General features: G+C 34.5%; 71 protein-coding genes and 1 tRNA gene. 46 read left to right on the top strand and 26 right to left on the bottom strand.

Annotation, left to right across the window (positions count from 1 at the left end; genetic code table 11):
* Nucleotides 1–12: 12 nt before the first annotated feature.
* Nucleotides 13–786 (top strand): KEOPS complex subunit Cgi121, encoded by a 774-nt coding sequence (gene cgi121 / locus NMAR_RS07640; RefSeq protein WP_012215812.1) that lies wholly within the window; start codon nt 13–15, stop codon nt 784–786.
* On the opposite strand, the gene NMAR_RS07635 is transcribed toward cgi121, so the two are convergent.
* The 5 genes from NMAR_RS07635 to NMAR_RS07615 all read right to left on the bottom strand — a co-directional run bounded on the left by NMAR_RS07635 (nt 778) and on the right by NMAR_RS07615 (nt 3,365).
* A complete protein-coding gene (locus tag NMAR_RS07635) occupies nt 778–1,299 on the bottom strand; it encodes a THUMP domain-containing protein (protein ID WP_012215811.1) in 522 nt (173 codons plus the stop codon). The genes cgi121 and NMAR_RS07635 overlap by 9 nt on opposite strands.
* A complete protein-coding gene (locus NMAR_RS07630; RefSeq protein WP_012215810.1) occupies nt 1,296–1,892 on the bottom strand; it encodes an L-threonylcarbamoyladenylate synthase in 597 nt (198 codons plus the stop codon). Before NMAR_RS07630 ends, NMAR_RS07635 begins: the two co-directional genes overlap by 4 nt.
* A gap of 153 nt (nt 1,893–2,045) precedes the next feature.
* On the bottom strand, nt 2,046–2,333 hold the full coding sequence (locus NMAR_RS07625; protein WP_012215809.1) for a winged helix-turn-helix domain-containing protein: 288 nt from the start codon (nt 2,331–2,333) through the stop codon (nt 2,046–2,048).
* 120 nt (nt 2,334–2,453) lie between these two features.
* Nucleotides 2,454–3,095, bottom strand: a complete 642-nt coding sequence (locus NMAR_RS07620; protein ID WP_012215808.1) for a hypothetical protein — start codon at nt 3,093–3,095, stop codon at nt 2,454–2,456.
* A gap of 60 nt (nt 3,096–3,155) precedes the next feature.
* Nucleotides 3,156–3,365, bottom strand: a complete 210-nt coding sequence (locus NMAR_RS07615; protein ID WP_012215807.1) for a hypothetical protein — start codon at nt 3,363–3,365, stop codon at nt 3,156–3,158.
* A gap of 153 nt (nt 3,366–3,518) precedes the next feature.
* Here NMAR_RS07615 and NMAR_RS07610 point away from each other — a divergent pair, with 153 nt between their 5' ends.
* Nucleotides 3,519–3,944, top strand: a complete 426-nt coding sequence (locus NMAR_RS07610; protein WP_012215806.1) for a hypothetical protein — start codon at nt 3,519–3,521, stop codon at nt 3,942–3,944.
* A 61-nt stretch (nt 3,945–4,005) separates the two neighbouring features.
* On the top strand, nt 4,006–4,290 hold the full coding sequence (locus NMAR_RS07605; protein ID WP_012215805.1) for a Fe(2+)-trafficking protein: 285 nt from the start codon (nt 4,006–4,008) through the stop codon (nt 4,288–4,290).
* On the opposite strand, the gene NMAR_RS07600 is transcribed toward NMAR_RS07605, so the two are convergent.
* Complete coding sequence (locus NMAR_RS07600; protein WP_012215804.1) at nt 4,287–4,748, bottom strand: hypothetical protein; 462 nt, start codon at nt 4,746–4,748, stop codon at nt 4,287–4,289. The genes NMAR_RS07605 and NMAR_RS07600 overlap by 4 nt on opposite strands.
* 80 nt (nt 4,749–4,828) lie before the next feature.
* On the opposite strand from NMAR_RS07600, the gene NMAR_RS07595 reads away from it, so the two are divergent.
* The 3 genes from NMAR_RS07595 to NMAR_RS07585 are packed head-to-tail and all read left to right on the top strand — an operon-like array spanning nt 4,829 to nt 7,284.
* Nucleotides 4,829–5,830, top strand: a complete 1,002-nt coding sequence (locus NMAR_RS07595) for an adenylosuccinate synthetase (RefSeq protein WP_012215803.1) — start codon at nt 4,829–4,831, stop codon at nt 5,828–5,830.
* Between the two features lie 49 nt (nt 5,831–5,879).
* Nucleotides 5,880–6,563 carry a hypothetical protein gene (locus NMAR_RS07590; protein WP_012215802.1) on the top strand — a complete coding sequence of 228 codons (684 nt, stop codon included), beginning with the start codon at nt 5,880–5,882 and terminating at the stop codon, nt 6,561–6,563.
* Nucleotides 6,544–7,284, top strand: coding sequence for an orotidine 5'-phosphate decarboxylase (locus NMAR_RS07585; protein ID WP_012215801.1), 741 nt, complete (start codon nt 6,544–6,546; stop codon nt 7,282–7,284). The genes NMAR_RS07590 and NMAR_RS07585 overlap by 20 nt, the downstream gene beginning before the upstream one ends.
* On the opposite strand, the gene NMAR_RS07580 is transcribed toward NMAR_RS07585, so the two are convergent.
* The 4 genes from NMAR_RS07580 to NMAR_RS07565 all read right to left on the bottom strand — a co-directional run bounded on the left by NMAR_RS07580 (nt 7,264) and on the right by NMAR_RS07565 (nt 10,264).
* Nucleotides 7,264–7,683 (bottom strand): bis(5'-nucleosyl)-tetraphosphatase, encoded by a 420-nt coding sequence (locus NMAR_RS07580; RefSeq protein WP_012215800.1) that lies wholly within the window; start codon nt 7,681–7,683, stop codon nt 7,264–7,266. The two genes, NMAR_RS07585 and NMAR_RS07580, sit on opposite strands and share 21 nt — an antisense overlap.
* Entirely contained in the window at nt 7,680–8,381 is a 702-nt protein-coding gene (gene uppS / locus NMAR_RS07575; protein WP_274377700.1) for a polyprenyl diphosphate synthase, read from the bottom strand. Before uppS ends, NMAR_RS07580 begins: the two co-directional genes overlap by 4 nt.
* A gap of 169 nt (nt 8,382–8,550) precedes the next feature.
* Nucleotides 8,551–9,696 (bottom strand): DUF373 family protein, encoded by a 1,146-nt coding sequence (locus NMAR_RS07570; RefSeq protein WP_012215798.1) that lies wholly within the window; start codon nt 9,694–9,696, stop codon nt 8,551–8,553.
* Nucleotides 9,697–9,766: 70 nt separating this feature from the next.
* The gene (locus NMAR_RS07565) at nt 9,767–10,264 is read right to left on the bottom strand and encodes a hypothetical protein (protein ID WP_012215797.1); all 498 of its coding nucleotides are present in this window, start codon (nt 10,262–10,264) and stop codon (nt 9,767–9,769) included.
* A gap of 250 nt (nt 10,265–10,514) precedes the next feature.
* Between NMAR_RS07565 and NMAR_RS09970 the strand changes: the two genes are divergently transcribed.
* The 7 genes from NMAR_RS09970 to NMAR_RS07535 all read left to right on the top strand — a co-directional run bounded on the left by NMAR_RS09970 (nt 10,515) and on the right by NMAR_RS07535 (nt 15,822).
* Complete coding sequence (locus tag NMAR_RS09970; RefSeq protein ID WP_238523217.1) at nt 10,515–10,661, top strand: DUF5679 domain-containing protein; 147 nt, start codon at nt 10,515–10,517, stop codon at nt 10,659–10,661.
* A gap of 71 nt (nt 10,662–10,732) precedes the next feature.
* A complete protein-coding gene (locus NMAR_RS07560; protein ID WP_012215795.1) occupies nt 10,733–11,155 on the top strand; it encodes a translation initiation factor IF-2 in 423 nt (140 codons plus the stop codon).
* Nucleotides 11,155–11,451: a DUF424 domain-containing protein gene (locus tag NMAR_RS07555; RefSeq protein ID WP_012215794.1), complete on the top strand. Its 297-nt coding sequence runs from the start codon at nt 11,155–11,157 to the stop codon at nt 11,449–11,451. The genes NMAR_RS07560 and NMAR_RS07555 overlap by 1 nt, the downstream gene beginning before the upstream one ends.
* A gap of 56 nt (nt 11,452–11,507) precedes the next feature.
* Nucleotides 11,508–12,287 carry a serine protein kinase RIO gene (locus NMAR_RS07550; protein ID WP_012215793.1) on the top strand — a complete coding sequence of 260 codons (780 nt, stop codon included), beginning with the start codon at nt 11,508–11,510 and terminating at the stop codon, nt 12,285–12,287.
* A complete protein-coding gene (locus NMAR_RS07545) occupies nt 12,284–12,856 on the top strand; it encodes a KH domain-containing protein (protein ID WP_012215792.1) in 573 nt (190 codons plus the stop codon). Before NMAR_RS07550 ends, NMAR_RS07545 begins: the two co-directional genes overlap by 4 nt.
* Nucleotides 12,843–14,723, top strand: a complete 1,881-nt coding sequence (locus NMAR_RS07540) for a DNA topoisomerase VI subunit B (RefSeq protein WP_012215791.1) — start codon at nt 12,843–12,845, stop codon at nt 14,721–14,723. The genes NMAR_RS07545 and NMAR_RS07540 overlap by 14 nt, the downstream gene beginning before the upstream one ends.
* Nucleotides 14,710–15,822 carry a DNA topoisomerase IV subunit A gene (locus tag NMAR_RS07535; RefSeq protein WP_012215790.1) on the top strand — a complete coding sequence of 371 codons (1,113 nt, stop codon included), beginning with the start codon at nt 14,710–14,712 and terminating at the stop codon, nt 15,820–15,822. Before NMAR_RS07540 ends, NMAR_RS07535 begins: the two co-directional genes overlap by 14 nt.
* On the opposite strand, the gene NMAR_RS07530 is transcribed toward NMAR_RS07535, so the two are convergent.
* Nucleotides 15,823–16,188 (bottom strand): Hsp20/alpha crystallin family protein, encoded by a 366-nt coding sequence (locus NMAR_RS07530; RefSeq protein ID WP_238523169.1) that lies wholly within the window; start codon nt 16,186–16,188, stop codon nt 15,823–15,825.
* Between the two features lie 165 nt (nt 16,189–16,353).
* On the opposite strand from NMAR_RS07530, the gene NMAR_RS07525 reads away from it, so the two are divergent.
* The 4 genes from NMAR_RS07525 to NMAR_RS07510 are packed head-to-tail and all read left to right on the top strand — an operon-like array spanning nt 16,354 to nt 17,680.
* Nucleotides 16,354–16,575, top strand: a complete 222-nt coding sequence (locus tag NMAR_RS07525; RefSeq protein ID WP_012215788.1) for a hypothetical protein — start codon at nt 16,354–16,356, stop codon at nt 16,573–16,575.
* Nucleotides 16,576–16,616: 41 nt separating this feature from the next.
* On the top strand, nt 16,617–16,967 hold the full coding sequence (locus tag NMAR_RS07520) for a hypothetical protein (RefSeq protein ID WP_012215787.1): 351 nt from the start codon (nt 16,617–16,619) through the stop codon (nt 16,965–16,967).
* A gap of 21 nt (nt 16,968–16,988) precedes the next feature.
* Nucleotides 16,989–17,387 (top strand): hypothetical protein, encoded by a 399-nt coding sequence (locus NMAR_RS07515; RefSeq protein ID WP_012215786.1) that lies wholly within the window; start codon nt 16,989–16,991, stop codon nt 17,385–17,387.
* Between the two features lie 8 nt (nt 17,388–17,395).
* Entirely contained in the window at nt 17,396–17,680 is a 285-nt protein-coding gene (locus tag NMAR_RS07510; protein ID WP_012215785.1) for a hypothetical protein, read from the top strand.
* Here the strand turns inward: NMAR_RS07510 and NMAR_RS07505 are convergent.
* The 4 genes from NMAR_RS07505 to NMAR_RS07490 form a co-directional block, all read right to left on the bottom strand.
* A complete protein-coding gene (locus tag NMAR_RS07505; RefSeq protein WP_012215784.1) occupies nt 17,677–18,468 on the bottom strand; it encodes an S-methyl-5'-thioadenosine phosphorylase in 792 nt (263 codons plus the stop codon). The genes NMAR_RS07510 and NMAR_RS07505 overlap by 4 nt on opposite strands.
* Entirely contained in the window at nt 18,468–18,980 is a 513-nt protein-coding gene (locus NMAR_RS07500; RefSeq protein ID WP_012215783.1) for an adenine phosphoribosyltransferase, read from the bottom strand. The genes NMAR_RS07505 and NMAR_RS07500 overlap by 1 nt, the downstream gene beginning before the upstream one ends.
* A gap of 39 nt (nt 18,981–19,019) precedes the next feature.
* Nucleotides 19,020–21,170, bottom strand: coding sequence for a biofilm-associated protein (locus NMAR_RS07495; RefSeq protein WP_238523168.1), 2,151 nt, complete (start codon nt 21,168–21,170; stop codon nt 19,020–19,022).
* A gap of 91 nt (nt 21,171–21,261) precedes the next feature.
* Complete coding sequence (locus tag NMAR_RS07490; protein WP_012215781.1) at nt 21,262–23,355, bottom strand: AAA family ATPase; 2,094 nt, start codon at nt 23,353–23,355, stop codon at nt 21,262–21,264.
* Nucleotides 23,356–23,458: 103 nt separating this feature from the next.
* Between NMAR_RS07490 and NMAR_RS07485 the strand changes: the two genes are divergently transcribed.
* The 3 genes from NMAR_RS07485 to NMAR_RS07475 are packed head-to-tail and all read left to right on the top strand — an operon-like array spanning nt 23,459 to nt 25,450.
* Nucleotides 23,459–23,935 (top strand): hypothetical protein, encoded by a 477-nt coding sequence (locus NMAR_RS07485; RefSeq protein WP_012215780.1) that lies wholly within the window; start codon nt 23,459–23,461, stop codon nt 23,933–23,935.
* A gap of 49 nt (nt 23,936–23,984) precedes the next feature.
* Complete coding sequence (locus NMAR_RS09965) at nt 23,985–24,860, top strand: RPC34 RNA polymerase subunit family protein (RefSeq protein ID WP_012215779.1); 876 nt, start codon at nt 23,985–23,987, stop codon at nt 24,858–24,860.
* Complete coding sequence (locus NMAR_RS07475; RefSeq protein ID WP_012215778.1) at nt 24,857–25,450, top strand: RlmE family RNA methyltransferase; 594 nt, start codon at nt 24,857–24,859, stop codon at nt 25,448–25,450. Before NMAR_RS09965 ends, NMAR_RS07475 begins: the two co-directional genes overlap by 4 nt.
* On the opposite strand, the gene NMAR_RS07470 is transcribed toward NMAR_RS07475, so the two are convergent.
* Complete coding sequence (locus NMAR_RS07470; protein ID WP_012215777.1) at nt 25,440–26,588, bottom strand: tRNA (guanine(10)-N(2))-dimethyltransferase; 1,149 nt, start codon at nt 26,586–26,588, stop codon at nt 25,440–25,442. The genes NMAR_RS07475 and NMAR_RS07470 overlap by 11 nt on opposite strands.
* 60 nt (nt 26,589–26,648) lie before the next feature.
* Between NMAR_RS07470 and rnhB the strand changes: the two genes are divergently transcribed.
* Nucleotides 26,649–27,266, top strand: coding sequence for a ribonuclease HII (rnhB, locus tag NMAR_RS07465; protein WP_012215776.1), 618 nt, complete (start codon nt 26,649–26,651; stop codon nt 27,264–27,266).
* Here rnhB and NMAR_RS07460 read toward each other — a convergent pair.
* Together NMAR_RS07460 and NMAR_RS07455 are read right to left on the bottom strand one after the other, a co-directional pair.
* Nucleotides 27,263–27,937, bottom strand: a complete 675-nt coding sequence (locus NMAR_RS07460) for a fibrillarin-like rRNA/tRNA 2'-O-methyltransferase (RefSeq protein ID WP_012215775.1) — start codon at nt 27,935–27,937, stop codon at nt 27,263–27,265. The genes rnhB and NMAR_RS07460 overlap by 4 nt on opposite strands.
* Entirely contained in the window at nt 27,924–29,336 is a 1,413-nt protein-coding gene (locus NMAR_RS07455) for an NOP5/NOP56 family protein (protein ID WP_012215774.1), read from the bottom strand. The genes NMAR_RS07460 and NMAR_RS07455 overlap by 14 nt, the downstream gene beginning before the upstream one ends.
* Before the next feature lie 85 nt (nt 29,337–29,421).
* Between NMAR_RS07455 and NMAR_RS07450 the strand changes: the two genes are divergently transcribed.
* The 11 genes from NMAR_RS07450 to NMAR_RS07400 all read left to right on the top strand — a co-directional run bounded on the left by NMAR_RS07450 (nt 29,422) and on the right by NMAR_RS07400 (nt 37,989).
* Nucleotides 29,422–30,333 (top strand): dihydroorotate dehydrogenase, encoded by a 912-nt coding sequence (locus NMAR_RS07450; protein ID WP_012215773.1) that lies wholly within the window; start codon nt 29,422–29,424, stop codon nt 30,331–30,333.
* Complete coding sequence (locus NMAR_RS07445) at nt 30,317–31,129, top strand: dihydroorotate dehydrogenase electron transfer subunit (RefSeq protein WP_012215772.1); 813 nt, start codon at nt 30,317–30,319, stop codon at nt 31,127–31,129. The genes NMAR_RS07450 and NMAR_RS07445 overlap by 17 nt, the downstream gene beginning before the upstream one ends.
* 51 nt (nt 31,130–31,180) lie before the next feature.
* Entirely contained in the window at nt 31,181–32,905 is a 1,725-nt protein-coding gene (locus NMAR_RS07440; RefSeq protein WP_012215771.1) for a B12-binding domain-containing radical SAM protein, read from the top strand.
* 40 nt (nt 32,906–32,945) lie between these two features.
* Nucleotides 32,946–33,128, top strand: coding sequence for a 30S ribosomal protein S30e (locus NMAR_RS07435; RefSeq protein ID WP_012215770.1), 183 nt, complete (start codon nt 32,946–32,948; stop codon nt 33,126–33,128).
* A gap of 81 nt (nt 33,129–33,209) precedes the next feature.
* Nucleotides 33,210–34,376: a DNA repair and recombination protein RadA gene (radA, locus tag NMAR_RS07430; protein ID WP_012215769.1), complete on the top strand. Its 1,167-nt coding sequence runs from the start codon at nt 33,210–33,212 to the stop codon at nt 34,374–34,376.
* Nucleotides 34,377–34,449: 73 nt separating this feature from the next.
* Nucleotides 34,450–35,505: a dual-specificity RNA methyltransferase RlmN gene (gene rlmN, locus NMAR_RS07425; RefSeq protein ID WP_012215768.1), complete on the top strand. Its 1,056-nt coding sequence runs from the start codon at nt 34,450–34,452 to the stop codon at nt 35,503–35,505.
* 56 nt (nt 35,506–35,561) lie between these two features.
* On the top strand, nt 35,562–35,861 hold the full coding sequence (locus NMAR_RS07420; protein ID WP_012215767.1) for a 50S ribosomal protein L21e: 300 nt from the start codon (nt 35,562–35,564) through the stop codon (nt 35,859–35,861).
* A 2-nt stretch (nt 35,862–35,863) separates the two neighbouring features.
* Nucleotides 35,864–36,190 (top strand): RNA polymerase Rpb4, encoded by a 327-nt coding sequence (locus NMAR_RS07415; protein ID WP_012215766.1) that lies wholly within the window; start codon nt 35,864–35,866, stop codon nt 36,188–36,190.
* Between the two features lie 20 nt (nt 36,191–36,210).
* A complete protein-coding gene (locus tag NMAR_RS07410) occupies nt 36,211–36,777 on the top strand; it encodes a DUF655 domain-containing protein (protein WP_012215765.1) in 567 nt (188 codons plus the stop codon).
* Nucleotides 36,774–37,478, top strand: a complete 705-nt coding sequence (locus NMAR_RS07405; RefSeq protein ID WP_012215764.1) for a ribosomal RNA small subunit methyltransferase A — start codon at nt 36,774–36,776, stop codon at nt 37,476–37,478. Before NMAR_RS07410 ends, NMAR_RS07405 begins: the two co-directional genes overlap by 4 nt.
* Nucleotides 37,453–37,989, top strand: coding sequence for a HemK2/MTQ2 family protein methyltransferase (locus tag NMAR_RS07400; protein WP_012215763.1), 537 nt, complete (start codon nt 37,453–37,455; stop codon nt 37,987–37,989). Before NMAR_RS07405 ends, NMAR_RS07400 begins: the two co-directional genes overlap by 26 nt.
* Here NMAR_RS07400 and NMAR_RS07395 read toward each other — a convergent pair whose 3' ends face one another.
* Nucleotides 37,990–39,021: an isocitrate/isopropylmalate dehydrogenase family protein gene (locus NMAR_RS07395; protein WP_012215762.1), complete on the bottom strand. Its 1,032-nt coding sequence runs from the start codon at nt 39,019–39,021 to the stop codon at nt 37,990–37,992. It lies immediately after the preceding gene.
* 109 nt (nt 39,022–39,130) lie between these two features.
* Between NMAR_RS07395 and NMAR_RS07390 the strand changes: the two genes are divergently transcribed.
* From NMAR_RS07390 to NMAR_RS07380, 4 genes are all read left to right on the top strand, one after another.
* Nucleotides 39,131–39,889, top strand: a complete 759-nt coding sequence (locus NMAR_RS07390; RefSeq protein WP_012215761.1) for a metallophosphoesterase family protein — start codon at nt 39,131–39,133, stop codon at nt 39,887–39,889.
* Nucleotides 39,890–39,945: 56 nt separating this feature from the next.
* A tRNA-Ser gene (locus tag NMAR_RS07385) sits at nt 39,946–40,032 on the top strand.
* Between the two features lie 35 nt (nt 40,033–40,067).
* Nucleotides 40,068–40,229 carry a hypothetical protein gene (locus tag NMAR_RS09825; protein ID WP_014963771.1) on the top strand — a complete coding sequence of 54 codons (162 nt, stop codon included), beginning with the start codon at nt 40,068–40,070 and terminating at the stop codon, nt 40,227–40,229.
* Between the two features lie 49 nt (nt 40,230–40,278).
* Complete coding sequence (locus tag NMAR_RS07380) at nt 40,279–41,796, top strand: tyrosine-type recombinase/integrase (protein WP_012215760.1); 1,518 nt, start codon at nt 40,279–40,281, stop codon at nt 41,794–41,796.
* A gap of 5 nt (nt 41,797–41,801) precedes the next feature.
* On the opposite strand, the gene NMAR_RS07375 is transcribed toward NMAR_RS07380, so the two are convergent.
* Nucleotides 41,802–43,061, bottom strand: a complete 1,260-nt coding sequence (locus tag NMAR_RS07375; protein ID WP_012215759.1) for a hypothetical protein — start codon at nt 43,059–43,061, stop codon at nt 41,802–41,804.
* 57 nt (nt 43,062–43,118) lie between these two features.
* Between NMAR_RS07375 and NMAR_RS09820 the strand changes: the two genes are divergently transcribed.
* The 3 genes from NMAR_RS09820 to NMAR_RS07365 are packed head-to-tail and all read left to right on the top strand — an operon-like array spanning nt 43,119 to nt 44,583.
* On the top strand, nt 43,119–43,292 hold the full coding sequence (locus NMAR_RS09820) for a hypothetical protein (protein WP_187146530.1): 174 nt from the start codon (nt 43,119–43,121) through the stop codon (nt 43,290–43,292).
* Nucleotides 43,289–44,266: a hypothetical protein gene (locus NMAR_RS07370; protein ID WP_012215758.1), complete on the top strand. Its 978-nt coding sequence runs from the start codon at nt 43,289–43,291 to the stop codon at nt 44,264–44,266. The genes NMAR_RS09820 and NMAR_RS07370 overlap by 4 nt, the downstream gene beginning before the upstream one ends.
* Nucleotides 44,267–44,274: 8 nt before the next feature.
* Nucleotides 44,275–44,583: a hypothetical protein gene (locus tag NMAR_RS07365; RefSeq protein WP_012215757.1), complete on the top strand. Its 309-nt coding sequence runs from the start codon at nt 44,275–44,277 to the stop codon at nt 44,581–44,583.
* A 292-nt stretch (nt 44,584–44,875) separates the two neighbouring features.
* Here the strand turns inward: NMAR_RS07365 and NMAR_RS07360 are convergent, their stop codons facing one another.
* Both NMAR_RS07360 and NMAR_RS07355 read right to left on the bottom strand, forming a co-directional pair.
* On the bottom strand, nt 44,876–45,169 hold the full coding sequence (locus tag NMAR_RS07360; RefSeq protein ID WP_012215756.1) for a hypothetical protein: 294 nt from the start codon (nt 45,167–45,169) through the stop codon (nt 44,876–44,878).
* 72 nt (nt 45,170–45,241) lie between these two features.
* Nucleotides 45,242–45,571: an ArsR/SmtB family transcription factor gene (locus NMAR_RS07355; protein WP_012215755.1), complete on the bottom strand. Its 330-nt coding sequence runs from the start codon at nt 45,569–45,571 to the stop codon at nt 45,242–45,244.
* Nucleotides 45,572–45,629: 58 nt separating this feature from the next.
* Here NMAR_RS07355 and NMAR_RS07350 point away from each other — a divergent pair, with 58 nt between their 5' ends.
* The 3 genes from NMAR_RS07350 (at nt 45,630) to NMAR_RS09815 (ending at nt 48,003) form a co-directional block, all read left to right on the top strand.
* A complete protein-coding gene (locus NMAR_RS07350; protein WP_012215754.1) occupies nt 45,630–46,250 on the top strand; it encodes a cation efflux transmembrane domain-containing protein in 621 nt (206 codons plus the stop codon).
* A gap of 78 nt (nt 46,251–46,328) precedes the next feature.
* Entirely contained in the window at nt 46,329–47,657 is a 1,329-nt protein-coding gene (locus tag NMAR_RS07345) for a hypothetical protein (protein ID WP_012215753.1), read from the top strand.
* Nucleotides 47,658–47,832: 175 nt separating this feature from the next.
* Nucleotides 47,833–48,003, top strand: coding sequence for a hypothetical protein (locus tag NMAR_RS09815; protein ID WP_012215752.1), 171 nt, complete (start codon nt 47,833–47,835; stop codon nt 48,001–48,003).
* On the opposite strand, the gene NMAR_RS07340 is transcribed toward NMAR_RS09815, so the two are convergent.
* Both NMAR_RS07340 and NMAR_RS07335 read right to left on the bottom strand, forming a co-directional pair.
* A complete protein-coding gene (locus tag NMAR_RS07340) occupies nt 48,000–48,818 on the bottom strand; it encodes a SirB1 family protein (protein ID WP_012215751.1) in 819 nt (272 codons plus the stop codon). The genes NMAR_RS09815 and NMAR_RS07340 overlap by 4 nt on opposite strands.
* A 3-nt stretch (nt 48,819–48,821) precedes the next feature.
* Nucleotides 48,822–50,018 (bottom strand): hypothetical protein, encoded by a 1,197-nt coding sequence (locus NMAR_RS07335; RefSeq protein WP_012215750.1) that lies wholly within the window; start codon nt 50,016–50,018, stop codon nt 48,822–48,824.
* Between the two features lie 83 nt (nt 50,019–50,101).
* Here NMAR_RS07335 and NMAR_RS07330 point away from each other — a divergent pair, with 83 nt between their 5' ends.
* Complete coding sequence (locus tag NMAR_RS07330) at nt 50,102–50,968, top strand: methyltransferase domain-containing protein (RefSeq protein ID WP_012215749.1); 867 nt, start codon at nt 50,102–50,104, stop codon at nt 50,966–50,968.
* Here the strand turns inward: NMAR_RS07330 and NMAR_RS07325 are convergent.
* The gene (locus NMAR_RS07325; protein ID WP_012215748.1) at nt 50,965–51,441 is read right to left on the bottom strand and encodes a cupredoxin domain-containing protein; all 477 of its coding nucleotides are present in this window, start codon (nt 51,439–51,441) and stop codon (nt 50,965–50,967) included. The genes NMAR_RS07330 and NMAR_RS07325 overlap by 4 nt on opposite strands.
* A gap of 351 nt (nt 51,442–51,792) precedes the next feature.
* Here NMAR_RS07325 and NMAR_RS07320 point away from each other — a divergent pair, with 351 nt between their 5' ends.
* Genes NMAR_RS07320 through NMAR_RS07310 form a run of 3 tightly spaced genes read left to right on the top strand, consistent with a single transcriptional unit; the run spans nt 51,793 to nt 53,826 of the window.
* Nucleotides 51,793–52,047: a hypothetical protein gene (locus NMAR_RS07320; protein WP_012215747.1), complete on the top strand. Its 255-nt coding sequence runs from the start codon at nt 51,793–51,795 to the stop codon at nt 52,045–52,047.
* A complete protein-coding gene (locus NMAR_RS07315) occupies nt 52,044–52,517 on the top strand; it encodes a hypothetical protein (protein WP_148680203.1) in 474 nt (157 codons plus the stop codon). The genes NMAR_RS07320 and NMAR_RS07315 overlap by 4 nt, the downstream gene beginning before the upstream one ends.
* Nucleotides 52,507–53,826 carry a hypothetical protein gene (locus tag NMAR_RS07310; RefSeq protein WP_238523167.1) on the top strand — a complete coding sequence of 440 codons (1,320 nt, stop codon included), beginning with the start codon at nt 52,507–52,509 and terminating at the stop codon, nt 53,824–53,826. Before NMAR_RS07315 ends, NMAR_RS07310 begins: the two co-directional genes overlap by 11 nt.
* Before the next feature lie 376 nt (nt 53,827–54,202).
* Here the strand turns inward: NMAR_RS07310 and NMAR_RS07305 are convergent, their stop codons facing one another.
* On the bottom strand, nt 54,203–54,544 hold the full coding sequence (locus NMAR_RS07305; RefSeq protein WP_012215745.1) for a helix-turn-helix domain-containing protein: 342 nt from the start codon (nt 54,542–54,544) through the stop codon (nt 54,203–54,205).
* Between the last annotated feature and the right edge of the window lie 275 nt (nt 54,545–54,819).

The following is a 54,819-nucleotide window of genomic DNA, read 5'->3' as shown; positions in this document are numbered from 1 at the left end:
CAACACATCATAATGATTACTGTAAAACTTGTTGGCGGTGCCAAAAAGTCTTTTTCAACTGAAAAGTTAGAATTTGAAAAATCAAACATTACTATTCAAGAACTAATTGACTTGTTATTGGAAACAAAACCAAACGATTCTCCAGAGTTGGATACTGAAAATATCTTGATTGCAGTAAATGGTGTTGATTCTTCTGCACTAGAAGGAAAATCAACTATGATAAAAAATGATGATGTAGTTAGTATCATTCCTGTAATTCATGGAGGTGCTTCAAAAAAACTGCTCTACAAGATACTCTCAAAACAGATTCAAGTTGTACAAATCAAAGGCCAAAAGAATATTGATGTAAAATTCCTCGATGACTTGAGAGAAAAATTCCCTAAAATCCAACTTCAGGCAATATCAAGCAAATTTGTACTAAATAGTTCTCATCTCAAAAAGATTCTATCTCTTTCACTAGAGTCTCAAAAAAATGATGTTTTACTCTCAAACAAACTTGAAACTGATATTCTGATGCGTTTTGCAATATCAAAACAAATCTCTGCTGCAATTGCATCTGCAGGAATAAAACCCAAGACTGATTTTCTCTTAATTGCAATTGGAAACAAAACTAGTCTTGATTCTCTGTACAAACAAGTGTCACCACAATCTATTCCACTATTTTCAAAAAATAACGAAGCATTCCTCAAAAAGTCATTTGACATCTCAAAAAAACAAATTGACTCTGTTTATTCCAAAAATCCCCTAGAAGATATTCTAGTAGAAACGGCAGCAGTCTTACTCTGACATACTGCGTTTAGTTTTCTCTGTACTCAAAATGTCTGATTTTTTTAGCACAGAAATTCCAGTCTTGTTGCCTAAAATCTCAATTAAAACAACCTTGTCTGGAAATTCCAGTGAGACCTGACTTTTTATCTTGCTTGCAATTTTTGTAATTATATCCTGACTGGACATGTCTGAGTTTCTTTTCTCAATAGATATTCTGTATTTTTCATCTTTTGATATTCCATCAGAAAACTCTTCGACAACTTTCTCAATCTCTTCTATCTTTGTCTCCACAACTCTCTGAATTGGAATGATTCTCAAACAGTATCTGACACTCCATGGCTCATCAAGGAGTGTCTCTTTTATCTTTCGTACCACCTCTACTGGATCTAGTTTCGTTTCAGCAGTAAGAATTCCTGACATGCTTGTGATTGTAACCTTGGGATCAGAATCTCCAAATTCATCTAAAAATCCCCTCAATTCCTCTTCTGTCTCTGGCTCTAGATGTCTGGCACATGTCACTATCAGATTCATACCTTCAAAATCTCCTCTTTGCTCAAAGAGCCTTCTCTAATAATTTTGATTTTGCCATCTTCTATTGCAATAATAGTTGATTCTCCTTTACTTGTAATTGTTCCACCATCAACAAACACGTCATAGTTTTCTACACTTTTGATGCATTCTTGTGGATCAAAAAATGATGGTTGTCCTGAAACATTTGCACTAGTTCCAATTAGATAATGACATTTTTCCAATAATGATAATGTGCATTTGTGGTTTGGAACTCGCAGTGCAATCTTGTCTGATAGATTCAATGACTCTTTTAATTTTTCATCCTTTAATTTCAAAAGAATTGTTAGTTGACCTGGCCAAAATTTCTCTACAAGTTTTTCTGAAATTTCATCAAATTCGGCAATCTGACTGGCTATCTCTTTAGAGTAAACTAGAACTGGAAATGGTTTTGAAAAATCCCTTGATTTTATCTCATAGACTTTTTTTGCAGACTCTTTGCTGTAAGGGTTGCATCCAATGCCGTATACAGTATCAGTTGGAAAAATAACTATTCCTCCATCCTCAATTACTTTGGATGCCTTTTCAATTCCTTCCTTGTCACAGTTTACCTTCAATGATTTTTCCTAGTTTTTTTGTTTAATTACCATTTTCTTTTGAAAAGTTTTTAACATCAAATTTTTTCTATGGTAACGTATGTCTAATCCAGATTATCAGGATACAGATTTTGAAGATGACTTTGATGATGAATTAGATGATTTGGATGAAGATTAGATGTTTAATCCAAAATTGTCTGCAAAGCTTGTAAACTTGTAATATGCTTGAAGAAACTCTCTTCCTGTTGGACTGATTTTGTATTTGTTAGAACCTTGACTGTCGACTTGCTCCAATAGACCTTGAGATACCAGTGTTTTTAGAATTCTTGAAATTCTAGAATGAGAAACGTTTGCTTTTCTAATCAGATAAGTTACTGTTGCCCCATCTTCGTCTTGAAGATCATCTCTGGTAGTAGATAGAATATCGCCAATAATTTTCATATGAGTTCTATACTCGGCCATTTCTTACTGATTCTTTTGAGAATTTCTATGATAGAACGATGATATTTTGCAATATACAAAAAAGATAAAAGAATTTGACAACTTTTGCATTTTGGAAAAATTCGAGCCTAGATTGAAAAATTACTCTAATCCTTCGTCAAATTTTATCTTGGTTAGAGGAACCTTGCTAACTGGGATGAATAATGCAATTAATCCTCCAATTTTGATTACCATTGATACTGAATAGAGGATGGATTCAGGGAAGACAAATGAGTACCATCCAAGAAATTCTCCTAATGCCAATAATGCCAATCCAATTGAAACTGAGATTGCTCCTTTGTTTCTATTATCAAGATATGATAACATTGTCTCAATTGCACCATATGCAAGCAAGATGAATGAAACTGATCTAAAGAGATGTTCTAACTGCACTGATGAAACTAGAAAGAATGGTAAGATTCCAACTGATCTAAAGTAACTTGATTTTGGAAAAAATGATTTGATACTGTGTGAGAATGCAATGAAAAAGTATCCAACTGTTTGAATTGCAATTCCCAAAGTTTGTATCCATCTTTCAATGTTGCCAGACTTTATGACAAAATCTTCTGCCATGTATCCTGCCCATATTACAAAGAATCCAATACTGATTGAGAAAAATGCAATTGTTAATCTAAATAATGTTGGACTGCCTGTGTTTCGGAATCCAATCAGTGACATTATTCCAATTCCAAGTCCAACCAAAAATCCTATGAGATTAAGTATATTTTCTAAGAGAAATTCCAATGATGTTTAGAAATCTACTAAACTAATTATTTTAATCTGATGAATGATTTTACCATCTTGTTAATCCCATTCATCTAGGGAACCTGCAGTCTGTCCTTCAGTACTTCCTGCATAGTCACCAAGTATGTCTGAATAAGTTGCTTGGTTATGTGCAACAAATTTGACGTATTCACCATAACTCATATCCAAATCACAAGATCCACATTTTACAAAAGAAAAGTCTGGTGACAAGTCTGCGTCCTCTTTACACTTGGGACACTTTATCTTCATGAAATGATTTGGCCTTTGTTAATTATTATTACTTTTCACAAAATCTCAAGAAAACTGCTTTTCTGAAAATTTTCTAGGCATAAAGTTTGATTGCTCTTCTCATTTGAACATATTTTTAAAAATTGACAAAAAATCAGACAAATTTTTCGATTCATGTCAATCATAGTTATCTTTTATGAAATCCACAAATCTCCAATGGCACAAGAACTAAACTATGATGGAGTAATGCATCGCCTCTTTGACCTTGATGAGAACATTCGATTTGCTGCAGTAGCTAACATGAATGGCGAAATCCTTGCAACACATTCAAGACCAAATACTAATCTGTATCTCTCACACGATGACACACTAGACACAATCCAACACGCAATTAGTGCATGGAAATCCCGAGAAAAACATTACAGCAAAGTTGGCGAGGGACTCTATACATTGGCTGTTTATGAGAAGCTAAGAAGGGCAACAATTCCTTTGCCAAGTGGAAACCTACTTCTTGTAACAATTGACAACTCTGGTGGTCAACAACAAATCATGGAAAAAATCCTCAATGAAGTAAAAGTGCATGATTACACTACGGGGTAACCTCTTTTCTTTTTTATTTGACTCAATAAAAGATAAAAGGAGTTTCAAATAGCAATCTTTCATGACTCGTACTTGTACAAAATGCAAGAATGAAATTCCTGATACTGAACAATTAGGTCCAGTCAATGAGAAATATCCCACATGTAACAAGTGTTGGGCTGAATGGAAAGAGTATCAGATAATGGTAATGAATGAATTGAAACTTGATATGTCAATGGCTGATCACAGAAAATTACTAAAAAAACACGAGAAAATCTTTGTAGGTGTATTGTCTCCTGAAGGAGAAGTTATTGATTATACCAATGAAGATAACAGAAAACCTGATGAGCCTCAACCTGGCGCTTAAAACTTCAAGTGTTTTTTCGCATTTTCAGGAATAACTAACATTATTCTTCTCTTTTTATCCTCATCAAGATTATTGATTATTCTTTTTACTGTACTTGCCAGTATTTCTTTTTCATTTTCTTCTAGTGTGAGATAAATTTCCAATATTCCATCTAGATTGAATGTGATTAGTTTTTGCGGATTTTGTGCAACTTCTGTAATGTATGCTGAAAACAGTCCCTCTCTTTGCTCTTCAGAAAGTGTAGTCAAAATTTTTAGCCATGTCTTGAAGAGTTTTGCAAAATTTGGGAATGGAATTGTTGGTCCTGCCTCTAGTGCATTGTTGATCACTTCATCCTGATCTGGTTTTGCCAATGAAAAAAATTCCATCATCCGTTTTTTTAGAATTGGATTTCTCAAAAAGTCTGGGAGATTTGCTAGATTGACAATGATGTTTCCTGCAAAATTCTCTCCAACCATCGATCTAGAAAATCCAATCTTGGTTATAAAATGATGTCACACCACTTTAGCTTAAATAAACCAAAGTCAAGCTCAACATCATGACATCTACTGTTGTAGTTGGTGGATTTTTTGGAGATGAAGGAAAAGGAAAGATCATCTCCTATTTGGCAATAAAAGATAATCCCAAAGTTATAGTTCGTGGCGGTGCAGGACCAAATGCCGGTCACACAATCAAAGATGGCGATAAAGTTTACAAAGTTCGTATGCTTCCAAGCGGTTTTCTAAACAAAGATGCCAAAGTCATGATTGGCCCAGGTGTTGTGATTAATCCTGAAGTACTGCAAAAAGAGATTGATGATTTTGGTGTCTCAGGACGTGCATTTATTGACAAACATTGTGGAGTTATTGAAGAGACTCATCTTGCTCGAGATTCCAAAGGTGAACTCAAAGAGAAGATTGGTAGTACCGGCTCAGGAACAGGACCTGCAAATGCTGATAGGGCAATGAGGGTTTTGAACTTGGCAAAAGACTTTGATTCACTATCCTCAATAATTACAGATGTTCCAGCCGAGATTAATTCTGCTATAGACAAAAACGAAAATGTCCTAATTGAAGGAACTCAAGGCACATTCCTATCTTTGTGGCATGGTACATATCCATTTGTAACCTCAAAGGATGTTACAGCTTCAGGAATTTGTGCTGATATTGGATTAGGTCCAACCAAAGTAGATGAAGTGATTGTTGTCTTCAAGTCTTATGTTACGCGTGTAGGCACGGGCCCACTTGACAAAGAACTCTCACTTGAAGAAGCAGAAAAGAAAGGCTGGTCTGAGTTTGGAACTGTTACAGGACGTCAACGTCGTGCAGCTGATTTTGATTTTGATTTAGCTAGGCGTGCAATCATGCTTAATGGTGCAACACAAATCTCAATTACAAAACTAGATGTGTTGTTTACAGACTGTGCGGGAAAAACTTCGTATGATGAATTGTTTGATGATGCAAAAGCATTCATAAAAAATATTGAAGATGAATTAAACACGCCTGTTACAATTATTGGAACAGGACCAACTGTCAATGATGTCATTGACAGAAGAAACTAGGCTCCAACTTTTTGGATAAGTTTAATTTGTTAATCGATCGTTAACTTTCGTGGAACAACCTTCTTCTCCTGTTGACAAACAACCTCGATACATACAAGTTAATTCCACTTTAGAATTCACTAGGCTCGTTTGTGCACTAGAGCGTGCACCACGTGTATCATTTTTGCATGATCATGACGGCAGAAAAATTCTTTCAGTCCAAATGGATGTTCTAAAAGAAAAACCAATCGTATACTTTACACCTCTGGATCATAACGGCCATTATCTTCGTTATGGATTAACAGGAGGCAAAGAAGAATCTGAAATTGTAGATTCTACTTCTGATTCTAGTAAATTATACTCTCCAATTGTTCGAATAAAATCACTTCCAAAAACACTGAAACCTGGAAATGGCACTCTAGACCGATATCAACCAATTGAACTAGAAGACATGTCTAGTCTTGCAAAACTTACATGGGGATTTGAAGAAATACCATTCCCGTTATTTCTGTTCCCTCATAATGATAAATGGCTTCTTGGGGTCTTCATGAATTTTAATGAAGAAGGAACATCATACTTTTGTCATGTATTACTAGACAAAGATCCCGAAAAACCATTCCTAAAGTTCTCAACTAGCAATGTAATTGAACCAGTCTTTGTTGATAATCCATCTGAACACGGTTATTCATACATCAAAATAATAAAATTAAAAGACACTCATCCATTAGTTGATTATGCTCACCTTCAAAACTAGACTTTCTCAGATCGCAAAAACAAATGGCAAAGTAATTCTTGCTAATGACTATGATCCATCTGTAAAAAATTTAGAAACAAAAACAATCTCTAATATCAAAAAATTACATCCGTATCTTTGTGCAGTAAAACTAAATTTTCATTTGTTACTTCCACTAAGTAGCAAACAAGTCCTCAACATAAACAAAACAGCTCATAGGTATGGTCTTCAAACAATTGCCGACATTAAACTAAATGATATTGGCAACACAAATCGTGTTACTACAGAAAATTTGTGGAAGATGGGTTTTGATGCAGTCATTGCAAATCCTATCATGGGACTAGATAGTCTGAAAAATCTGGTAAAATCTGCCCACAAAAATGGCAAAGGAGTCATCACCTTGTGTCATATGAGCGCCCCTGAGGCTAAATTATCATACGACATGGAAGTAAAGATGCGAAAAAAGCAGCAACTCTATCAACTATTCTTAGATTGGGCACTGGAAGCAAAAGTTGATGGAATTGTAGTTGGTGCAACTTTTCCAAAAATTATCCAGTACTGCTCAAAAAAGGCTGGACGAAAACTCAGTATCTTTTCTCCAGGTGTTGGAACACAAGGTGGTAATGCAAGTGAAGTTATCTCTGCTGGAACAAATTATCTAATTGTTGGAAGAACAATTCTAAATGCAAAAAAACCAACTGATATTGCAAAAGATTTGCAGCTAGACAGTCTTGGAAAGTAGCATCTGAGCTTTAGTTAGAACTGTCTTTGCATTATCAAACGTAGTCTTTTCCATTGCAGTATTGTAATCCATCCATGTGTAATCAAGATGCTCATGTGAAATGTTTACTTCTTTAGTTGTAGTTTCCGCCAAAAAGAAGACAACTTTTTTGTGAACAAGCTCCTTTTGATATTGAAAATTGTATTCTATCCACTCTTCAAACCCTTCTACAAAATTCACATCAGTTATCCCTGTCTCTTCTTTTGTTTCTCTTACTGCAGTTTCATGTGTTGATTCACCTTTTTCCATCTTACCTTTTACAAAATCCCAATGACCTGATGGATAATGTAAAAGTAAAAACAAATTCTTAGAGTCCTCTTTTCTAAACAATACTATTCCTGCTGATGTCTCTTCAATCATTTTCCTAATCTTCTTTTTCTTTCTTGAAATGTTCTAATGGCTCGCATCAAATCTATTTTCCTAAACTCTGGCCAAAAGATATCCATAAAAACTAATTCACTGTATGCGCTTTGCCACATCAAAAACCCACTGAGTCTTTTTTCACCTGATGTTCTCAAAATCATGTCTGGTGATGACTGTGGCAAGTGTGATGTATACAAGTTTGATTCAATCTCTTTTTTTGTAATCTTTTCAACATCTAACTGACCGTCTTTGATTTTTTCACCTATCTTTTTGACAGCATCAACTAGTTCATACTGTCCACCATATGCTAGTGCAATGTTTAGGAAATGATTGTCATAGTCTTTAGTAGCATCATCTAACTTTTGTAAAATCTCTTTGATGGAATCAGGCAGCAACTCTATTCTTCCAATACCCTTTACTCTCATCTTTGATCGATGAATTCGTGGATCGTTGTACAGCTTTTCTAACCTCATGCGAATTAACTCGTAGAGATGATCAAGTTCTTCATCATTTCTATCCAAGTTTTCAGCTGATAATGCATACAGCGTTACAATTTTGATGTTAAACTCTTCACACCAATCAAGAAGGTTCTCTACTGCATCAGCTCCCTTCCAGTGTCCTGCCTTTGGAAGTGACAGATGTCTTTTGGCCCATCTACGATTTCCATCTAAAATTAATGCAACATGATTTGGAATGTCTCCAGTTTGAATCTCACTTTCTAGTCTTTTTCCATAAATTTTGTAAAGACCCGATAATTGGAGGAGTACATCTTTGATTTTACTAATACTGATTCACCTTTTGATGGTTAGTCTGCAACTAAAGATATCAGTGTTTTTGCAAAATTCAGCCTAGAAATGGTCTGAATTAATCAGAAACCATCTCTTGGTCTTTGTGTTTTCTGTATTTTTTGAAGAGAATTGTGGCTGAAACCAAGGTTGCTGCCAGTCCCCCTAAAAGTGGAGGAATCAATGTAAATGAACTCACATCAGAAATCATGATGTTTGTAAACTGGTAGATTGTTGGATACAAAGCTATGAGCACAATTATTCTCAATATGTCGCTGATTTGTCTTGGTACTCCTCCAATCCAGTTACTAAGTAAAGTTCCTGCAAAGATTGCACCAAGTCCTGTCCACAATATTGGTAATACTCCTGCAACAAACTGACCGATAATTACTTGATCAGTTATCTTTGCAACAAATGTAGTATCTGCCTCAGCTAATTCTGGATCAATTGATGCAACACCAGCTGGTACTGATGAAAGTATCAACAATATTCCTGCAACCATTGTAAACATTCTGATAAAACCCATCGGCGTCGGTTTTGACCAGCTTGACCATACTCTGTCAATATCAAATGCTCTAATCAAAAATGCACCACCTAAAATACTAACAAGTACTGCAAAAATTTCAGTAGTAATTCCAAATACGGATGCAACACCACCAATTAACAAAAGGATTCCTGGAACTCCCAAGAAAAATTTTGAATATCTTGAATCATATGCAATCATTTTAAGATATTTTCCAAATACTGCATAGGAATACTCTACACTTCTGCTTACTTTCATTACAACACGTTGCACTGAAACTACTGGTAGAACATTTTGAATTACTGGAATAACACTTTCATCATCTTCACCATCTGAAACTATAACTGCGCCATTTGCAGAAAATTTATCTAAAACCTTTCTTGTTTCACTAAGAATTTTCTCATCAGCTTGAACGCCTCTATCTTTTACACCTGCAACTGTAACAACTTCAACCTGATATCCCTTACTTACCAAGTCTTCATACGTTTTGATTGCAGAAAATATTGAATTAGAATCTGCATCTTCAGGATCTTCTAATGCTAATCTCTGTGCTGCCTCAATGCATGCATCTCTCCCAATTACTGGCGTTACGATGCCTGCCTTTTCACCTACATCATTGTCTCTATCTACACAAATTACGAGTAATTTGTTGGCAGTAGATGCGTTGACATCTTTTTCAACCTTGTCTGAGCGTTGAGACATTCATCTTGTTTTGTGAAATTGCCTTTTAACGATTTCCAACCATTATGATTATTAAAATTCGGTTTTGAGGCTAAGGTCTGGAGTCATCAGAAATTTTGACTAACTCCATTGATTCTGCTTTTAGTGATTCAATTTTCTCCATTGCCTCTGTGAACTCTTCTTGTGAACTTTCATTTTGTATTAGATTTGCTAACACTTTGGTCTCTCCAATGTATGAATTGAATTTCTTCATTCCATCCATGAAACTAATGTAACTATTTTGCCATTCCTCAGGTGGTTTTGATGTTACAAACTCGCTGATTTGTGATGTTACTTGACTTGATGTAACATCAGCTGATGTGATGTATTGGTCTGGTGTTATCTCGCCATCCAATAGTTTTTGATATTCTATATCAGTCGATTTTTGTAAAACTTCATGGATACTTTTTGCACCATCTAGATAGTTTTCATAATCTGTAATGATGAATGTTGTTTCATTTTGTTGTGGTACTGTCCATACCAAAAAACTGGCTCCAGTTATTGCGCCCAAAATAATTATTGTAATTGCAATTCCTTTTTTTGATGCCATTTTTCTTCTATAATGTCTGCTGGTTTATAATTGATAATCTTTGAAGAAATTTTCCATTATTAAACAAATATTAGAAAAATTAGTTTTTTGCATAATCTTGACCATAATTTTCTAAAATTTGCTAACATTCGTTAAAATTTTTGAATTCAGGCTTTTTTTGAGGCACAAAAAAATTTACCTGCATCTAGCCTGTAGTTAAATAATTTTCACAGGCTCTTCCTAAATACCAGCGTGTTTGACAATTTTTAGAATGGTTACAGCATATTGCGTAAAATGCCGCGAAAAAAGGGACATTAAAGATCCCAAAGAAACTAAACTAAAGAACGGACGTCCTGCCGTAAAAGGTACATGTCCTGAATGTGGAACTAACGTTTTCCGTATCGGAAAAATGGAATAATTTAGAAACAAAATCCACACGACTTCTTCTTTTTCAAAACCCATATAGGGTCTAGTCTTGACTATTTTTTAGTGACCAAAGCAGAATATGAGAATCTACTCAAAAGGATACAGGATAAACTAGGTGATACTGAAAAGACCTCTACTGCTAGGTTTGAACTTCCTGTTGTTGATGTGATGTGGGAAGGACAGAAGACTTTCTTGCGTAATTTCTCTGAATTCCCAAAAGTGCTTAGAAGAGATCCTGATAAAGTATTACAGTACCTTTCAAAAGAATTTGCAGTTCCTGCTGAAAGAATTGGTGATAAGGCCATGTTTATTGGAAAGCGTGATCCTGATGATTTTACTAGATTATTTCAAATTTATGTTAAAGATTATCTTGAATGCCCTACTTGCAAAAGTCCTGATACCAAGATACTAAAAGAAAATCGCATATCATTTTTGATTTGTGAAGCATGTGGTGCAAAATCAACTCTAAAAGGTAAATATGCATAATGCCATTTGCAGTACGTCAAACTGATTATCAAAAAAACCCAATGTTGAACATATGTGATGCAGAACTATTGGGTAAAACAATTGTTGAAGGTGAACTAAACATGCACATAAGTGAAAGCTATTACGGAGAAAGATTTGTCGAAAAAGAAGAAGCTGAAACTCTACTAAAAAATTCTGCAATAATTAATCTTGTAGGTGATGAAACTATTTCTTTATCTCTTGGATTAGGTATTGGTTCTGAAAATGCTGTTAAAAAAATTTCTGGAGTTCCATTTCTCATAGTTTTTAAAATGTAAAATGATTTCCATACAAAAAAGAAATTCATTTTATCTAGTGGAGGTGTTATTGAGTAATGACTGATATTCTTAGCAAAAAACTTGAATCGAAGATAGATAAAAAATTAATTTCAAAAGCTAAACGAAAAACTTTGGATGATGGTTTTAAAAAAGGCAAAGTAGTAAACGAAGTCTTAGATAAGCCAACTGTCATGACGTTATACAAAATGATCACAGATCATATCATTGCATATGTCAATGGTGCAGTAAGTGCTGGAAAAGAATCAGTTTTGTTTTGGGGAGTTGATGAAAATGATTCAGATGTTGCATTGAAAATTTATCTTGTTAGTACTTCGAATTTTAAAAAACGTGAACCATACATACTTGGTGACCCTAGATTCTCAAACGTCAAAAAAGGAACCAAAAACCTTGTGTATCTCTGGGCAAAAAAGGAATATCGAAACTTAACTCAGTGTTTTGAGGCTGGAATCCCTGTTCCAAAACCCCTTCATGTGACAAATAATGTATTGGCAATGGAATTTGTGGGTGAAAATGGAGCTCCTGGAAAATCGTTACTTGATTCACAAGTAGATGAGGATGACTACAAACAGTCTATCCAAATTATTTTAGATATGTATCAAAAGGCAAAGTTAGTACATGGAGATTTTTCAGAATATAATATCTTCAAGACACAAAACGGATTGGTGGTTTTTGATTTGGGATCTGCAGTTGATTTGAGACACCCAAATACTCAAGAATTTCTTAAGAGAGACATTAATAACATTACAAGGTTCTTCAAAAAACGAGGAGTTTCTGTTGAGGACACAGATAAATTATTTGAGGATATTGTAAAATGAGTTTTGAGAAATTACTACGAATTCCAAATGACAGGATAGCAGTACTCATTGGGAAATCTGGAAACATTAAATCTAAAATTGAAAAATCATGTCATGTGTCTTTAGATATAGATGGTGAGACTGGAGAAGTTCTCATAAAGTCTGATGGTGATGTTGAAAAGATCCAACCATTCAAAGCGATGGAAATTGTTACAGCAATTGGTAGAGGTTTTTCTCCTGAAAACGCTATGACCTTGTTAAAGGGAGAGAACACATTGCATGTTATAGATCTTCGAGAGTTTGCTGGAAAATCTAATGCAAATGTTGAAAGGATAAAAGGGAGAATTATTGGAGAAGGTGGTAGAGCAAGAAGAAATATGGAAAATCTTAGCAGTACTCATATCTCAGTTTATGGAAAAACAGTTTCAATTATTGGTGATGCAAGTAAATTACGATTAGCAGTTGATGCAATCTCTTCTATTTCCAGTGGAAGTATGCATGGTGCAGTTTATGATAAATTAGAAGCTGCAAATAGAAAAGAAAAACAAGAAAAAATGAAGTTGTGGGAAGATCAAGATGTCTTCTATTAAAGAAAAATTTAATCAGATTTCTCCTAGTGAGTTTTTCTATAGTAATCGTGATTTGGCTGGGTTCAGTAATCCTACCCGTTCACTATACACTGCTGTCAGGGAATTTGTTGAAAATGCTCTTGATGCCTGTGATCAAAAAGGAATACTACCTGATGTACACTTAACAATTAAGGCTGTTGAGCCCGACAAACCAGACCCAAAACCCTACATCTTGACTGTAAAGGATAATGGACCTGGAGTTGACGCAAAACACATTCCACTAGCATTTGGAACTGTCCTTTATGGTTCCAAATTTGGATTAAAACAAGCAAGAGGTATGTTTGGACTTGGTGCAACAATGGCAATTTTGTATGGTCAGATTACAACAAACAAACCCGTAATTGTAAAAAGTTGTGCTGATGGACAAACTCAAAACCAGTTTGAAATATTATTGGACATTCAAAAAAACAAACCTGTAATTGTAAAACACAATACAAAAGAAGCTTCCAAGAAAGGACTTTCTGTTAGTATTTGTTTAGAAGGTGATTACTCTAAAGCAGGAAACAAAATTAGAGATTATGTCTATGAAACATCATTAATTACTCCTTATGCAACAATTACTTTTGATGATCCTAAAGGACAAAAATTCCAACACACTAGATTTGTAAAAGAGATTCCTCCTCCACCAACAATTATCAGACCACACCCACATGGAATTGATGTTGAAAGAATCAGAAGAATGATTGTTGAATCTCAATTTGAAATTCCGACAATTGATGATGTAATGATTGAAAAGGTAAGAAAAGATTTAGGATTGTCAAAACAAAATCTAAGCTTTACTGCAATTATGACCAAAGCAAAAAAGAAATGGAAAAATCTTTCACGTCAAGTTCGTGTAGTGATAGCCTTGTTGTCATTTCTGAAAATGGATTTTGAAAAATTAAGCAAGATTAGAATTGAAGATTTAGATGTTCCAAACAAAAAATTACATTATTGGGACTTTGGAGATTCTCAATCAAAAACAGTTGATATGGATCCTGAAAGTCAGTATTACAAACAACTTACTAACACTGTTCAAGGTGAACCCCTTACTACATTTCTTACCAAAAGATTCCAACGTGTAGGTCCTACTACTGCAGTAAAATTCGCCGAGTTTGCAAAATTCAAGCCTGAAAAACGCATGGGTACTCTGACCAATCAAGAACTAGTGAACCTTAGTGACGCTTTACAGAAATTCGATGATTTCATGGCTCCAGACTCTAGTTGCCTTGCACCATTAGGCGAATCACCACTAGAAAAAGGAATCAAGAAATTCTTTAATCCTGATTTTGTTGCTGTTGTTCAACGCCCAGCTTCGGCATATTCTGGATTCCCATTTATTGTTGAGATGGGTATTGCATATGGTGGTGACATCAAATCAGGTGGACCTCATGTATACCGATATGCAAACAGAATTCCACTACTTTATGATGAAGGCAGTGATGTAGTTCTAAAAGTTGTAAATGATACTGACTGGGGACGATACAAAGTAAAAGGTGATCCACCATTTATCATAGTCTCTCATATTTGCTCAACTAGAATCCCTTACAAGACTGCAGGAAAAGAAAATGTTGCAGACAGACAAGAGATCGAACGCGAACTCCGACTAGGATTACAATTCTTATCAAGAAAACTAGCTGCATTCATGTCAAAGAGAGGCCAAGCAGAAATGGCAAAAAAGAGAGCAAATCTTTATGCAAAATACATTCCAATGATCGCAGAATTTTGTACTGAACTTGCCGGAAAGAAAAAAGAACCTAATTACAAGAAAATTTTAGAGGAACTAGAACCTGTTGAAATTAAAACTGAAAAGACAATAGAGGAGGAAAAACCAATTGAAAGCAAGTGAGAAAAAAGCAAAAGAGATCAGCAAAAAAGCAAAAGAGAAACAAAAAACAATTCTTGAATCTCTAAAAAACCACGGTGCAAAAATCTATGAAGATTTAGAAAATGGACAATTCCCAAAATTCTCCATTCCAAGTAGATCTGTTAGTAATATCGTTTATGACAAAAAACTAAGACAGTATATTCTAGGAAATTCTACTGCTCTTAGAAGCGCAAAGAATTCTGCCCAACTTCGCTCATTTACTCAACTAATGTGGCTTGCATTTTTTGCAAATCGCCTCACTCAAGAGAAAAAATCCTCTACATTAAGAGATGTGTATTATTCATCCCAAGCATTTGCAATAGAGTTTGATGACCAATCTGAATCAGATAACATCATTGTGGATTTAGAGGCTGTAACCTCAAGACCAAGAGAAGATTTCCACATCTTCCCTGAAGAGCGAAGCTCTATCTTTGGTGATTTGAATATTGAATACACAATTCCTGGATATGAGGGTAAAAAGATGAATCTATCAAACCATCCTGATGGTTATTCTATTGGACCTAGTCTAACTACTGCTGAACTAGTTGATACTAGTGCAGAAATTGTAATTGCAATTGAGAAAGGTGGTCTCTTTACAAGATTTGTTGAAGAACAAGTTGATAAAAAATTCAAATCAATCATTATTAACACTGGAGGACAAGCACCACGTTCTACACGTACTTTACTAAAACGCCTTCATGATGAAATGGGACTGCCTGTCATCATCTTGACTGATGGGGATGTGTATGGAGAACATATTGCTATGGTAATCAAATCTGGTTCTGCAAATGCTGCACATCTTAGAGAATTGACAGTACCTGATGCAAAATGGGTTGGAGTTTGGGCAACTGATATTGAAAAATACAAACTACCAACTATTCCGATGACTGAATCTGATATTAAGAGATGTTATGATTTGCAAAAGGATCCGCGATATGAATCAGGAATTTGGAAAAAAGAACTTGAAGTATTCTTGAGATTAAAGAGAAAAGCAGAACTGGAGGCATTTGCAAAATATGGTCTTACCAACATTACTGACAAATACTTGCCTCAGAAATTAGAATTAGCAAAAAGTCTGTAATTATTTTATTCTAAGTGTTAATACGCCATTACGATATTTGAAATCAAATATTTGCATATCGTTTGCACCCTCAATTGGCACTTCTTTTGAAAATCCTCCAGTTCCTCTAATGTATAACATTCCATCTACTAATCTTACTGCGACTTTATCTTCAGGCCCTGGGACTTCTGCTACAAAAACAAACTCTCCATCCCCTTTGATCAAGTCATAAACCCAGTTCTTTTGTTCTTGTTCTCTTGATTGTGTGTAGAGTGGTTTCTGGTCTTTTGTCATCTTTTTCAAGACTCTCACCCAGTAAAACATTGTAAGTGCTGCAGCACCAATCAAGAAGAAACTAACAAAGCCTGAATCTGCCCTCTGAGTCATTATGTAAATTACCCCTAAAAATAATATCACAATAATAGGAATTACAAAATTCAGAGATTGTTCATTTGAATATGCTCCCTTGTAACTTGACAAACAGTAACAATTTAGGTTGACCAAATATAAAGTATCTTTGGTTTTTATTACCATTTTTTAAAATTTGAGCTATTGTCTGAAGATAAAAAACCTGCAAAATTAACAAAAAAAGAAATTTTTCTTAGAGGAAGTATAATTGCATTAATCACTACTGTTCCGTCTCTTATTGTATTTGTTCTGGTTTGGTTTTTCCTTGATGATGTTATGATTGGAGCAATTTCAGGTGCAATAGCTCATTTTGTTGCAATGGGATTTTCTTTGAAGATATCAAAAAGACTCCTAGTCAAAAAATGATATGGGATCATGTTTTATTGTAATGGAATAGTTGAAAAATTATGGATTCAAAGATTGAAAATGATCTGATCTCTGAAATTCATCTAAATCCCATTCAAACCAAAGTGTATTTGCTTGTTACCTGCTATGGAAAAATGACTCCTCAAACAATTTCTGAAAAACTAAAGATCTCTTTAGATGATGCACATACTGCAGCAAAGGATCTAATGAATTTAGGTGCATTCATTGATATCTCTGAAACCGAATTTGAGGCAATGCATCCTAGATTTACTGTTGTTAACATGTATAGACGAATGTGTGAGCGAGAAAATATTGAATTTAAACGAAACAAAATTGTTGACAGTATAGGTGTGATTCTTGAAAAACCATATGATGATGCAAGAACTAAATAATACTACGATTTTTGAAGACCATTGACTATTGATACTGAAACCTGTAAACACCAACCAGTTTACTTTGGTGTAGTAAACATCAACATTGATGAGAGAACAATTGGTTCAGTTGATGTATGGCGATGTGGTGTGTGTAAGAAGAGATTCTGTGAGGAAAAGCAACTTGGTATTGAAGAATTGGCTGATCTTGTAGGGATGCCAAAAATTGATCCTGACGCAAAATGGGCAGTAACAGTTTGTAAATTACAACAGGGAAAATACAAGTGGAAACTAGTAAAATTAAAAGAAAATGGTGAAATCAAGCACGAATGTCTTGATGAGAAGATTGTTCCTCTAACAGTAAAAGATTACCAAGTTGAAGATGACAAACACTGGAGCTTTTTGATTGATGATAATGTCAACAAAGCAGTAGAAATTTAATTTTTAAAATGGAAATCAAAGTTCACATTAATGATATTCATGGCAGTCAGATGGCTGCAAAAATTAATGGTAAATTTAATGTTGATGAACATGAATTTCATTTTACTGCAATAGCGTTTGGAAGGATTGGTGGACAAAATGTTGGAGCAAAACTTTCGAAAGTCACTGAAAAGGAATTAGAAAAACTAGGTTATGATGTTGATGAAGTAATAATGGAATTGCAAAGAAATCTGCTTCAAGGAGACATGTCTTTGCCTGAAGGACTCAAAAAAGAGTCATTTGTTGATGATTAGAATTCTGCTTCTTCTAATGCTTTAGCACAAGAACAACTTCTGTCTTTAGGAATTTTCTCAATTAATTCTGTTAAGATTTTCTTTGTTCCTTCAACGTTTTTTGAAAGTGTCTCTAACACTTCTTTTGCAGTTACTGGTTTTTCTGCCCATACATCATAATCAGTTACTGTGGATATTGATGCATAACAAATTTGTGCTTCTCTTGCTAGCTGACATTCTGGAACTAGAGTCATTCCAATAATGTCTGCACCAGTTGTTCTATAGAATTTAGATTCAGCTTTTGTAGAAAATCTGGGACCTTCAATGCAGACATATGTGCAATCTTTGTGAATGTTCATATCCAAACTATCTGTCACTTCAGTAATTGATGATTGTAATTCTGGACAGAATGGATCTGCTACTGAAATGTGAATTACTCTACCGTCTTCTGAAAATGAACCATCTCTTGACTTTGTAAAATCTAGAAACTGTGTTGGTAATACAAAATGTCCTGGTGCTAATTCTTCTTTCAGACTACCAACTGCTGATGGTGCAATTATTCGTGTAACTCCAAGTTCTTTGAATGCCCAAATATTTGCTTTAAAATTAATCATATGTGGTGGAATGGTGTGTTTTTTTCCATGTCTTGGAAGAAATGCAATTTTTCTTCCTTTGAAGGTTCCAACAGTTATTGTGTCTGATGGCTTTCCATAAGGTGTGTCAATATCTACTTCCTTTGCATCTTCAAGTAATCCTGAATCATAAATTCCAGTACCTCCAAAAATTCCAATCTCTACGTCTTTTTCCATTAATATTTCACCAGTGATTTACAATCGTATTTGCTAATACCTTTCATTCCATTGAGATCGGTTAGTTCTATGATGAATGCAAAACCTACAATTTTTCCTCCAACTTTTTCAATTAGTTTTGCAGCTGCCTTGGCAGTTCCACCGGTAGCTAACAAATCATCACAAATGAGCACTCTTTGCCCTTCTTCAATGATATCTTTTTGAATTTCTATTGTGTCTTTACCATATTCAATTGTGTATGAAATTTTTGTAGTCTTTCCAGGCAGTTTTCCTGCTTTTCTAATCATCATCATTCCCTTGTTGTATCTTGTGGCTAGAATACATGCTAAAATGAATCCTCTTGATTCTATTCCTGCAAATATGTCGATATTTTTTGGATGAAAATACTTTGAAAATTCATCTGCAATTGATTCCATTGCTGATGGATCTTTTAGGATTGGACTAAAGTCTCTAAATAAAATCCCTTTTTTTGGAAAATTTGGATATTCTGCAATTTTGTCTCTTAGATTCATACTGGCTGCTAAATTTAGGTGAAATAAAATTGTTTGAGATTAACTTATCTCAAAAGTATCTTCTGCCGAAGTAAATGCATCTTCCACTTTGATTGTATATGTTCCTGGTGCAGTGTCTTTAGGAATTATCCATGGTTGGTTTATTTCTCCTCCAGATGATGCAACAAATTCTAATGAATCTATGACTGTTCCATCTGCTGCAATTATTTCAATTTGTACAGTTTGACTAACGCCGACTATCTTGATTTGCATTGAATCACCAACACCCGGAACATTAATTCCTTCCTCGACACTTATCTGAACTCCTTCCGTAACTGTGGCGATAACATCGATCTCTATTGTGTGGAAGTTTGAACCACTTTTTGCATTAATTGACCACATACCACCTTTTCCATCTGATGGAATTCTAAATGTACTTTCAGAAATCTTTCCATTTTTATCTGAAAAAGTATCCTTTTCTTTTACTATGTTTCCATCAGGATCTGCCAAAGATATTGTTAACAAAACATTTTCTCCTGTATCTCCTAGAATTAGAATGGAATCACCTGGGGAATAATCTAATTTTGTAGTGTTGATTTTGATTTCTCCTGAACCTGTTTGTAATCCTACTGTGAAAATTTCTGTACTTTGTGCGGTTCCTTTACTAACTACTGCAGAATACACTCCTGATGCAAATCCTGTCAAGTCCAGTTCATATACTGCAGTACCATCTGGTGCTAATTGAATGGACACTGTATCTCCTTTTGGCTTATCCGATGGGTCTATGATTAACAGACTAGCAATTTCTGAAGATTTTCCTGTAATTGAAATTATTGCTGTATCTCCTGCATTGTAATTGAGTTCATCAAATTCTAAATTCACTGGAGTTGTAGGTAATTGACCGAGTCCTGCAAATATGAATTCTGTGTCTTTCTCTTGTGTTGCAATCAATGTGTATGTTCCTTTAGGTGATGATTGCACTGTAGCGTATTCGAATTCCACATGCCCTGATTCATCTATTTGAATAATGTCTGAAAATAATTCTTTACCTTGTGGATCTTCCAAAATAAATTCAATTGGTTTGTTAGGCAAAGCAGTTCCATTAAATATCATTACTTCTCCTGGTTCAAACTTCAATTTGTTTGGCGCCACGATTATTATTTTGTCAGACTCAACAGTCCATGATTTTAGTATACTTTCTCGTCCGTCAGTAATTGTTGCACTGTATTTGCCAAATGGTGTGTCTAATGCAACAACTATTGGTTCTGCTAATTCCCAATTTCCTTTGGCATCAATTTCCGCTGTTCTTGCATTAATAATCTCTCCATCTGGACTAGTTATTTCTGCAGTAACTGCACTATTAGGATCTCCTGTACCTGAAATCTCCAAAAAGTCTCCTCTATGAATTACATTTGGTATTCCTTTGATTGTGAGTTTAACATTTTCTTCTGCAATCCTGTTGTCTATCTCTTCTATTCTCACACTATACTTTTTCTCTCCTCCTTCACTATCTTTGACTTTAAAATCCACTCTGTCTGCATTTTGATTTTCTGGAATCTGCATTGTTGTCATAAAGTGACCATTCTCATCTGTTACAAAACTACCGATTTTTGAATTATCTATGTAAAAGTCAAATTCTTCTGAAGAACCAAAATTATCTCCAGTTACTCTGATTGATGACCCTATGTTGGGCTTTTCTGGAATTATTCTAAAAACTGAATCAGAAAGAATTCCTGTTTCTACTGGTTTATCCTCAATGTTTTCTACTGGTTTAATCTCAGTATTTTCTACAACTTTAGGTAATTCTTCTGGTAGCACTTTGCCCATACCTTGTTGTTCACTTTTTGTGTCAATTGCTTTCCAATTAATTCCTGGATTTTTGGTATCCGTTTTTATTCCGAACTTCACTGTTTCTCCTTTTTTGATAGGTTCAGAAGTTGTAAAAATTATAACCCCTTGTGGTGTTTTTTCACCTAACCATCCTTTTTCGGTTTTAAAAGATTCAAAATTAAAACCTGAACCAAGCCAAATTCTAAAAGTATTGATTTCTTTATCTAATTCATTTGTAAATTCTATAATCACGGTTTCTTCCAATCCTATACTGTTAGCATTAATCTCTTGACCATACACGTTATCTGGAATTGAAACTAATGTTATTGAAAATAATAGTACAATTGAAAGGAAAATTCCTCTCATCGAGGATTTATTCATTATATTCAAACTAGTCATCTCTCACTTAAACCTTAAAGATTTTTTCCTCTTTTTCTATTTCTAAATTCAGTATTTTTCATGAGCAAACTTCTTAAGCTTTGGCCTTTTGAAATTTATCTAAATCTGATTTTGCGTTAACATTTTGATATTGTCTGATTCGTTCTGCAATTAGTCTGTATAATGATCTGAATTGATCTTTAGTTTTATCTGACAGAAAGCTGGTTTCTTCTAATGATATTTTTTCACAAATGTATCTGGTAATCTCTTCATTGTTGAATTGACCCCAATCATCATCACTGTGTTCTTGCCAAATTTTCTTTAATTTTTCTAAATTACCTTTGCCCTCTTTTGATAACACATCTTCTGGTGCAAGATTTGAAAACCCTTCTCGCCTTAACTTGATTTCATAAGTCTGATTTACTGGGTGTAGATAATCTTCAAGAACAATATAATCTTCAATTGATTCAAGCTTTTTTCCTTCCAATTCAAAGAAAATTGTCTGAATTGGTGAAAACTCATTTGAAACTAGTTGTGCTGAAATTTGTTTGGATTCCTCAGTATTGTCTAATAGAATAAAGGTTCTGTATCCATGATTTCTATAAAATATTGCCAATGGCAAAACTGAATTTTTGTTATATGCTGCAACAACATTAAGTGGATTCATTGAAATGTTTGGATCTTGTAAGAATTTGTCAAATGCATTTAGATACATTGAATCTGACATTGTCTCTACAATTATTACTGGTCTAGAGTTTGTTCCTATCTCTCTGTCTACTATTGATTCTACTTGGCCTCTAGATAATCCATACAAAATTGGTGTAAGTGTTTTATCATCTGCATTCCAATAATCATAAAATATTCGACTTAGATGTTTTCGTTTGTCTAATTCTACAACAAGCAAATTTCCTGGAGTATAATCAAATATCATAAATGGTGAGTGTGTTGCATACAAAACTTGATTTGAACCTGCCAGATTTTTTAACAAATCCGATATTCCCATCTGTTGTGTTGGATGAAGATTCCTTGCCGGTTCATCTAAAAGTAAAATTGCTTCTTTTAATTCTGCTCTTTGTGTTTCAGCTGCAAAGTTTACAATAAAAGAGAACGTCCATTTGAAACCCTCTGCTCTTCTATTTAATAATCCTGTATTTGTTACAGTTCCATCTTTGTGTACATCTGAAATTACAACACTCATAATATTTCCTGGATTATATCTCAAGTCTACATGAATTGGATCTCCTTTCCATGCAGGATTTAGTTTACTAGTCAATCTGTTGCTTGCAGCATTTAGTAGTTTGATACATTTTGATGGGCTCTCTTTTACTTCTTCTAACTCATTCATGTCCAGCTCTGCTAGATAGAAGAGATTTCTCACCGTTTCTGCCTTGTCAAACTCTTCAACATATTCAATAGAATCTGCTCTTTCACCCTTTTCTTCTCTCATGTATTCATTGAGATTTATGTTTCCGTAGATTTTTTTATAATCTGAAAAATAAACAAATCTTGGATGTAACTCTGATTCTATGAAATTTTGTAGAGCTGTTTTTTCGCTTTTTCCACTGAGTAAATTTGAAAATTGACTTTCTGGACTTTCATAGATCTTTTCCCATTCTTCAATTACTTTTGGTTCTTGCATTGCAACAACATGAAATTGATTGCTAAATTCTGCCATTCCTCTATCAAATGATTCTTGGCTGTTTGGAACATCTCCTTCAAAGAATGATGTGTTTACTTGAATTCTAAGATGATTTGGAATTGTATCTAAAAACTCTATAATCTGTTTTGCAAAATTCTCCCATGAATTAAGTCCCTTATTCTCTTCTTCACCAAGCTCAATATCGTCAAACTCGTATTGCACTTTGGGATTTTGATTTGTCCTAAATAATCTAATTTTTTTCATTTCTGGAAGGCCTGGAAATTTCTCTTTTACCATTTCCATCTCATTTTGATTTAATTCAAATTCTCCTTCTGCAAGTCTAATCTCTTCTTTGAGTTCATCACTCATTTCATCACAAAGATCTAGCTCTGAAACTTGTTCGCCTCTATTTAGAAGGGTCAGTGCTTGAAGAATGGTAGTTTTACCACTTTCATTTCTTCCAATAAATGCTGCCAAGTCTCCAACTGTAATTTCTCCAGAATCATGAATGCAACGATATGCCCTAACTCTGAATTTTCTAAGTCGCATCTAGCGATATTTAGTCGGCTACGATTTAACTCATTCGTCAAATTGATCTGAAGTCAAAGGGTTTGCTAAATAGATATAGGGGAAACAGTAATTTGAAAACAAAATGGCATCAAAAAGAATTTTTGTTGTATTTGTCTTACCAGTAATTTTCTCAATTGCTTTTGGTTCTGCTGTTATGGGTGATATTTTGCAAGAGCCTGGACGAGAATTAAACATGATGCCTTCAGCACCTACTGTAGGAGGCTCACATGGTTCTGGAGTAAGTGCCCATAGTTCTGATATTGAAATAATTGGACTCTCAAAATCATACTCAACTTCTGAACCCGTAGCGATATTTGTCCAAGTTTCTGATTCTCATTTTGATTGTGGAGATCTATACATCACGATTTATTCTGGAGAAGATGTGATAACTCAAGGCGGATTTCTTGAACAATGTTTTGCTGAAAAAAATGCATTAATTCCAATTGGGGACAAATTCTCTGAGGTTATAGATACTGCTGGTTCCTACAAAATCGTAGCACAAATGATTTCAAAGGATCTAAAAAATATCTCTACTAGTGAAGAATTTACTGTTAAATAGGAATACTATATGGAAAATATGAAATTAAATTTAAAAAAAAGGTGATTTGATGGCAAAGAAAAAAGAAGAATTAGTTGATGAAGCAAAGAAAATCAAAGCAGAAATTGATGCATTAAAAAAGAAAACAGAGATTCTAGATTCAAAACCTAAAAAATCTACAAAGAAAGCAGAAGCAAAACCTACAAAGAAAACAACAAAGAAAGCAGAAGCAAAACCTACAAAGAAAACAACAAAGAAAGCAGAAGCAAAACCTACAAAGAAAACAACAAAGAAAGCAGAAGCAAAACCTACAAAGAAAACAACAAAGAAAGCAGAAGCAAAACCTACAAAGAAAACAACAAAGAAAGCAGAAGCAAAACCTACAAAGAAAACAACAAAGAAAGCAGAAGCAAAACCTACAAAGAAAACAACAAAGAAAGCAGAAGCAAAACCTGAAAAACCTAAAAAATTAACCAAAAAAGAATTAGAAGAGCAAAAAAGAATCGAAGAATTAACCCCTGAGGAAGAATTAGAAGAGCAATTATCTGATGAAGAAATTGAAAATTTCCAAATAGAAAAAGTAGACATGGAAAGACTCACAAACAAAGTCTGTGATATTTTGGCTGAACGTGAATCAGAAGGAATGTTTCAAAGTGAATTGTGGAAGAAACTCAAACTTACAAGTCGTGATGGTTCCCGTCTGTCATTAAAACTTGAAAGAATTGGTTTTATCACTAGAGAAAAAATGCTTGAAAAGAATCGTTGGACATACAAATTAATTTTAAAGAAAACTCCAATTAGTACACAGTCAATTGAAAATTCTCCCTGCTTGGTTTGTCCTGTTGAACAGAAATGCTCACTTGAAGGTGAAATCAGTCCTAGAAACTGCCAATTCATTGAAGATTGGGTAATTGCTGAGATGAAAAAACCTGCGAAGGCCAAATGAAACTATTAGATGCACGAAAAGATCACTATCGAAAATTAGCACATGAGCAAGGTTTTCGAAGCAGAGCTGCATACAAACTCAAAGAACTAAATCAGTCTTATCGAATTATCGGTCCTGGTTTTTACGTTCTTGACCTTGGCTGTGCTCCTGGTGGCTGGACCCAGATGGCAATCAAGCTAGCAGGAAACCAGGGCAAAGTTATGGGGATTGACTTGTCTTATGTTGAGGAAATTCCAGGAGCAGAAATTTTGAGAGGTGATATTGAAGATGAGAATGTGGTTGATGATGTAATGAACTATTTTGAGCGTAAAGTTAATGCTGTGATTTGTGATCTTTCCCCCAAAGTTAGTGGAAATTGGTCTGTTGATCATGCAAAACAAATTTCTCTAAATTATGATTGCACCAAAATCATGGATAAAGTACTAGCACACAAAGGTAATGCTGTATTCAAGGTCTTTGATGGTGAATATTCTATGGAGTTTAGAGATTATGTAAAGAAAAAATTTGCAAGAATAAACCTCACAAAACCTAAAGCTAGCAGAAAGCAAAGTAGTGAGTTATATTATGTCTGTTTAGGTTTTATTGGATAGTCTCAAAAATTTTTGTTATCTCGTTAATGTTTGCATTAGTTCTAAATCCTGTCGGACTAAATGATGTTATACTAGCTACGAACTTATTTTTTTTTAAGTTTTCAATAACATCTTCTAATTTTGGTGGAGATGATTTCATCTTTTTTGCAATTTCATCTAATGTGTAATACATTCCTGGCATCTCTGCCTCTAGCATACATTTGTTTAGTGTTTTTTCACAAACTTTATCCACTTCTAAATTTGGAATCTGGATTAACATATTTTCAATGAATTTTTTATCAAAAATTTTTCCAATCCATAATGGACCTGCAATGCTGATTTTTGATTTACATAATTTGCATTCTTGTTTTTGTTCTAACGCCATTTCTCGATGCCCACAATTTTTGCAATGTAAAATATATCCAATGTTTTCATCTTGATCAGGTCTGTTTCGAACTTTGACATATGTTCTATAGTAGTGCATGTCACTTTCAACAAACATGGGTTCCACTTCTACTCCTAATCTTGCTGCTACCATTCTCAGACATCCAAGCACCAATCTAATTGCAATCTCATTTCCGTATTCAGCTCTGACTGGAACCCCTCCGTATTTTCTCTTGCAGGCACTCTGGAAAAGTCCATTTAGCACCTGCAAATCTGTGGCTGCAACTGATAAAATCCCTCCATGCATGGTTGCCCTGATCCCACAGTCAAAAAATGCCGCAGGAGAGCCAAATGGGTCTATATCTACAATCGAACCTCTTTCACCTTTTTTTGAAAAATTACTAAAAAATCTACACACCTCTTTTTCCAAAAATTCTACATTTTTGATTTCATTGAGTTTTGCTGAATATTCAGCCATCTTCAATGCAGTTGGATTAAGATCGTTGATTACCAAATTATCAATTTTTAATTCATTTGCAACTCGTAATCCCCTAGCACCAATACCTGATAATCCTTCCAAGAAAATTTTTGGACCTTGAAAATTTTTTAAAAACGCTGCATATGCAATAATTGAAAAATCTCTATTCAACCTTGCTTTTGGATTAAAAAATGCTGGTTCTTTTGGTGGAACTTTTTCTGTAATTGATCCTTTTGGAACTAACAATTTTGTCTTTCCTTCAACAATTTCTTGAAGTGATTCATTTGGTATTTCCAACTGCCTTCTATTTTTTCAAAACCTATAACGGTTTAATACTTGTGTTTTAAGACAAAATTCGTGCAAATTTGTGGAGTTGATGATGCAGGACGTGGTTCTATGCTTGGTCCACTAGTAATTTCTGGAATTTCTATTAATAAAAAAAACTTGAGAAAACTTTCTTCATTAGGAGTAAAGGATTCAAAGAAACTTTCTCCAAAAAGCAGAGAGCTACTTTACAAACAAATTATTGAATTAGTTGATGATTATTACATTGCAAAAATTACCCCAAGATCTATTGATGCAAGTGTGAAAAAACACGGTTTGAATGAACTTGAAGCAAAATACATGGCAAAAGTTGTTTTAAAACTAGATCCTGATACATCCTATGTTGATTCTTGTGATGTAAATCCTAAAAGATTTGGAAAAGAAATATCAAAACTATCTGATAATCATAAAATCAAATCCTATCATCATGCAGATAGTCGATTTGTAGTAGTTTCTGCAGCCTCAATTATTGCTAAAGTTACGCGTGATAGGGCAATTGAAAAACTACGAAAAACCTATGATCTTGGAAGTGGGTATCCTTCTGACTCTAAAACGGTCAAATTTGTGACTAGATACTACAAAACCAGCAAATCTCTCCCTACATTTGTACGCAAGAGCTGGAAACCTGTTCAAAAAATTCTAAATGGCTAACCACTGAATTTTGCGATAACTATAGCATGATCTTTGTCATATGGATGCAAATCTATTGTCTGTAATATTTCAAATTTTGCTTTCAGTTTTTGTGTCTCTTCCTCTACAATCTTTTTTGGTGACTTTGTTACATCAATACTTCTTGTTTTAATTACTAGAAAGAAATATCCATCTTTTTTTAGAAACATTTCACAATTATCTATTGCAATTTCTGTCTGATCAGGTTGTGCAATATCTACGTAGACTACGTCTACTTTACCAAATACTGAAAAATACTCTTTTGGTTTTCGTGCATCTTGAAGAATTGGCATAATATTTTTTCTGTATGCTGCAACTCTGTCTAGAAAATCCCTTGCAACTCTACTTGCATGCTCTACTGCAAATACAATTCCGCTTGGTCCTACAATATCTGAAATGTGACTAACAGTTGTTCCAGTTGATGCCCCTAGATACAACACTTTAGTTTTATTTTCAAAAGGAAAATCTTCTAACTCATTCATTATCGCAGCTGCTAATTTACTTCTAAAAGGATCCCATAGTCTGTATTCTATTCCTTTTTTGATGATTAGTTTTTCTTTATACACCTGATTACCCGGAACTAAATTTTCAGTAGCTAATTTTTGCTGGCCTTCAGATTTTATCCAGAAAAATGATGGATTATCTTCTTCCAAACTGTTTTCTCTTTTTATTTTTATTTGAACTTGGTCTGTCATCTCTACGTCCGCCTCTGTCATCTCTACGTCCGCCTCTGTCATCTCTACGTCCGCCTCTGTCATCTCTACGTCCGCCTCTGTCATCTCTACGTCCGCCTCTGTCATCTCTACGTCCGCCTCTGTCATCTCTACGTCCGCCTCTGTCATCTCTACGTCCGCCTCTGTCATCTCTACGTCTGCGATTATCTCTGAAATTGCCTCCATCTCGTCTAAATGATTCTGGTCTTCTGGTATCTTTTTCAGTTGGGTTTTCGTATTTCTTTCCAATTTCATCAACCCTGACATTGAGTTTCTCAAGTAGTGTACTGTTTAGGCCCTCTCCGTAGACGTCAACTCTAGCAGCAATGACTGCTTTTGCAGCAATGGCACGTGCAATTTTTCCTCTTTGCCATCTAGGTGCAGCATGAACCATTGCATGTTGGAATAATAGTCCGTGTTTTGGTGGTTGAGAACCAGTTTTCAATGATCTAAACAATGCTTTTTCTGCTCCAAGAACTTGAATTGTGCTTGCTGGAAGTGAAGCTAATCTCTTAAGACTGCCAGCTCTTCCTAAAATTCTAGCACCTACTGTTGTACCAAGTATTGCAGAAAGATTTGGTGCAATAGTTTCCATTTCTGATTCAACATGTTCTTCAAGTTTTTTACGCAAATCATGAAAATCTAAAATTTGTTTTGCAATTGATTGAACAATTGCAAGATTTACATCAGAGATATCTCCCCCTCTGCTTTTTGTAGAAATTAAAGACAACATCTCTACTTTTGATTCTGGAAAACCTGCATCTTCAAAAACTTGTTTTGTTAGCGACTCTCGTTTTCCTGCCATAACAATTTGTGCATATCCATTAATACTATCAATGATGTTATCTAATTCTGGAAAATGTAATCCATACCATTCTCTTAATCTTGAACTAAGAGCATTTGCAATTTTGTCAATTTCATCTAGTGAATTGATTGCTTGAATGATATGAAGATCTGGACTTTCAGAAACTTCAGTAACCTTTGAAGATGATAATCCTAAAGCAAATTCTCTTAACTTTCCTAAAGCATCTTGAGGATTTGATGCAAAACCTGAATCAACAATGATTTGTGGTTTTGATGCTTGAATTCTCTCTAATTCTGAATCTTCCATAATTTGAGAATCTATATTATTTTTTTTCAAAATAGCAAGTAGTGAATCATCACTTACTGAGACTCCTCTTTGAATTGAAGCCAAATAATTGATAACCTCGTTTAATTTTGATTCTTTATTTTTTATTGAGAGATACTCTTTTACAGGATTTGAAAATGAAAATGATTTTTCTAGTTTTTCATCATCAAAAACTGAGATTCCCAATTCTGTTAAAATCACAGAATACATGTCTAGTTCAATCTAAACCACCTTTAAAAAAGGTACTAGAATCACAAATCAACTGTTATATTCGAAACTACCCTCATTAATCAAAGTGGAGCCCAATCTTGCAACTTCAATAGGTCCAATTCAATTAGACAGGCCTGTGATGCTTGCATCTGGAATTTTAGGAATTTCACTAGATGTTTTTAGTCGTCTATATCGCTCAGGAGCAGGAGCTGTTGTTACAAAATCCCTTAGTACCGAACCTTGGGAGGGATATCCAAACCCAACTATCTTTAGTGTCAAAGGAGGTGGATGGATTAATGCTGTAGGGTTATCAAATCCTGGAGCAGAAAATTTTGCAAAAATGATTGAACCAAATCAGGATGTTCCAATTATTGTGAGTCTTGTTGGTTCAATCCCTGAAGACTTTGAAAAAATGATAAAACAATTTGAAAACTGTAAAGTCACAGCATATGAGTTGAATCTATCTTGTCCCCATGTTGCCAAAGTCGGCTTAGAAGTAGGTGATGATCCTGAATTGGTAAAGAAAATTGTTACCACTGTTAAAAATTCAACTAATGTACCTGTAATTGCTAAAGTTGGTCTAGGAACTACTCATTATCTCAACACTGTAGGCACTGCTATTGAATCTGGAATTGATGCCATTACTGCCATTAACACAGTTAGGTCAATGGCAATAGATGTTGAAACACAACGTCCTATTTTGAGCAATAAATTTGGAGGATTATCTGGAACTCCAATCAAACCAATTGCATTGAGATGTGTTTATGAAATTTCATCAAAATATGACATCCCAATAATTGGATGCGGTGGTATATCTACTTGGGAAGATGCAGTAGAATTTTTCTTAGCAGGAGCTTCATCTGTACAACTTGGAAGTGCAATAGGTGACAATTGGATAGATGTGTTTAATGAAATCAATACCGGAATTTTACAATACATGGAAAAGAAAAATTATTCAAAAATTGAGGAGATGATAGGTCTTGCAAAGAAATCATAATCACACAACAATCGTTACAGTTGAAAAAGTAATTGATGAAACTCCTACTGTTAGAACTCTAGTCTTTTCTGATGAGGTAATGTCAAATGTTCTTCCAGGACAATTTGCAATGGTTTGGATTCCAGGAATAAATGAACTACCAATGAGTGTAATGATTTCAGATGAATCTGGAAAAGCAGCATTTACTGTTAGAAAACACGGTGCAGCTTCTACTGGTCTGTTTAATGTCAAAGTTGGAGAGCAAATTGGAATTCGTGGACCTTATGGAAATTCTTTTGATCTTAAAGAAGGAAAATTATTGCTAGTTGGTGGTGGAACTGGTCTTGTTCCTATGATGAGATTGCTCACACATGTAAAACCTACAGATGATATTACTGTCTTAATTGGTGCAAAGTCTAAAGACGAAGTATTCTTTGAAGATTTGGCAAATAGACTATTGGAAAATAATCCTCACAAGGTAATCGTGTCAACTGATGATGGCAGTTATGGTGAAAAAGGCTTTGTCACTGATTTGGTTGAAAAACATGTAGACCAAATAAAATTTGATGGAGTCTATGTCTGTGGGCCTGAAATAATGATGTACAAAACAGTCCAATCTGCCCATTCTAGAGGTATCTTTGTACAGGCCAGTCTTGAGAGAATGATGAAGTGCGGCGTTGGAATTTGTGGTAGCTGCTGTGTGGGTGAAGATCTAGTCTGTAAGGATGGAACCGTCTTTGATGGTCAGCATCTATCTCAAAACAAGGAATTTGGTAAATTTCACAGAAACAAGGCTGGAATATTAGAAAATTATTAGATTTGACCAGCAAGGTTTAAAATAAATCAGAAAATTAATTTCGTGAAGGGAATGGGAACTCCAAAGATCGTTTTAACTGCTGATCGTACATTAATGTCGCCTTATAGAGGATTGTCTCTTGCGACATTTTTTGGATGTGCTCCAGCTATTGATCCTAATAGAGACCCAAAGAGCTTTTGGTACAAGATTCTTGGAAAACAAGTAACTCCAAAGCTTTTGTTTGATTTTATCTGTAATTATATTCCACACACAAATGGTGTTGCAAATTATGCTCCATATGGTTTGAGAAAACTCGAAGCTGGTTTACTTCGAGATGGATTTAGCAGACAAGATGTTGTCGTTGCACACCCAGACCACATTGAAAAATTCATTGGACCTGAAACACTAGTTGTTGGAACATATGAGATGGACCCACTAGGAATGGGACCAGTAACTATGACATTTACTTATGGTAGAAAACAAACATCATACGATGAATACTACAATACTGAATTACACCATAGAATCAAAGCTGCAAAAGCTAAAACTGGCAGCAAAGCCAAAGTAATCTCTGGTGCATCTGGAACTTGGCAATACAACTATGACCCAGAGAAAATTGAAGAGTTTGGAATTTATGCAATCTTGGAAGGTGAGCTTGGTGGTATTGCACCAGAAATTGACGGACATGCAGGACGATTCTTCAACTATTTGATTAACGGCGACTTTGAGAATATGGATCCTTTCAGAAAGAGAAGTGATTTCAAAGTTAACATTAAAGAATTTGAGAGAAACGGCAAAAAACTTCATGGAAGATTTGTAAACTTTTGGGACAGACCTGACCTAGAAGAAATTCCAGATATTGTTGAACCAAGTATGCATGGAATGATTGAAGTAATGAGAGGTTGTGGAAGAGGCTGTAAATTCTGTGACGTTACATTAAGATCATTAAGATACTATTCTCCAGAAAAAGTCAAAAAAGAAATTGAAGTTAACATAAAGAAAGGTGGTTCAAAATCTGCATGGGTTCACAGTGATGATATTTTCGTTTACGGTATGGATCCTAGAACTGCAAAAGGAATGGAACCAAACAGAGAAGCACTAGAAGAACTATTCACTGCAATCATGTCTACTGGTGTAGAACACACAAACCCAACACATGGTACATTGGCAGGAGCAATTGCTGATGAGAAATTAATTCCAAATCTATCTAAAATCATGAAAGCAGGCCCTGACAACATGATTGGTGTTCAAGCCGGATTTGAGACTGGAAGTTTGAGACTAATTGGAAAATATGCTGATAGAAAACTTGCACCATACTCTCCTGATGAGTGGCATTGGGTTGTAAAAGAAGGTGTAAAGACCTTAAACCAAGATTATTGGATTCCAGCATTTACTTTGATTATGGGACTAGACAATGATGAACAACCAGAAGATTCTTGGGAGACAATTCGTTTGATTAGTGAATTAGAACGTGAACAACCTGAATCAATGTTTACTACAACTGCCTTGACATTTGTTCCAATTGGATTATTAGAAAAATCTGACTTCTTTAACATTGGAAATGAGATGACTCCTGCACAACTAGGTGTTTTGTACAAGACATGGCAGCACAATTTCAAATATGGTATTCAAAAATTCATGACTAGAACTGGTTCTAAGGGTCCTCAGAGATACTTTTTCAACGCAATTGCACGTTCTCTTGGCGGTGTTCCATTAGGTGCTATGGAGAGATATGCCCGCAAGAAGGGTCGTGAACACGAACATGTCATTGAGACTGTAAAGGCAAAGTACCGATAGAATTCCAAATACATAAATTCGTTAATTTGTGATGTAGATTATGGCAACTCACGGTTCGCTTACAAAAGCAGGTAAAGTAAGAGGGCAAACTCCAAAGGTGGAAGGACGTAAAATTGTCGGTACCAACTCTAGTCTTAGAAATAAGAGCAACTTCAAAAAGAGATTTGTTCTAGGTAGATTTCCTGGTCAAAACAAACCTGGACAAAGAAGAAAGAGACGATAGTCATTTTTCAAAAATTTTATCATTTTACGATCATTTTCTAAAACAATACTCTTATAAAGTACTGGTACCGTACCATACGGTATGGTAGAAGATTTAAGATTAGATAGTTTAGAGGGCGTAGGTCCTGTGACAACTAGAAAATTATCCGATGCAGGTGTCCACAACGTCATGGACCTCATCGTCAGAGGTCCTGTAGAAATTGCAGAAATAACTGGAATGGAAAAGGACACTGCTGAAAAAATTGTCAATAAAGCACGTCAACATCTAGTTGATGGTGGATTAATTGCCAAACACTTTACAAGTGCAAGTGAAATTTACAAGCACCGTCAAAGTATTGGTAAAATTACAACTGGTACAAACTGTCTTGACACACTATTTGATGGTGGTCTTGAGACACAAGCCTTGACAGAAGTTTATGGAGAATTTGGTTGTGGTAAAACACAATTTGCCCATACAATGTCTGTTATGGTTCAAAAGACCAAAGAGGAAGGTGGACTTGAAGGCAGTGTTTTGTACATTGATACTGAAAACACTTTCAGACCTGAAAGAATTGTATCTATCGCTCAAGCTCATGAGATGGATCCAGAAAAAGTTCTAGACAACATCATTGTTGCTCGTGCATACAATAGTGCACATCAAACATTGATTCTAGAAGAAGCTGGCCCAATCATTGAAGAAAACAATATCAAACTAATTGTTGCAGATTCTGCAGTTGGATTGTTCCGTTCTGAATATTTAGGACGAGGAACACTCTCAAACAGACAACAAAAACTAAATCACTTTGTTCATCTGTTATCCAGAATTGCAGAAACTTACAATTGTGCTGCAATTGCAACAAACCAAGTTATGGCATCTCCTGATGTCTTCTTTGGCGATCCAACTCGTCCAATTGGTGGAAATGTAGTTGCACATACTAGTACCTACAGAATCTACTTTAAGAAATCTGGCAAGAAACGAATTGCTAGAATGGTAGACAGTCCTCACCATCCTGAGGAAGAGGTAATCTTTGCTCTAGGTGAAGCAGGTGTCATTGACCCTGAAGAGGCTGAGAAAAAGACCAAAAAAACTACCAAAAAAGCAACTACCAAAAAGGCAAAAGAGCCTGAGGTAGAGACCAAAGTAGAAACTCCTGGAGAATCTACAGAAACTCCTGAAGTAGAGGTAACTGCCAAAACACCAGAAGTTGAAACTGTAGAAGCACCTCCAGTAGATGCTGAAGCAGATGATTCAGAACCTGTAGAAGAGTAATCTTACTCTTTTTACATTTTCATTTTTTCAATATTGATTAAATTATAATATCATTTGATTAACTACGTTAATCATGACAGATCTTTATCGATTACTTCCTGAGGAAATGGAAAAATTAGTAATTGATATGGGTTATGATAGATACAGAGCAGACCAAATCTTACTTCCACTCTATTACAAATTCCCAAAAGACATTAACGATATTCCTCAACTTCCAAAAAAATTACGAGAAGAATTTACAGAAGCAGGCTACACCATTGGTTCAGCAAAAGAAATTCATCGTGTCGTAAGTGATGATGGTGATACTACTAAATTATTGTTGGAACTATCTGATGGCTCTTCAGTTGAAACTGTTCTAATGCAATACGAGCCAACAAAAATTGGTGGTCATCCAAGATCAACTATCTGTGTTTCAACACAAATAGGGTGTGCAATGGGTTGTGTATTTTGTGCAACTGGACAAATGGGTTTTGAAACAAATCTAAAAGCTGAACACATTGTATCTCAAGTAATTCATTTTGCTGAACTTTTAGAACAACGTGGAGAACATGTTACAAACCTGGTCTTTATGGGAATGGGCGAACCAATGGCAAATTATGATGAAATGATTCGAGCTGTAAAAATTCTAACACATGACAGAGGTTTTGGATTAGGACAAAGACACATTACAATTTCTACTATTGGCATTACATCTGGAATTGAAAAACTAGCTGAAGAAAATCTTCAGATTGGTCTTGCCATTTCGCTTCATGCACCGAACAATGAATTACGAAAAAAACTTGTTCCAACTGCAGGACCTAACTCTGTTGAAGACATCATAAAATCTGGACGAGATTATTTTAAAAAAACTGGACGACGTGTCACATTTGAGTATGCTCTGATGGAAGGAGTCAACGACTCTCCGGAAATTGCTCATGAACTTGCAAGACTTTTGAGAGGAAACGGCTCACACGTCAACATTATTCCAATTAATCCTACTGCTGGTGACTTTAAGCGTCCATCTGAGAAAAATGTCTTAGAATTTGAGCAAATATTGCGAAAATCTGGCGTAAATTGTACTGTACGTGTGGAAAAAGGTACAGAGATCTCAGCTGCCTGTGGACAACTACGAACCGATATTGTAGGTTAATTCCAGTAGACTGTGTTCTAAGTCTTAAAATAGGGCTTTGGAAGGTTTCACACTACATGGCAACTAAGAAATCTTCTGGTCGTTCACATGGATTCAAACACAAATCCAGATCAGTTATGAAAAAAGATGCTCCTAGAGGAGTCTCATTCCTGTTACGTGAATACAAAGAAGGTCAACAAGCACTTGTCATTATAGATCCTAGACAGCACAAAGGATTACCTCACAGAAGATACCACGGCAAAGTCGGTATGATCACAAATGTGGGAAGACGTGCAGTCACTCTAGATGTAAAATTAGGAAACAAATCGAAAACCTTAATCACTAGATTGGACCACATAAAACCATTCGGTGTATAATTATGGAAGAAGTACAAAAGAAACAAGCTATTTCTCTTTCAGAAGTTAAAGAAATCTTAGGCAAAGTTGATCCTGAAGAAATGGACCAAATTCAACGTTGGACCTATGATTATGTTTCAAAATTTGTATCACTTGATCCTAAAGATGCTAAAGAGATGAAGAAAAAACTCATCAAGGAATGTGAATTGACAGAAGACGAAGCTGTTGAAATTGTTAACATTAGACCAACAAGTATGGCAGAATTACGTTCTTTCACCTTTGGTTGGAAAAAATTAATTCTTGCTGAAACTCTAGAAAAAATGCTCAAAATAATCAAGGAGCATTCTTAATTTCTCAGGAGTATTTTATTTTGTATAGGGCCCAATCCCCACCTAGAAAATATGAGGAATATGCATATGTTCTAGATTTTAATCCTAGAGGAAAATCGTCAACTGTAAGAGGAAGAGAAGGAATAATCATCACTGCAATTGGTGAAAACAGATTAACATTATTGGAGATTCTTGGAATAGCAAATTCTACATTTGAAGTTGGTGAGAAAATTTACATCGGAAAGGAAGGTAGAACTAAAGTTGAATCTGTATTGGGCAAGATGGAGTATGAGAAAATTTCTTCATCTGCTCAAACTGAATTACAAAATGTAGTTGAAACTATTGTAACTGAAAATGAATCAAAGTTTGTAGAATATCTAAACAAAGCACAACCACTAACTCCTAGAATACATGCATTGGAATTGATTCCAGGAATTGGTAAAACCTACATGAAGACGATGCTTGAAGAACGAGAAAAGAAACTATTTGAGAGCTATGAAGACTTGCAAGAAAGAGTTGGATTCAAAGAACCAATTAAACACATCACAGAACGAATCATGGATGAAATTACTGGCGAAAGTAGAATGAATCTCTTTGTAAAGAGATGATAAAGCGAAAACTGCTAGGACAACACTTTCTCAACTCACAATTAATTGCAGAATCTATTGTATCTGAGGCTAAAATTACAAAAAATGACATTGTTTATGAGATTGGAACTGGATTAGGCGTGTTAACTCCCCTATTGTGTAAAAAGGCAAAAAAGGTAATCTCAGTTGATGCAGATGAGAATCTAATCAAAAAGGCAAAAAACACATTCTCTGATATTGACAATCTTGTGTTAAAATCAGGTGACGGGTTTAAGAAAAAAGACACGTTTTCTGTGTTTGTATCTAATTTGCCCTATTCTAAAAGTAAAGACGCTATTGAATGGCTAGCTCAGCGCACATTCTCCCATGGAGTAATCATGGTGCAAAAAGAATTTGCACAAAAACTTGTTGCAAAATCAAAAGATCGAAAAGCAATCAGCATTATTGCCACACATGCATTTGATATTGAAAAAATCTCCAATGTTAATAAAAATAATTTTTCTCCTCCACCAAAAGTTGATTCTGTAGTTCTAAAAATAACAAAGAAAACTGATATGGATAAAACACTAATTTCTACAATCAATGAGATCTTTTCGTACAGGCGCAAAACTGTAAAGAACATTCTAAAACAATTCCATAAAGAATCTGATTTGGAGAAACGAGTTGATACCTTGACCGGAGATGAAATAGTAAATCTTGCAAAACAAATTCTCAAAAAATGATGAATATCCTCCATCTGAGGATACTTTTTTCATTGCAGAAAACATTGAAAATGAAAATGGAGAGTATGCACTAGATATTGGAAGTGGTTCTGGATATCTCACAAAATTACTCTCTGAAAATTTCTCTCTAGTTGTTGGAACTGATATTAATTGTGATGTGTTGCAACATCAAAGTTCTTACAAAACTCAGAATTTGATTTGTTGTAACGGTTCAGATGCATTAAAGGTAAAATTTGATTTCATTGTATGTAATTTACCTTATTTGGCTACTGATGAAATCTTGGATATTGCTACAGATGGAGGTGCAGAAGGATTTGAAATTCCAAAAAAAATATTTGATTCGGCAAAAAATAATCTAAAGAAAAATGGCAAGTTTGTTTTTGTAACCTCTTCTCTTTCAAACTATGAAAAACTCATAGATTACGCACAAAAACTAGGCTTGAAAACACGAATTATGGCAAAAAAGAAACTTTTCTTTGAAGAATTAATTCTTGTAGAAGCAATAAACTGATTATTTTCTTAACTTTTCTTTTGCATATGTGATTATTGCATCGGTCATCTGTGTTGTTGATGCATCACCACCAATATCCCATGTTACTGCTTTACCTTCATTGATTACTTGTTCTGTTGCCGCAAAAATTGCATCTCTGACATCTCTTTCACCAAGATAATCTGCCATCCAAGCTCCTGATAACACTGTTGCAGTTGGGTTTACTTTATTTTGTCCTGCAAATTGTGGTGCACTACCATGTGCTGCCTCAAACATTGCATAATTGTCTCCAATATTTGCAGAATAAATCAATCCAATTGAACCTACTAGTGCTGATGCAAGTTCAGAAATAATATCCATAAATAAATTGGTGCTAACCAACACTGCACCATTGAACTGTTCAGTTGCAATCACCATTTGTTGTGCCATGTTGTCAATGTAGATTTCAGATAACTCGATATCTGTTCCTTCAACTGCTTTTTGAGTCTCGTCCCAGAAAATTCCGTCAGTTTGTTTTAGAATATTTCTTTTTGTTACTGCAACCATTTTTTTCATATTGAATTTATTTGCCCAATCTACTGCTGAGTCAATTAATCGTCTGCTGCCTTGCCTTGTAATTTTTCTGATTGCAATTGCTGCATCATCTGTAATTTTTGCCTCTACACCAGTGTATAGTCCTTCAGTTGCCTCTCTAAAACAAACACAATCAAGCTTTCTATCTGGCGTTAGTCTATCATATGTTTTAGTTGGTCTGATATTTGCATAAAGATCAAATTTTTGTCTTAATGTTACTGCAACACTTCTAGGAGCTCCTGGAACTGGAATCGTGGTAGTTGGCCCCTTGAAACAACAGTCAGTTTCTTCTAGAATCTTCATGGTTACATCTGGGATGTATGATGCATCTTTTCTACCATTTTTGTCCCATTGCTCAGAGCCAGCCTCACACAGAATCAATTCTGACTGAAAATTACATTCTTTGAGAACTCTAAGCATTGAATCTACGACTTCAGGTCCAATACCGTCTCCTTTCATTACTGCAGCTTTTTTACTCAAAACTGCAAGTTTTTGAGGAGTTTATTATTTAATTCTACCTTGATTTGAAATGATTCTTACATGTTATCTATAGAGATGATTTAATAGCTATTTTTCAAAATACTCTTTAATGATTATAGTTCAAATATCTGATCTTCATATTGGCTCTCAATTTTTGGAAGAGAAATTTGATGTACTAGTTAGTGAAGTCAATGAGTTGAATCCTGATGTAATTGTAATTACTGGTGATTTGACAAATGAAGGATTAATGAAAGAATATGAAAAATGCAAATCTTTACTGGAAAAATTTAACACAAAAAAAATCATTGCAATTAGTGGGAATCATGATTACAGAAATACTGGTTATCTTTTATTCAAAAAATTCTTTCCATTTCAAACCGTAAATGAATTGGATAATGATGTTGTTTTAGTTACTGTTGGTACTGCGAGACCTGACAGAAATGAAGGTGAAGTTGGTTATAGACAAAATCTTTGGCTTGAAAGAACTATGAAAAAATACAAAGACAAGATAAAGATCGTTGCAATGCATCATCATCTTATTGCAATTCCTGATACGGGCTCTGATCAACTTACTGTAGTTGATGCTGGTGATGTTTTGAGAACTGTACTTGATTCAGAAGTTGATGTTGTTTTATGTGGTCATAAACACAGACCTTGGGCTTGGAATTTTGGAACCTTGACTGTTGTAAATGCAGGTACTGCAACATCTGAAAGAGTACGTGGACTATTTGAAAATACATACAATATTTTGACAATTAAAGACAAACAGGTCAATGTTGACCTGAAAATTGTAGGTGGAAAACGTGTCCCAATTGATGAAATTGTGAAAAATTACAGTCAATTTCATGATGAACTAGACAACGCTTAGAAGAAAATATTCTCCAAAGTTTGACTTATTTACAGATTAATTCTAGCCATCTTTGTGCGGGGATCGCCTAGCCTGGTAGGGCGTGGGATTGCTAATCCCATGTCCGCAAGGACACGGGGGTTCAAATCCCCCTCCCCGCGCCATTAAAACTTAATAGACCGATTCGGGAAGTTTTTTCATGGGACGAAGAAAAACTCAAAAAATTATACGCACAGGTCCTAAAAATGCAACAACTGGAATGTGTCCCGTTTGTAAAACGATTGGAAAAATTTTCATCTTAGGCTCTCCTGGTGAAGAACGTGCAAAGTGCGAAAAATGCCGTCAAGAGTTTGAATTATAGTTAAAGCTGTCAAATACACCTATTATCTTTAATTTTCTGACTATTTCTAATGTTGAAGGTTTACCAAGTTCTAAAGAAATTTGATTCAAAGAAAGATTATGGGTTTGATATTCGTCCACAATATGCTAGATGTTTAGCAGTAATGAAAAAGGGCGAGAGGATTGATTCTAAAGCATTTGCTAAAGAACACAAAAACGAATTTACTCAAAGAAGAAATACTGTGGAGGCAACTTTAGCAGTTGTTTACAAAGCAATTTCGATTGGCAAGAAGATTGGTGTTCTAAAAGAAATTCCAAATGACTCTGTTCCAATACTGTATGATGATTTTTGCAAATTAGAAACTGTATCTTATTTTAGAAGTCAACTGAGGGGTAGTAATCGTAAAAATATCAAATCTGTTACAGATGGAACAAAAGATACCTACACAAGACATCTACATTATTTCAATAATTGGATCTTTGGAAAAACTCTAGAGTATACAGCAGAAGTTCAAACTAGTAAAGACAGTTACAAGAAAGTAACAAAGAAAGTAACTCTAAAGGGAGTTGAACCTTTTCTAAAAATCTTTTCTGAAAGTCATTTTGATAAAAAACCATTTGTAAAATTGATAAAAAGATACTTTTTGGAATCTGATGTTAAATTAAAAAGCAAATCTATGAGAAACAACTCCTTTTTTGCAATAAATGAGTATTTCAAAAAGAATGATGAGCCTATAGGGTTAAGCTTTGATCCTAATGCAGGAATCCAACATGATGATAATGATTCTGAACAAATAATGACATTAGATGAATTTCTAACTATTCTAACAATAGGAAAGCCAAGTTTAACTGAACGAGCTGTATTCCTGTGTAAATTCCAAAGGGGTCTTGATTCCTCTACTCTGGTTGACCGCTTTAATTTTGAGGTTTGGTCAAAACTGGTTGAATCATTTGGAACAGAAGATTATAAAAAATGGGATTTGAAGAAATGCCCAATTCTAATAGAACTAACTAGAGTAAAGACTAATGTATCTCATTTTGGTTTCTTAGATAGAGACGCAGTTTCTGCAATAATTGATTATCTTCCTTACAGAAAAAAAATCACAGGGCAAGAAATGAGTAACAAGAGTGCACTTTTCTTAAATAATTTCCAAAAACCTATCAAAGAAACTTGGATAACCAAAAGTTTTGAGAGAATGCGAAAAAATTCAGGGTTAGATGAAATTTTAAACTCAAAATCAGTAGGAAATGGGTCAAGAAAGAAATACCGAATAACTCCTCATGAAACACGTGATCTTTTGAAATCTGTACTGATAGACTCTGATGTACGATATGATTTGGCTGAAGAGTTCATTGGACACAAGACAAAAGACTCGTATGAAAAACAAGCACATCTGTTTACTGCTACATTGCGAAAAGAGTACATCAAAGCCTCTGGAAGATTGAATATCTTTTCAAAGTTTAAGGAAATTTCCAAGGGTGCTAGTTCAAATGAAGATTTGGAGGCAAAAATTGAGGAAATGAGGTTAAAAATGCAGAAAATGGACAAGAAAATCTCTAGAACCAGTAAACTCAGACGTAAAAAATAACACTTCTATTCATATTTGGATACTTCGCTTGGAAACAACGCCTCTAACACTTCTCTTCCTTCTTTTGGGTCATCCCACTCTTTTGATTTGAAAACTTTCTCATCATGTTTCAAATCATATTCGATGATTTGCTGTTCTTTCTTAGTGAATATGCCTAATGACAAAAATAATTTTGTATAGTAAATTTTGATGTGTAATGAATCATCCGTATCTTCCTCGTCTTTTGAAAATGTTTTGACAAGTTTTATGGCTAGAGAATTTTCATCAAAACCGTATTCATTTTTAATTTCAGTTTCTTTGCCCCTATTTGTAACTAGATTGTTGTTTAATTGAAATATTCTTTTAATGTCTTGTGAATCTAATTTTTCATTTGAGTCTTCTTCTACACAATAAAAATCTCTTAACACTTGCGAAATTATTTTTTGTTCCTTACATGAATCCATCTTCATGTTTTTTGAAAACTGCTTGCTTATTGTATAGTAATATCTTCCAAGAATTTTCAAAAATTCAACTTCAACTTGTGGCATTATTGGTGCCCTCACCAACCCTATGAATACTGCTGAATCTTTTGGGGCTGTTGATTGAATTGTTTTTTTAAGATCTTTTGATACGTTAACTGTGTCTACATAATCATCACTTAGAATTTTTAATGCTTGTAAAAAAGTTGGTGTTAAAATTTTAACACACTCTTCTTTAATCTGTTTTGAGTACTTTCTTTTTGGAGAATTTAGATAGTGAGTCAAAAACACCGAGAGTTCTTTTAAAATGTCATGTCTAGCTCTATGAGACCTTAATGTGATATATGATCTAGATTCTCCAAATGATGTCTTTTCTGAATGAATTATTTCTGAATACAACGAAGTATTGTATGCAAATCCTGTGTCTGGTGGGATTTTTTTGCTATTGTAAACTCCCTTTAGTCTTGGAAGTGGAATAAAACAATCCCCTAACTCTGGGTACTTTTTGATCAAACCAAGTAAATTACAAATTGATTTGAATTTCTTCTTGAGTTTCACTATTGCCTGATTTTCTGGTGTTGGGAAGCAAACCGCGTTGATTTTACCTTTGGGGATCCTCATCTGAATGATGTTTGCTTTCTTTGGATCTGCCATTTCCTTGAAATACTCGTAAAATGTCATTCTGGAAGCAATTCCTTCCTGCTGAAGTATCCTAACAAGCTCATTTTTTGTAATTCCTGTTAACTCGTACTCTGATAGTACCTCGCTAATTTTTTCAAATACGACTTGTTTCTTTGACGCTGTCAATGTGTATAGGTGTATGTATACTTCGTCGAATATAAGGGATTTTTTTCAACTGCTTACATGAGCCAAAGTGCCTTGAAACCAATCGAATACGAATGTGAATGTCTGGAAAAGAAAAAATTCAGAATTGTATTTGATGGAGATTCTACTGGAAATTACATTATAGAATATTGTCAAAAATGTTATGATTCTGATGATAAACAATTTCTAATTTCAACGGAGGTATTACTTTGAATGTAACAGACGAAAGTAACAACCATAGTATTAACAGCCTTTCACCAACACTAAAAGAATTTGCAAAAAAGATACAAAGTAAGAATAGAATGGGTCAAGATGTTTGTGTTAGAGATTTTCCAGAACTAAAAGAAGGCGCATTTAGGCAGAGAATTAAGAGATTAAAAGACAAGGGACTCATCATAACGGTAATCAAAGGAACATTTTGTCATTACAAAATTAAAGGAGAAAATACAGGTAGAACAAAGAGAACTGTAACAAACGAGGGTATGGTGGTCGGCACTAACATGCAAGAGATTATCAATGAAGCAAGCAAACAAGTTCCTACAATACATGACATCAAAATGAATTTCCCTTCAGTACAAATTTACAAAAATGCAATTAAGAAAGGAATGGTTCCAAACAAACACAACAAAGGAATATTCCTTGATTCTTTAACTCTGTCAAAAGACATCTATGCTAAAATTGTAATATATCCAAAAACAATATCTATCGACATTGGTTGTACTTGGGAACCAATAATTTATGATATACGTGGAGCACAAGAATTTCTAGGTCATGTGGAATTTATTCGAGCATACTTGTATGTAGAATTTAAAACAAAAGACATGCCTCATAGTTTGGATTGGATAGTAAATCACTACCATCTAAATCAGGATGGACAAACAGAATTTACAGGTGAACCGTTTAAGAGAACAATTTCTGATATGGTGGGAGGGTTTATCCGAATTTATGCTAAAAAATTCCCAGACAAATCAACTCGGGTACGTTTAGAGCGTATAATCACGCCTAAAACAAGCGTAAAAAATCAAATTGAAGACATGCAAAATGTTGGAAAATATCTACACTCAGAAAAGAGAGACATTTCAAATATTATGCCTTCAGAAATACTCAGCCTAAACCAATTTGCAAAAACAGTTGAAAAAATATCTTCTATGCATAATCCATTACAAGGAGGATTCTTTTCTCTTTAGGTGATTTTATGGTTTACAGACAATATCATGAAGAATGTAACGAAGACTGTACTAGATTAGTTGCATATGTACGGATAGATGGTAAATGGACTCGAATTGGTCACTATGGTTCTGAATGCAAGCAGTTTGAACCACTTGATCTGCAAAAAGAAGAGCAAGAACAATTACAAAAAGAAAAACATAATTCAATAAAATCACAACTAAGAAAAATTAAAGCAGAGAGTAGAGATAGAAGAAAGACTATCGAGAATGAATTGAATATGACAAATTCTTTCTTTAAAGAACAAACTAAATCATATCAATCTGATTCAAAATGATACAGTTTGTAAAATCCAGTAATTTTTAATGGAACTGATTTTTATTTTAGTCACAGTTTTTATACATTTTGTGAGACTTTTGAAATTTCCATACAAGATGTTACAGTATACAATATAAAAAATGTCTAAATGTGATCATTGTTAATTTATTCTATGATATCTTTACACCAACTTTTTGGATGTACTTATTGTGGAAATATTTTTCATATTCATTTACGTAACATACAACGTTGTCCTCATTGTGGTCATGGTCTTAATTATGCACAAAAACTTGAATGGACAATATGATAACTTAACTAGTCATTACAAGATACCATACTCCAATAGCAATTACTGCATATACAATAATTCCAAGTATTCCAAATCTTTGAAAAATTTTGATTATTGCAATGATTGGAAGTATAGTTAACACCAATAAAACAACTGGAATTATCCATGCAGTTTGCTCTACTACTAATGGCTCTAATGCAGGCGAAATCATCTTCAAAATTCCAGCTGGAGTGATGTCGATATTGAATCGCATTAGTATTCCTAGAGAAAATCCTTGAATCACTGCTGTGGGGATTAATCCTGCTGATTTAGCCATAAAATTGATGTAATTTTATGCCTAATGAATACGATGTTGGAATTAATTTATTCTGCATAATACGATTTAAAATTATTTTTTGTAATTCACACAGGAATAGATTCCATCTGCAATATCAGACAATATGTCGTCTCCCTGCTTGAGAAGCTTGACAACTCGCTTATCTCCAATACTGTAAAACCTGTTTTTGCCATCTTTTCTAATCTTCACAAGCCCACATTCTAGTAAACATGATAGGTGATTAGACACATTTGATTGGCTTTGCTTTACTTTTTGAGAAATATCTGTGACCGTCTTTTCTTCATCTATGATGGATTCTAGTATGGATAGTCTTGTCATGTCTCCAAAACCTCGAAACAGTTTTGCTTTTAATTCAAGTTTGTCTGTCTCTTGTTTTAACATATCATTAATTAATGATATGTTATTATTTAACTCTAATTGAATTTGAGAGGTAAAGTTAATGCCAGACGATGATGATTTACCAAAAGATCTTGCTCATATCACACCTGCATACAAACGCGCATTATGGGTTGTCGTTTTAATCAATGTAGGTTACGGGGTTGCCGAAATGATTGGGGGATTCTTGGCAGATTCTCAAGCACTCAAAGCTGACGCACTTGATTTTCTAGGTGACGGGTCAATCACATTTTTAGGATTACTTGCAATAGGATGGGGTCTTAGATTACGTGCTCGCTCAGCTTTACTCCAAGGAATATTCCTTGGTGCAATGGGAATTGCAGTACTTGGATATACAATATATCGCACACAAGTTTTGCATGTTCCAGAAGCTGGAATGATGGGAGTCTTTGGCTTTGGTGCACTTTTGATAAATGTAATTGCAGTTATCATATTGCTTCCACATCGAAAAGGTGACGCAAATGTACGTGCAGTATGGCTCTTTAGTCGCAATGACGCACTTGGCAATATTTTGGTAATAGTTGGTGCAGGTTTTGTATTTTTGACAGGAACATCCTACCCTGATCTTATAGTAGCTGGAATAATTGCAAGTCTCTTTTTACAATCATCATTCTCAATCATTAAGGACGCTAGAAATGATCTAAAACAATCCGAGTCATCATAATTCTCATTACATCATCTGAGAATCATCTGTGAAATATGGTATATACTTTAAATTTAACAAAAACACTATCAATAAAGTATGAAAAGGGCATTATTTTCTGTAATCTTAATTTTCACTATTGCTACAATTTCACTATCGTTACTTTCTGAGCAAGTTATGGCACAAACCATGATGAGTCCAAAACAGCAGATGATGATGGGAACAAATCCAAACCAAATCGTATGTGCTGACGGTAAGGTTCTCATGATGAAAAACATGGGAATGCCTGCGTGTGTTAATCCTGACAGCTATCTGAGATTGGCAGATAGAGGATGGGGTAATTGGGATTTGAACATGATGACAAACGACCCACAACAAATGCAACGTGTAATGAATAGCATGTTAAGCAATCAGCAAACTGGAAAACTTTGGTATGATACTATGGCAAATGATCCTCAGCATTTGCAGACAATGACTGATCAAATGAAAGCAACAATGATGAAAAATCCTCAGATGATGAGTCCGATGATGAACACAATGATGGATAATCCAGAACTACGACAACAGATGATGGATATGATGGCACAACATCAACCAATGATGCAAGCAATGCGAGGAAATAGCACTATGATGGACATGATGATGGGAGGTACAATGAATCATGGAATGATGGGAATGATGAATGATCCTGAACTAAGACAACAGATGATGGATATGATGATGAATAATCAACAGATGATGCAAGACATGATGAACAATGGAATGATGATGAACATGATGAATGGTAAAATGATGATGGGCAACATGATGGGTAATATGATGATGAACAATAACATGATGGGAAACAACATGATGAATGGCAACATGATGGGTTCTGGAATGAACCAAGGCATGATGGGTAACAACATGATGGGTGGTTCTATGATGGGTAACAACATGATGGGCAAAGGAATGATGATGGGCAACATGATGGGAATGAATCACGGTATGATGTCAAATATGAATAACATGAGTGCTATGGGAACTGCAATGAGTGATCCTGAACTAAGACAACAAATGATGTATGACATGATGAATCATCCACAGATGATGTATGACATGATGAACAATAAACAAATGATGAACATGATGAATATGGGAACTATGATGAATAGTAATTGGACTATGAACAACCCCCAAATGATGAACAACATGATGGGTCAGATGATGAATGATCCTCAAGTAATGCAGAACATGCATGACATGATGTTAAACAATCCTTGGCATATGCAGGGAATGATGGGCAACATGATGAGTCCAATGATGAATACCATGATGGATGATCCAGAATTACGTCAACAAATGATGGACAACATGATGATGCACCCTCAGATGATGAACAACATGATGAATAATCAACAGTTTATGCAGACTTTGAATAGTCCGTGAAAAATCTAACTTTAATTCTAGATTTGGATTAGTGTCTATTTTAGTAGCCTTAAAAGTCAGTCATTTAAAGAAAAAGTCAATATTTCCTATGTTAAATTATAGTCTAAAAAGCTAACCTTCGCATCAAATTATTTACCCATAACTTTTTAAGACAATTTTTTCATGATAGATAATCATGAGTTCAGAAGCTGAAACTATCTATGAAAGAGTTGCAAAACTTGAAGATGAAATTGCATTGCTCAGAAGTGAAGTCGACATCCTAAAAAGAGCATTGAGAAACAAAATTGCTCGTCATGAAATCTCAATGATTAAGAAAGGAAACGACATAGATTCTATTATTGATTAATTTTTTGTCTTTATACTTCTAATCAATTCTAAAATAAAATCTACATCTTCTGCATTTGGATTAATTTCCAAATATTTATTCAAATATTTTAAAGCACTATCATAATTTAGCAATCTTTCTTCTAGTATTCCTTTGTCCCTTATGTCATCAGGTGATTCTGGCTCAATTGCTAATACCATATTGACGCAACGTAATGCTTTGTCATAAACAAAAGATTGAACATAGGAATTCTTCAAGTTACGAGTTAGTCTAACCAGAATTTGTTCATGTGTTATCTCGTCTAAAAATTCAGGTTTAAACTCTATCTCTCCACCATAATTTGTATCAAGAATCTCTTGCAAGTCATCAATGTCTAATAATCGTCCATCATAGAATGGGTCTAGTATCATCTCTTCATTGTATTTTACCAGAATATGACTTGGAAATCCTACAATTTTGAGATCCAATCCAATAAACTTTGCTACTTCTGCATAAAGAATCGATATTGTAATTGGCAGTCCTGTTTTTTTATCTATTACTTCGTTTAGAAAATTATTTTTTGGATTGTAATAGTCATCATCATCTCCACTATATCCTAGATTTTCAAAGAGATGTTCATTTAGCATTGATATGAGATATGTTGGATTTTTTACATCACTAATTGACTCTTTAAGAGACATTCCAATTTTGGTGATCTTTTCAATGTGTTTTTCAATATCAAGATCTGGATATTCTAGAATCTGTGCAAACTTGAGACACTTTTCAACTAGATTGAAATTTGGATTTTTTACAAATGAAAACCATTCTGCAACAAATGGATCAAACTCTTTTTCCAATTATTACTGACTCAACTTGCTAAGGTATAGTTGAGGATCTTTGAGTTCTCTAGTATTTGGGGGAATGTCTATGATTTTTTTGAAGGTATTTGAGCCTAGTTTTTCATATATTGCCTTTGTAAAGTCCTTACCCATGCTCTTTCTTACCTGATATGACGAAAAGTCTGTTCCCATGAATGTGGTCAGATAATTCTGAAAGTCTTGATCATCTTTGAGAATATTTTCAATTGCAAATCCTGCCATGCCTTCCATTGCAGTAAATGCTGCATGATGATGTTGTATTGGTGCAAGCCATCTCTTGTAAATGTCTAATAGTTGTGGAATTGCTTCTTTGATTTTCGGGTCCATCTCTACATGTGTGAATGTCATGACATCAGGTCCTATTTGTTCAATTAAGAAATGATCTGGATTCAAAAAGAAAAATAGGTTTGCCCTTTTTGCAAATGGAAAATCATCTGGTACTGTTTGTAATTGACAATATTCAGCTAACATGTTAACAGTTTCTGTATCTAATTCTAGAATAATTCCTGCTAGTTCTTCATTGATTTTGTTTACTTGCATTGCTGCATCCTTGTTAATTTGATGTAACTTTTCTTGTGTGGAGTGAATTAACTCTTCTAACACTGCCATCTTTATTCCACCTGTATATCCAGAATTTACATTCTCAAATCTTGATTCGTATGGCTCTCCTTGTTTATGTAAAATAATTTGTGGATAACGTGATAATATGAATCTGTTAAGGTAAATCACACCATCAAGATAATCTCCATAAGTTGTTGTAATCTTTGAGATGTATTGAATTGCGTAAGTAGAATACACTAAATACTTTGCAGTATCTTTTTTCATTAATTCAGCAATCTTTGCATTATTCTCTTTTGCAACTGCATCAAATAAATCTCTGACAAATTCTTTTGATTCATTATCTGCAAATACCTTTTCTCCTTTGAGTCTCTTCAGATCTTCTAATTCTGGAAACTTGAATTCTATGTTGTTTGGTACTTCAATTCCAAGAAAGTCTTTTATTTTTTCTTTGAACTGAGGTACTACATCCTTTGTAATCTCTTCAATATCTTTGAACTCTACTTTGCCTGCAAGATCTTCTTTGGCCTTAACTGCTAGGCTCGAAATTTCTTTTTCCTCATCAATTTCTACTGATAATTGACCAAATAGTGCTTCTGCAAATTCCTCATATTCGCCCATTTTAGAATTAATCTTGGATTACTACATTTAACATTATCTTGATTTTGCATCAAAGAAATATAGCTTGGAATAATTAATTTCTCATGATTCAATCAAGTCTTGAATTTTTAAGATGTATGAAATGTGGTGCTAAACTTGAACTTGATGTATTTGAATCCAAAAAAGAAATTGAAGAAGGTATTCTTCAATGTAAAAAATGTAATTTAGAATTTCCAATCATACAAAAAATCCCAATAATGTGGAATGATTTCTCAAAGTATCTTTCTTCTAGAAGAATTCTTGGTGGGAAACTCTACAAGTTATCTACAACATCTAAACTCAAGAGTTTTGTAAAAAAATCCCTTAATGCTAAAACCAATGACCGTAGTGATATTGAAGAAAAGTGGGCTAGAATCTATCAAAATAGTGAAACTTCAAAATTTTATTCTACAATAAAGCAGAATTTAGATACTTTACCTTCTTCAAAATTTGTCTTAGAGCATGGTTGCTCTATTGGAATTGTAACTAGTCATTTGGCAAATTCTAATGAATTAGTATTTGGTGTAGACCGTTCGTTTTCTGCAATTCAAATTGCAAAAAAACAATTCAACGACAACTTGGATTATTTTGTAGCTGATTCATTGAGTCCTGTATTTGGTAAATTGCAATTTGATTTAATCTTGGCCCTAAATGTACTAGAAATAATCGAACCAAATGTTTTACTCAAATCAATATCAAAACAAATCACAAAAGGATACTTTGTAATATCTGATCCTTATGATTTTGATAGGGGACCTAGTTCTGTGAAAAATCCTGTAGATGCATCTAGTTTACGCACTGATTTGAAGAATTTAGGATTTAAGATTTCAAATTCTACAAAAAAGCCATCCTACATTCCATGGACTCTTAAACTAAATCCACGAGCAACGCTAAACTACAAAGTAGATTTAATCATGTCACAAAAATCCTAAACTAAATCTTTCCAAACTCCAGTAAACTCGTCACTTGGAACTACGGAGAAAATTTTGATCTTACCTAATGGCTCTAGATGTTGTCTCTTGTCATAATAGGTAAACTCTCCTTCATTTTCTGGATAAAATGTAATTGTATCTTGTTGTCCTGGTTCTAACAAGTCTGTCTGAACATTAAATCCATCAATGTATAGTCTGTGATGTGTTGTTCCATTATTAATTACAGTAAGGACATATGCAAAAGCTGTTCTTGAAATCAATGTTGGGTTGTTGTCTCCTTTGACTCCTTTGATTGCCTGAATTTGTGTTTCTCCATCAATCTCTTGGAATACTACTGTTTGTTCTACTTTTTCAGTCCAAAATATCTCAACATGTCTTATGTTCCCTTGTCCGATAAATCCCACCATTACTATAAGACCCATCACTCCTGAAACTAGTCCTGCAATAATCAAAATTCTGTCATTTTGCTTCACTTTGTATTATGATGCCACTTTTACCCTTAAAGACATTAGATCTTAAAATCAACATGAAAAATGCATAATACTTTCTAAAATTGTGTGCCGGGGGCGGGTTTTGTGAACTTAGTTTGATGCCGCACACTTTTGTTTATAAACAAAATTAATTTTTCTCAAAATAATTTGTATTGAATCAAATTTTGTGTCAAAAAAAGATTCAAACTATTACAACTTAGTATCTGGAACTGTAGGGATTCAAACCAATACTCGTAAAACGAATACTGGTCTGTGAATCAATAAAAAATAAGAGAGTGAGTCCAAAACAAAGATTAGAAGTATTTATGAACCTCATATTTTTAGCTTGAATTATTGAAAGTATTTTTCACCAGACACTTTGATGATCCTACTTGTGATAAATTCACAGAATTTCATGTAGATACTCACAGAACATGGTGGTGTTGCAAACAACTCAAGGAGCATGACAAGCACTTTCAGCTGTGGAATGTAAAGTGGGCAAAATTTCACTTTAAGGATACGAGTGTTGATGGCAACATTGCATTTTTTTCAATGAATTACTGCCCTTACTGCGGTGAGAAGATAGAGTATGAGGAGTTTACAAAATGAACAATTTCAATTATTTTTTCACACCTGTTGGTTCTGGATACAAGAAAAAATTTGCAAGAAATGTTGGTATTGCCGTCTTGATTCTCTTTGCATTTTATGGTGTAATGAACTTGTTTTTAGATACTAATTATGTTGTAGAATCTGAATCAAAGATAACTGACAGTCTAACAATTCCAAATGCAGAAAGAGATGCAAAATTAGCTGCTGGATACAAACTGTATCCTGGTGTGGGTTGGGTGCATTCAGATGATTTTGGAGATCAAAAGCCAATATACAAAACCCATCCTGACAATCCATCTGAATTGATTTTAGATATTGATGCCATGCTGCAATACCAAAAAGTTTTGGACAGTTGTAATGCAACTGGAATTCAACCTAGTATTGGATATATGTATTCAAATGACACTCATATTATTACCAACAGTTCGTGTGAATGGCAAACAATGGAAGAATATGAAAATGAAAACTAAATTCTTGATAATTACATGTATTGCTTTGGGACTGGGCGTATTTACTCTGGCATATGCCCAATCTCAGGAATTCAGTTCTTCTGGAAGAGACTATGTACCCTATACTGAAAATTACAATGTCTCATTTACTCATGATGGGAAAATAGACTATGACTTGTTGATTGCAAAAATAATGCCTGAAATTTTTCAAAAGAATCTGAGAATAGAGCATGATGTGTATATTTCTGTTGAAGACATTGTGCTTAATCGTGGTCCACAACGTGCAATATACCAAGAGTCAAGTTACAACTGCGGATATGTAATTGATTATGCCGATAATCAAGTGTATTGGTTGGAAGCTGCAATTAACAGTACAGACATCCAATACACCAAGATATTTACTGAAACTCCAACTCCAGAATCAATTCACGGACATGTGGTTGATGAATCCAACTATGGATGGTGTTTTGGTCCACTAAAACAACAAGTAGCTGCAATATTTCTTGAAGAAAAATCATACTTTGCTGATGATCAAGAAGCCTTTGTGGCTGCTGCCATAAAACATGAGTTAAGAGGAAATCCAAATCTCAACAACCAAGAGTTTACGGTTGGAAAGTTTAACTTTGATTATGGCGAGAATGTTGTTTCTTTTTGTGGTGAATTTCAAAAGCCAAAGGCTGGTCTGAAATATTTTGGAGGCTCGCTGAAAAATAATGTTCTGACAGATTTTCACTTGGATGACAAATTGTCCCCTTTATGTGCAATGGGAGATGATGCAAAGATACATTCAATCAAAGTTAATCAAAAATCAGACGTTCCTCCAGACCTGCAAGCATGGAAAAATCTCAGAATGGAGACTGTATTCTTAAAGCAAAACTCAATTGAAAAACTCTTGGAGAGAAACTACATGTTTCCTGAAACGATGCGTTACAACATCTTTGAATATTCAGCACCATTTACGATAAACCTCATAGAGTTTGTGCCCGAGGACAGTAATACGATTTGGAATTTTGAGCCAACCGCTTATGATACTTTTGCAAAAATCAGGGTGCCAGAAAATGGCGGAAATTACTATATGATGTACGGGCCTAATGACTGGAATCAGGGTGATCTGTTAAGCGTATTAATTCTAGTTGATGGAATAGAGGTAGATTACAAAGAACAACCATTCATCAGGGCACCTGATGCGCCATATCCTCAACACCACACCGATTATATTTTCAAAGTGCCCACAGACTCATCCTCAATAGAGATGGTCTTGTTTATTGAAAATTATGTTCCTGAAAAAGTAGATGATGATGAATATCAGTATTACACGCCCCGTAACTAAATCAAACTGGATCTTTTCACATCTGATTGGGACTTTTTTTGAGATACAACATGTATGGAAATGAGAAATTCAAACCCATAACAAACTCCATTCAAGTTCTGTATCCTTTGGTTTTTCTTTTAGCACGCAGATGTGTTCTGCAACAAGGACATTGAACTCCATCATATTCAAGATATGTGTCACAAGAAGTACATCTCTTCACGCCAATCTTGTACCTCTTGGTCTCTGAGCGAAATCTCTCACAAATTCCCCTACATGCCATTCTATGGCACCAAAAGACCTTTGCATTTGGGACAGGAATCCCTTGACTTTGTCATTGGATATATTGTGTAGATGCTCCCACACAAAACACAGATTTTCAAAGATGTTAACTTGCTCATTTTTTTACACTTTGATTTTTAGTCAACGCGATTGTCGGTTCCAGTTTTGCGACGTTTATCTCTGCGTCCTTGATCAAGCTCTGATATAGTGTAACAACATGTCCATTGTCTGCGAAATCTGATTTTTCATACATTAGTGAGCATTCTTTGAGACTGGATATTCTATTGTATACTGAGCTTAGTGGGATTTTTGTCTCCTTTGAAATATCCTGAGCACGTTTTGGCTTTTTTATAATTGCAAACAAAATGTGTCTTGATTCCAAGTTTGCAAGTTCACTGAAAATTTTGTGAGAAATATCGTATTTTTCTACAAGTAATGGTGTTATTTTTTTTGCCATCCAAACTTGAGCAAAAATAAATCAGATATAAAAAAACTAGACATTCCAATTCTCTAGAATATGACTGCAAAATGAAATTTGATTTTAACAAAGAAAACATTAACACAGTTTACTCGAAGTTATGCCAATAGCAACTTCCATGTGGATGAACCTTGAATTGTGTTAATGCTTTCTCTGGATCAAACCTTGCTTGCAAAAAAGTGTCAGGGTAAGAAAACATGGTTTGAACATGTTTTGATGTATAGTAATTGTAATAAAATAGATGATTATTTTCT

The sequence above is a fragment of the Nitrosopumilus maritimus SCM1 genome, assembly GCF_000018465.1.
GTDB lineage: Archaea > Thermoproteota > Nitrososphaeria > Nitrososphaerales > Nitrosopumilaceae > Nitrosopumilus > Nitrosopumilus maritimus.
The sequence above is the reverse complement of the archived record's forward strand: the minus strand, read 5'-3'. Positions and strand labels throughout refer to the sequence as shown.

Coding starts and splice junctions, on each gene's coding strand:
- NMAR_RS09815 (WP_012215752.1), top strand. CDS start 47,833: ATGAGTTCAGAAGCTGAAACTATCTATGAAAGAGTTGCAAAACTTGAA.
- NMAR_RS07520 (WP_012215787.1), top strand. CDS start 16,617: ATGGATTCAAAGATTGAAAATGATCTGATCTCTGAAATTCATCTAAAT.
- NMAR_RS09825 (WP_014963771.1), top strand. CDS start 40,068: ATGGGACGAAGAAAAACTCAAAAAATTATACGCACAGGTCCTAAAAAT.
- cgi121 (WP_012215812.1), top strand. CDS start 13: ATGATTACTGTAAAACTTGTTGGCGGTGCCAAAAAGTCTTTTTCAACT.
- NMAR_RS07390 (WP_012215761.1), top strand. CDS start 39,131: ATGATTATAGTTCAAATATCTGATCTTCATATTGGCTCTCAATTTTTG.
- NMAR_RS07545 (WP_012215792.1), top strand. CDS start 12,284: ATGAGTTTTGAGAAATTACTACGAATTCCAAATGACAGGATAGCAGTA.
- NMAR_RS07345 (WP_012215753.1), top strand. CDS start 46,329: ATGAAAAGGGCATTATTTTCTGTAATCTTAATTTTCACTATTGCTACA.
- NMAR_RS07530 (WP_238523169.1), bottom strand. CDS start 16,188: ATGACTCAGAGGGCAGATTCAGGCTTTGTTAGTTTCTTCTTGATTGGT.
- NMAR_RS07455 (WP_012215774.1), bottom strand. CDS start 29,336: ATGTATTCTGTGATTTTAACAGAATTGGGAATCTCAGTTTTTGATGAT.
- NMAR_RS07350 (WP_012215754.1), top strand. CDS start 45,630: ATGCCAGACGATGATGATTTACCAAAAGATCTTGCTCATATCACACCT.
- NMAR_RS07615 (WP_012215807.1), bottom strand. CDS start 3,365: ATGAAGATAAAGTGTCCCAAGTGTAAAGAGGACGCAGACTTGTCACCA.
- NMAR_RS07565 (WP_012215797.1), bottom strand. CDS start 10,264: ATGGCATCAAAAAAAGGAATTGCAATTACAATAATTATTTTGGGCGCA.
- NMAR_RS07475 (WP_012215778.1), top strand. CDS start 24,857: ATGAAACTATTAGATGCACGAAAAGATCACTATCGAAAATTAGCACAT.
- NMAR_RS09965 (WP_012215779.1), top strand. CDS start 23,985: ATGGCAAAGAAAAAAGAAGAATTAGTTGATGAAGCAAAGAAAATCAAA.
- NMAR_RS07490 (WP_012215781.1), bottom strand. CDS start 23,355: ATGCGACTTAGAAAATTCAGAGTTAGGGCATATCGTTGCATTCATGAT.
- NMAR_RS07485 (WP_012215780.1), top strand. CDS start 23,459: ATGGCATCAAAAAGAATTTTTGTTGTATTTGTCTTACCAGTAATTTTC.
- NMAR_RS07435 (WP_012215770.1), top strand. CDS start 32,946: ATGGCAACTCACGGTTCGCTTACAAAAGCAGGTAAAGTAAGAGGGCAA.
- NMAR_RS07305 (WP_012215745.1), bottom strand. CDS start 54,544: ATGGCAAAAAAAATAACACCATTACTTGTAGAAAAATACGATATTTCT.
- NMAR_RS07420 (WP_012215767.1), top strand. CDS start 35,562: ATGGCAACTAAGAAATCTTCTGGTCGTTCACATGGATTCAAACACAAA.
- NMAR_RS07505 (WP_012215784.1), bottom strand. CDS start 18,468: ATGGAAAAAGACGTAGAGATTGGAATTTTTGGAGGTACTGGAATTTAT.
- NMAR_RS07355 (WP_012215755.1), bottom strand. CDS start 45,571: ATGTTAAAACAAGAGACAGACAAACTTGAATTAAAAGCAAAACTGTTT.
- NMAR_RS07360 (WP_012215756.1), bottom strand. CDS start 45,169: ATGGCTAAATCAGCAGGATTAATCCCCACAGCAGTGATTCAAGGATTT.
- NMAR_RS07500 (WP_012215783.1), bottom strand. CDS start 18,980: ATGAATCTAAGAGACAAAATTGCAGAATATCCAAATTTTCCAAAAAAA.
- NMAR_RS07610 (WP_012215806.1), top strand. CDS start 3,519: ATGTCAATCATAGTTATCTTTTATGAAATCCACAAATCTCCAATGGCA.
- NMAR_RS07580 (WP_012215800.1), bottom strand. CDS start 7,683: ATGATTGAAGAGACATCAGCAGGAATAGTATTGTTTAGAAAAGAGGAC.
- NMAR_RS07625 (WP_012215809.1), bottom strand. CDS start 2,333: ATGGCCGAGTATAGAACTCATATGAAAATTATTGGCGATATTCTATCT.
- NMAR_RS07540 (WP_012215791.1), top strand. CDS start 12,843: ATGTCTTCTATTAAAGAAAAATTTAATCAGATTTCTCCTAGTGAGTTT.
- NMAR_RS07415 (WP_012215766.1), top strand. CDS start 35,864: ATGGAAGAAGTACAAAAGAAACAAGCTATTTCTCTTTCAGAAGTTAAA.
- NMAR_RS07635 (WP_012215811.1), bottom strand. CDS start 1,299: ATGAATCTGATAGTGACATGTGCCAGACATCTAGAGCCAGAGACAGAA.
- NMAR_RS07330 (WP_012215749.1), top strand. CDS start 50,102: ATGATTCAATCAAGTCTTGAATTTTTAAGATGTATGAAATGTGGTGCT.
- NMAR_RS09970 (WP_238523217.1), top strand. CDS start 10,515: ATGGTTACAGCATATTGCGTAAAATGCCGCGAAAAAAGGGACATTAAA.
- NMAR_RS07510 (WP_012215785.1), top strand. CDS start 17,396: ATGGAAATCAAAGTTCACATTAATGATATTCATGGCAGTCAGATGGCT.
- NMAR_RS07380 (WP_012215760.1), top strand. CDS start 40,279: ATGTTGAAGGTTTACCAAGTTCTAAAGAAATTTGATTCAAAGAAAGAT.
- NMAR_RS07335 (WP_012215750.1), bottom strand. CDS start 50,018: ATGGGCGAATATGAGGAATTTGCAGAAGCACTATTTGGTCAATTATCA.
- NMAR_RS07310 (WP_238523167.1), top strand. CDS start 52,507: ATGAAAACTAAATTCTTGATAATTACATGTATTGCTTTGGGACTGGGC.
- NMAR_RS07600 (WP_012215804.1), bottom strand. CDS start 4,748: ATGGTTGGAGAGAATTTTGCAGGAAACATCATTGTCAATCTAGCAAAT.
- NMAR_RS07365 (WP_012215757.1), top strand. CDS start 44,275: ATGGTTTACAGACAATATCATGAAGAATGTAACGAAGACTGTACTAGA.
- NMAR_RS07495 (WP_238523168.1), bottom strand. CDS start 21,170: ATGAATAAATCCTCGATGAGAGGAATTTTCCTTTCAATTGTACTATTA.
- NMAR_RS07585 (WP_012215801.1), top strand. CDS start 6,544: ATGCTCACCTTCAAAACTAGACTTTCTCAGATCGCAAAAACAAATGGC.
- NMAR_RS07555 (WP_012215794.1), top strand. CDS start 11,155: ATGCCATTTGCAGTACGTCAAACTGATTATCAAAAAAACCCAATGTTG.
- NMAR_RS07595 (WP_012215803.1), top strand. CDS start 4,829: ATGACATCTACTGTTGTAGTTGGTGGATTTTTTGGAGATGAAGGAAAA.
- NMAR_RS07315 (WP_148680203.1), top strand. CDS start 52,044: ATGAACAATTTCAATTATTTTTTCACACCTGTTGGTTCTGGATACAAG.
- radA (WP_012215769.1), top strand. CDS start 33,210: ATGGTAGAAGATTTAAGATTAGATAGTTTAGAGGGCGTAGGTCCTGTG.
- NMAR_RS09820 (WP_187146530.1), top strand. CDS start 43,119: ATGAGCCAAAGTGCCTTGAAACCAATCGAATACGAATGTGAATGTCTG.
- NMAR_RS07570 (WP_012215798.1), bottom strand. CDS start 9,696: ATGTCTCAACGCTCAGACAAGGTTGAAAAAGATGTCAACGCATCTACT.
- NMAR_RS07550 (WP_012215793.1), top strand. CDS start 11,508: ATGACTGATATTCTTAGCAAAAAACTTGAATCGAAGATAGATAAAAAA.
- NMAR_RS07405 (WP_012215764.1), top strand. CDS start 36,774: ATGATAAAGCGAAAACTGCTAGGACAACACTTTCTCAACTCACAATTA.
- NMAR_RS07605 (WP_012215805.1), top strand. CDS start 4,006: ATGACTCGTACTTGTACAAAATGCAAGAATGAAATTCCTGATACTGAA.
- NMAR_RS07440 (WP_012215771.1), top strand. CDS start 31,181: ATGGGAACTCCAAAGATCGTTTTAACTGCTGATCGTACATTAATGTCG.
- rlmN (WP_012215768.1), top strand. CDS start 34,450: ATGACAGATCTTTATCGATTACTTCCTGAGGAAATGGAAAAATTAGTA.